Source organism: Streptomyces sp. NPDC048484 (assembly GCF_040651415.1).
Classification (GTDB): domain Bacteria; phylum Actinomycetota; class Actinomycetes; order Streptomycetales; family Streptomycetaceae; genus Streptomyces.
In genome coordinates this window covers 1-55,207 of the sequence record NZ_JBEZJY010000028.1, presented here as the reverse complement: position 1 = coordinate 55,207, position 55,207 = coordinate 1, and the positions used below count along the sequence as shown (strand labels likewise).

Annotated in this window: 49 protein-coding genes, 1 other RNA gene, 6 pseudogenes and 1 riboswitch (1 of these 57 cut by a window edge); of the genes and pseudogenes, 24 read left to right on the top strand and 32 right to left on the bottom strand. The window is 70.1% G+C overall.

The features are described from left to right. A protein-coding gene (locus AB0D14_RS27030) for a prenyltransferase/squalene oxidase repeat-containing protein (protein WP_362783801.1) crosses the window boundary here: on the bottom strand, nt 1-435 show its beginning. Its footprint begins 843 nt before the window's first position; only the first 435 of its 1,278 coding nucleotides appear in the window; its start codon is at nt 433-435; its stop codon lies off the left edge, out of view. A 188-nt stretch (nt 436-623) separates the two neighbouring features. After that, nucleotides 624-702: riboswitch (cobalamin riboswitch) on the bottom strand. An 88-nt stretch (nt 703-790) separates the two neighbouring features. Here AB0D14_RS27030 and AB0D14_RS27025 point away from each other — a divergent pair. Continuing rightward, on the top strand, nt 791-979 hold the full coding sequence (locus AB0D14_RS27025) for a hypothetical protein (RefSeq protein ID WP_362783800.1): 189 nt from the start codon (nt 791-793) through the stop codon (nt 977-979). Nucleotides 980-1,133: 154 nt separating this feature from the next. Here AB0D14_RS27025 and AB0D14_RS27020 read toward each other — a convergent pair whose 3' ends face one another. Next, nucleotides 1,134-2,165, bottom strand: coding sequence for an MBL fold metallo-hydrolase (locus tag AB0D14_RS27020; protein ID WP_362783798.1), 1,032 nt, complete (start codon nt 2,163-2,165; stop codon nt 1,134-1,136). Nucleotides 2,166-2,340: 175 nt separating this feature from the next. Here AB0D14_RS27020 and AB0D14_RS27015 point away from each other — a divergent pair, with 175 nt between their 5' ends. Both AB0D14_RS27015 and AB0D14_RS27010 read left to right on the top strand, forming a co-directional pair. Continuing rightward, complete coding sequence (locus AB0D14_RS27015; protein ID WP_362783796.1) at nt 2,341-3,798, top strand: aldehyde dehydrogenase; 1,458 nt, start codon at nt 2,341-2,343, stop codon at nt 3,796-3,798. A gap of 3 nt (nt 3,799-3,801) precedes the next feature. Beyond that, the gene (locus AB0D14_RS27010; RefSeq protein ID WP_362783794.1) at nt 3,802-4,035 is read left to right on the top strand and encodes a ferredoxin; all 234 of its coding nucleotides are present in this window, start codon (nt 3,802-3,804) and stop codon (nt 4,033-4,035) included. Between the two features lie 177 nt (nt 4,036-4,212). Here the strand turns inward: AB0D14_RS27010 and AB0D14_RS27005 are convergent, their stop codons facing one another. Beyond that, nucleotides 4,213-4,860, bottom strand: coding sequence for a TetR family transcriptional regulator (locus AB0D14_RS27005; protein WP_362783792.1), 648 nt, complete (start codon nt 4,858-4,860; stop codon nt 4,213-4,215). 274 nt (nt 4,861-5,134) lie between these two features. Here AB0D14_RS27005 and AB0D14_RS27000 point away from each other — a divergent pair, with 274 nt between their 5' ends. Genes AB0D14_RS27000 through AB0D14_RS26990 form a run of 3 tightly spaced genes read left to right on the top strand, consistent with a single transcriptional unit; the run spans nt 5,135 to nt 8,498 of the window. Then, on the top strand, nt 5,135-6,652 hold the full coding sequence (locus AB0D14_RS27000; protein ID WP_362783958.1) for a glycosyltransferase family 4 protein: 1,518 nt from the start codon (nt 5,135-5,137) through the stop codon (nt 6,650-6,652). After that, on the top strand, nt 6,646-7,431 hold the full coding sequence (locus AB0D14_RS26995) for a methyltransferase domain-containing protein (RefSeq protein ID WP_362783789.1): 786 nt from the start codon (nt 6,646-6,648) through the stop codon (nt 7,429-7,431). The genes AB0D14_RS27000 and AB0D14_RS26995 overlap by 7 nt, the downstream gene beginning before the upstream one ends. Beyond that, nucleotides 7,428-8,498, top strand: a complete 1,071-nt coding sequence (locus AB0D14_RS26990) for a prenyltransferase (RefSeq protein ID WP_362783786.1) — start codon at nt 7,428-7,430, stop codon at nt 8,496-8,498. The genes AB0D14_RS26995 and AB0D14_RS26990 overlap by 4 nt, the downstream gene beginning before the upstream one ends. A 40-nt stretch (nt 8,499-8,538) precedes the next feature. On the opposite strand, the gene AB0D14_RS26985 is transcribed toward AB0D14_RS26990, so the two are convergent. The 6 genes from AB0D14_RS26985 to AB0D14_RS26960 form a co-directional block, all read right to left on the bottom strand. After that, complete coding sequence (locus tag AB0D14_RS26985) at nt 8,539-8,832, bottom strand: hypothetical protein (protein WP_362783783.1); 294 nt, start codon at nt 8,830-8,832, stop codon at nt 8,539-8,541. 159 nt (nt 8,833-8,991) lie between these two features. Beyond that, nucleotides 8,992-9,999, bottom strand: a complete 1,008-nt coding sequence (locus AB0D14_RS26980) for an LLM class F420-dependent oxidoreductase (RefSeq protein ID WP_362783780.1) — start codon at nt 9,997-9,999, stop codon at nt 8,992-8,994. 126 nt (nt 10,000-10,125) lie between these two features. After that, nucleotides 10,126-10,986: a hypothetical protein gene (locus AB0D14_RS26975; protein ID WP_362783777.1), complete on the bottom strand. Its 861-nt coding sequence runs from the start codon at nt 10,984-10,986 to the stop codon at nt 10,126-10,128. Between the two features lie 178 nt (nt 10,987-11,164). Then, nucleotides 11,165-12,148, bottom strand: a complete 984-nt coding sequence (locus AB0D14_RS26970) for an N-acetylmuramoyl-L-alanine amidase (protein WP_362783774.1) — start codon at nt 12,146-12,148, stop codon at nt 11,165-11,167. Nucleotides 12,149-12,268: 120 nt separating this feature from the next. Continuing rightward, nucleotides 12,269-12,919: a class I SAM-dependent methyltransferase gene (locus tag AB0D14_RS26965; RefSeq protein WP_362783772.1), complete on the bottom strand. Its 651-nt coding sequence runs from the start codon at nt 12,917-12,919 to the stop codon at nt 12,269-12,271. A gap of 325 nt (nt 12,920-13,244) precedes the next feature. Next, on the bottom strand, nt 13,245-15,032 hold the full coding sequence (locus tag AB0D14_RS26960; RefSeq protein ID WP_362783770.1) for an MFS transporter: 1,788 nt from the start codon (nt 15,030-15,032) through the stop codon (nt 13,245-13,247). 230 nt (nt 15,033-15,262) lie between these two features. On the opposite strand from AB0D14_RS26960, the gene AB0D14_RS26955 reads away from it, so the two are divergent. Both AB0D14_RS26955 and AB0D14_RS26950 read left to right on the top strand, forming a co-directional pair. Continuing rightward, the gene (locus AB0D14_RS26955) at nt 15,263-16,453 is read left to right on the top strand and encodes a lipid-transfer protein (protein ID WP_362783955.1); all 1,191 of its coding nucleotides are present in this window, start codon (nt 15,263-15,265) and stop codon (nt 16,451-16,453) included. Between the two features lie 183 nt (nt 16,454-16,636). Beyond that, entirely contained in the window at nt 16,637-18,064 is a 1,428-nt protein-coding gene (locus AB0D14_RS26950; RefSeq protein WP_362783768.1) for an MFS transporter, read from the top strand. A gap of 94 nt (nt 18,065-18,158) precedes the next feature. Here AB0D14_RS26950 and AB0D14_RS26945 read toward each other — a convergent pair whose 3' ends face one another. From AB0D14_RS26945 to AB0D14_RS26930, 4 genes are all read right to left on the bottom strand, one after another. Beyond that, the gene (locus AB0D14_RS26945) at nt 18,159-18,791 is read right to left on the bottom strand and encodes a response regulator transcription factor (protein WP_362783954.1); all 633 of its coding nucleotides are present in this window, start codon (nt 18,789-18,791) and stop codon (nt 18,159-18,161) included. 132 nt (nt 18,792-18,923) lie between these two features. After that, nucleotides 18,924-20,216, bottom strand: a complete 1,293-nt coding sequence (locus AB0D14_RS26940; RefSeq protein WP_362783765.1) for a sensor histidine kinase — start codon at nt 20,214-20,216, stop codon at nt 18,924-18,926. Between the two features lie 15 nt (nt 20,217-20,231). Then, nucleotides 20,232-20,948, bottom strand: coding sequence for an ABC transporter permease (locus AB0D14_RS26935; protein ID WP_362783762.1), 717 nt, complete (start codon nt 20,946-20,948; stop codon nt 20,232-20,234). Beyond that, complete coding sequence (locus AB0D14_RS26930) at nt 20,948-21,928, bottom strand: ABC transporter ATP-binding protein (RefSeq protein WP_362783951.1); 981 nt, start codon at nt 21,926-21,928, stop codon at nt 20,948-20,950. Before AB0D14_RS26930 ends, AB0D14_RS26935 begins: the two co-directional genes overlap by 1 nt. A 481-nt stretch (nt 21,929-22,409) precedes the next feature. Here AB0D14_RS26930 and AB0D14_RS26925 point away from each other — a divergent pair, with 481 nt between their 5' ends. The 3 genes from AB0D14_RS26925 to AB0D14_RS26915 all read left to right on the top strand — a co-directional run bounded on the left by AB0D14_RS26925 (nt 22,410) and on the right by AB0D14_RS26915 (nt 25,524). Then, a complete protein-coding gene (locus AB0D14_RS26925) occupies nt 22,410-23,267 on the top strand; it encodes a MaoC/PaaZ C-terminal domain-containing protein (protein WP_362783759.1) in 858 nt (285 codons plus the stop codon). A 56-nt stretch (nt 23,268-23,323) separates the two neighbouring features. After that, complete coding sequence (locus tag AB0D14_RS26920; protein ID WP_362783756.1) at nt 23,324-24,415, top strand: Zn-dependent alcohol dehydrogenase; 1,092 nt, start codon at nt 23,324-23,326, stop codon at nt 24,413-24,415. An 83-nt stretch (nt 24,416-24,498) separates the two neighbouring features. Beyond that, nucleotides 24,499-25,524: a 3-oxoacyl-ACP reductase gene (locus tag AB0D14_RS26915; RefSeq protein ID WP_362783755.1), complete on the top strand. Its 1,026-nt coding sequence runs from the start codon at nt 24,499-24,501 to the stop codon at nt 25,522-25,524. 92 nt (nt 25,525-25,616) lie between these two features. Here the strand turns inward: AB0D14_RS26915 and AB0D14_RS26910 are convergent, their stop codons facing one another. Further along, nucleotides 25,617-25,793, bottom strand: a complete 177-nt coding sequence (locus AB0D14_RS26910; protein ID WP_362783753.1) for a hypothetical protein — start codon at nt 25,791-25,793, stop codon at nt 25,617-25,619. A gap of 450 nt (nt 25,794-26,243) precedes the next feature. Continuing rightward, nucleotides 26,244-27,467 (bottom strand): annotated as a pseudogene (locus tag AB0D14_RS26905) (hypothetical protein); the annotation flags it as partial. Between the two features lie 264 nt (nt 27,468-27,731). Between AB0D14_RS26905 and AB0D14_RS26900 the strand changes: the two are divergent. Genes AB0D14_RS26900 through AB0D14_RS26890 form a run of 3 tightly spaced genes read left to right on the top strand, consistent with a single transcriptional unit; the run spans nt 27,732 to nt 30,310 of the window. Then, nucleotides 27,732-28,580: a Nif3-like dinuclear metal center hexameric protein gene (locus AB0D14_RS26900; RefSeq protein WP_362783751.1), complete on the top strand. Its 849-nt coding sequence runs from the start codon at nt 27,732-27,734 to the stop codon at nt 28,578-28,580. Continuing rightward, on the top strand, nt 28,577-29,320 hold the full coding sequence (locus AB0D14_RS26895) for a C4-type zinc ribbon domain-containing protein (protein ID WP_362783949.1): 744 nt from the start codon (nt 28,577-28,579) through the stop codon (nt 29,318-29,320). Before AB0D14_RS26900 ends, AB0D14_RS26895 begins: the two co-directional genes overlap by 4 nt. A gap of 12 nt (nt 29,321-29,332) precedes the next feature. Next, nucleotides 29,333-30,310, top strand: coding sequence for a histidine phosphatase family protein (locus AB0D14_RS26890; RefSeq protein WP_362783748.1), 978 nt, complete (start codon nt 29,333-29,335; stop codon nt 30,308-30,310). A gap of 42 nt (nt 30,311-30,352) precedes the next feature. Here the strand turns inward: AB0D14_RS26890 and eda are convergent, their stop codons facing one another. The 4 genes from eda to AB0D14_RS26870 form a co-directional block, all read right to left on the bottom strand. Beyond that, a complete protein-coding gene (gene eda / locus AB0D14_RS26885) occupies nt 30,353-31,000 on the bottom strand; it encodes a bifunctional 4-hydroxy-2-oxoglutarate aldolase/2-dehydro-3-deoxy-phosphogluconate aldolase (protein ID WP_362783746.1) in 648 nt (215 codons plus the stop codon). Nucleotides 31,001-31,120: 120 nt separating this feature from the next. Next, the gene (gene yaaA, locus AB0D14_RS26880; protein ID WP_362783744.1) at nt 31,121-31,903 is read right to left on the bottom strand and encodes a peroxide stress protein YaaA; all 783 of its coding nucleotides are present in this window, start codon (nt 31,901-31,903) and stop codon (nt 31,121-31,123) included. A 47-nt stretch (nt 31,904-31,950) separates the two neighbouring features. Beyond that, the gene (locus AB0D14_RS26875; protein WP_362783742.1) at nt 31,951-32,568 is read right to left on the bottom strand and encodes a hypothetical protein; all 618 of its coding nucleotides are present in this window, start codon (nt 32,566-32,568) and stop codon (nt 31,951-31,953) included. Beyond that, nucleotides 32,565-33,389, bottom strand: coding sequence for a MerR family transcriptional regulator (locus tag AB0D14_RS26870; RefSeq protein ID WP_362783740.1), 825 nt, complete (start codon nt 33,387-33,389; stop codon nt 32,565-32,567). The genes AB0D14_RS26875 and AB0D14_RS26870 overlap by 4 nt, the downstream gene beginning before the upstream one ends. 243 nt (nt 33,390-33,632) lie before the next feature. On the opposite strand from AB0D14_RS26870, the pseudogene AB0D14_RS26865 reads away from it, so the two are divergent. Both AB0D14_RS26865 and rnpB read left to right on the top strand, forming a co-directional pair. Then, nucleotides 33,633-34,004, top strand: a pseudogene (locus tag AB0D14_RS26865) (DMT family transporter); the annotation flags it as partial. 67 nt (nt 34,005-34,071) lie between these two features. Further along, nucleotides 34,072-34,478, top strand: an RNA gene (gene rnpB / locus AB0D14_RS26860) — RNase P RNA component class A. Nucleotides 34,479-34,672: 194 nt separating this feature from the next. On the opposite strand, the pseudogene AB0D14_RS26855 reads toward rnpB, so the two are convergent. The 8 genes and pseudogenes from AB0D14_RS26855 to AB0D14_RS26820 form a co-directional block, all read right to left on the bottom strand. Then, nucleotides 34,673-35,026, bottom strand: a pseudogene (locus AB0D14_RS26855) (Fic family protein); the annotation flags it as partial. 15 nt (nt 35,027-35,041) lie between these two features. After that, the gene (locus AB0D14_RS26850) at nt 35,042-35,242 is read right to left on the bottom strand and encodes a hypothetical protein (RefSeq protein ID WP_362783737.1); all 201 of its coding nucleotides are present in this window, start codon (nt 35,240-35,242) and stop codon (nt 35,042-35,044) included. Continuing rightward, complete coding sequence (locus AB0D14_RS26845; protein WP_362783734.1) at nt 35,239-35,589, bottom strand: type II toxin-antitoxin system Phd/YefM family antitoxin; 351 nt, start codon at nt 35,587-35,589, stop codon at nt 35,239-35,241. The genes AB0D14_RS26850 and AB0D14_RS26845 overlap by 4 nt, the downstream gene beginning before the upstream one ends. Before the next feature lie 170 nt (nt 35,590-35,759). Continuing rightward, a pseudogene (locus tag AB0D14_RS26840) lies at nt 35,760-35,874 on the bottom strand (ATP-grasp ribosomal peptide maturase); the annotation flags it as partial. A gap of 76 nt (nt 35,875-35,950) precedes the next feature. Further along, nucleotides 35,951-37,018, bottom strand: a pseudogene (locus AB0D14_RS26835) (DUF6079 family protein); the annotation flags it as partial. Between the two features lie 92 nt (nt 37,019-37,110). Then, entirely contained in the window at nt 37,111-39,051 is a 1,941-nt protein-coding gene (locus tag AB0D14_RS26830) for a DUF2075 domain-containing protein (protein ID WP_362783731.1), read from the bottom strand. A 142-nt stretch (nt 39,052-39,193) separates the two neighbouring features. Continuing rightward, a complete protein-coding gene (locus AB0D14_RS26825; protein WP_362783975.1) occupies nt 39,194-39,424 on the bottom strand; it encodes a hypothetical protein in 231 nt (76 codons plus the stop codon). Next, nucleotides 39,421-39,663 carry a hypothetical protein gene (locus AB0D14_RS26820; protein ID WP_362783729.1) on the bottom strand — a complete coding sequence of 81 codons (243 nt, stop codon included), beginning with the start codon at nt 39,661-39,663 and terminating at the stop codon, nt 39,421-39,423. Before AB0D14_RS26820 ends, AB0D14_RS26825 begins: the two co-directional genes overlap by 4 nt. A gap of 222 nt (nt 39,664-39,885) precedes the next feature. Between AB0D14_RS26820 and AB0D14_RS26815 the strand changes: the two genes are divergently transcribed. From AB0D14_RS26815 to AB0D14_RS26805, 3 genes are all read left to right on the top strand, one after another. Then, on the top strand, nt 39,886-40,728 hold the full coding sequence (locus AB0D14_RS26815) for a helix-turn-helix transcriptional regulator (RefSeq protein WP_362783726.1): 843 nt from the start codon (nt 39,886-39,888) through the stop codon (nt 40,726-40,728). Further along, on the top strand, nt 40,710-40,919 hold the full coding sequence (locus AB0D14_RS26810) for a DUF397 domain-containing protein (RefSeq protein WP_362783723.1): 210 nt from the start codon (nt 40,710-40,712) through the stop codon (nt 40,917-40,919). Before AB0D14_RS26815 ends, AB0D14_RS26810 begins: the two co-directional genes overlap by 19 nt. 238 nt (nt 40,920-41,157) lie before the next feature. Continuing rightward, a complete protein-coding gene (locus AB0D14_RS26805; RefSeq protein ID WP_362783973.1) occupies nt 41,158-42,228 on the top strand; it encodes a hypothetical protein in 1,071 nt (356 codons plus the stop codon). A gap of 34 nt (nt 42,229-42,262) precedes the next feature. On the opposite strand, the pseudogene AB0D14_RS26800 reads toward AB0D14_RS26805, so the two are convergent. Next, a pseudogene (locus AB0D14_RS26800) lies at nt 42,263-44,474 on the bottom strand (NERD domain-containing protein); the annotation flags it as partial. 275 nt (nt 44,475-44,749) lie between these two features. Between AB0D14_RS26800 and AB0D14_RS26795 the strand changes: the two are divergent. The 4 genes from AB0D14_RS26795 to AB0D14_RS26780 all read left to right on the top strand — a co-directional run bounded on the left by AB0D14_RS26795 (nt 44,750) and on the right by AB0D14_RS26780 (nt 49,809). Continuing rightward, the gene (locus tag AB0D14_RS26795; RefSeq protein ID WP_362783721.1) at nt 44,750-44,971 is read left to right on the top strand and encodes a hypothetical protein; all 222 of its coding nucleotides are present in this window, start codon (nt 44,750-44,752) and stop codon (nt 44,969-44,971) included. Next, nucleotides 44,971-45,657: a restriction endonuclease gene (locus AB0D14_RS26790; RefSeq protein ID WP_362783718.1), complete on the top strand. Its 687-nt coding sequence runs from the start codon at nt 44,971-44,973 to the stop codon at nt 45,655-45,657. The genes AB0D14_RS26795 and AB0D14_RS26790 overlap by 1 nt, the downstream gene beginning before the upstream one ends. A gap of 64 nt (nt 45,658-45,721) precedes the next feature. Continuing rightward, nucleotides 45,722-46,114, top strand: a complete 393-nt coding sequence (locus AB0D14_RS26785; RefSeq protein ID WP_362783715.1) for a hypothetical protein — start codon at nt 45,722-45,724, stop codon at nt 46,112-46,114. After that, entirely contained in the window at nt 46,111-49,809 is a 3,699-nt protein-coding gene (locus tag AB0D14_RS26780; RefSeq protein ID WP_362783712.1) for an AAA domain-containing protein, read from the top strand. Before AB0D14_RS26785 ends, AB0D14_RS26780 begins: the two co-directional genes overlap by 4 nt. Here AB0D14_RS26780 and AB0D14_RS26775 read toward each other — a convergent pair. The 4 genes from AB0D14_RS26775 to AB0D14_RS26760 form a co-directional block, all read right to left on the bottom strand. Then, the gene (locus AB0D14_RS26775) at nt 49,796-51,967 is read right to left on the bottom strand and encodes a hypothetical protein (RefSeq protein WP_362783709.1); all 2,172 of its coding nucleotides are present in this window, start codon (nt 51,965-51,967) and stop codon (nt 49,796-49,798) included. The two genes, AB0D14_RS26780 and AB0D14_RS26775, sit on opposite strands and share 14 nt — an antisense overlap. 3 nt (nt 51,968-51,970) lie before the next feature. Further along, the gene (locus tag AB0D14_RS26770) at nt 51,971-52,792 is read right to left on the bottom strand and encodes a hypothetical protein (protein ID WP_362783706.1); all 822 of its coding nucleotides are present in this window, start codon (nt 52,790-52,792) and stop codon (nt 51,971-51,973) included. Continuing rightward, nucleotides 52,789-53,553, bottom strand: coding sequence for a vWA domain-containing protein (locus AB0D14_RS26765; protein WP_362783703.1), 765 nt, complete (start codon nt 53,551-53,553; stop codon nt 52,789-52,791). Before AB0D14_RS26765 ends, AB0D14_RS26770 begins: the two co-directional genes overlap by 4 nt. A 324-nt stretch (nt 53,554-53,877) precedes the next feature. Continuing rightward, a complete protein-coding gene (locus AB0D14_RS26760; protein ID WP_362783700.1) occupies nt 53,878-54,078 on the bottom strand; it encodes a hypothetical protein in 201 nt (66 codons plus the stop codon). Nucleotides 54,079-54,179: 101 nt separating this feature from the next. On the opposite strand from AB0D14_RS26760, the gene AB0D14_RS26755 reads away from it, so the two are divergent. Then, the gene (locus tag AB0D14_RS26755) at nt 54,180-55,007 is read left to right on the top strand and encodes an SDR family oxidoreductase (RefSeq protein WP_362783697.1); all 828 of its coding nucleotides are present in this window, start codon (nt 54,180-54,182) and stop codon (nt 55,005-55,007) included. Nucleotides 55,008-55,207 lie beyond the last annotated feature (200 nt).

Below are 55,207 nucleotides of genomic sequence, written 5' to 3'. Positions count from 1 at the left end.
GCCCCAGCCGCCGTCCTCGTTCTGTACGGATTTCAGCCACTTCACGGCCGCGCCGGTCACGGCGTCGTCCGCGTCGAGCGCCTCCAGGGCCTGGAGGGCCGCGGCGGTGCTGTTCGTGTCGAGCTGAGTCTTGGCGTCGCACTTCGTGGTCGGGTCCGCGCGGTAGGCCGCGAAGGCCCCGTTCGCGCACTGTTGTCCGGTGAGCCAGTCGACGGCCTTCGCCGCGGGCTTCACGCCCACGGTGTGCTGGGCGAGCAGCGCGAGCGACTGCCGCCAGACGCCGTCGTACGTGGGGTCGGAGCTGCCGTACAGACCCGAGGGGGTCGTCGGGGCCGGGGACGCGGAGGGTGACTCGTCGGCGAGGGCGGCCGGCGCGAACGCCGTGCCGATCACGGCGGTGGCGGCCAGTACCGCGGCGCTGCGACGGACAAACATGATCGGCGGGTGCCTCTCTGTACTCATCGGTTCGCCAACGAGGTGCCACGGCCGGTTTCCGGCGCGCCCCTTCGGCTCTCCCTGCGGGAAGCCGGGCAGCCCGGAGCACCGGGCGGCTCGGCTCCGTATGCCTCGACGGTGCCGGTCACCGGCGGTCCCGGTGACGCGAGCCGGTCACGTTCCGCACGGGGTGTTCCGGCTCGCCGCCCGTCAGGACCGGGGCGGCACACGGCTGCGGGTCAGCGCCGGATTTGCACCGGCTTCCCCCCGTACGAGTGTGATGACGACCTGCTCACTGTACCGGCCCGTAGCAACACCTCTGGGGCCCGGTCGGGCGAGCCGGTAGCTTCGGCTCATGCGGAGTCACACACGGATCGGTGGCCTCGTCGGATCGGGTCGCAGGGCGGACGTCTGCGCACTCGAAGTCGAGGAGACGGGCGAGGGTGCGGCAGAGGAGACGGCCGGGGAGCCAGGAGGGGAGCACGGGGCGGAGGCCGGGGCGTGGGTACTGCGGCGCTATCGGAACGGCTGCGCCCACTCCTGAGGGTCCGAGGAGGGGTGTCCCGATGGCTCCCTGCCGTCGAGGGTCATCCGAATATGCCTCTCCGCGCCCGAACGGACGGGGAGTTGGCCGCATCTCGCAGCAATGTGCTCGGAAAGTGACGGCGTGAGTCCGGGTTCGTGTCCCCGACGCCTCGTCAGACCGCCACGTACGTCACCGGGGCGCTGCCTGTCATGGCCTCCGCGCTGCCCAGTTTCACCAGTCGGCGCAGATGGGCCTCCGCCTCCGAGACCGCGATGTTCCTGGATCCGTACGGGATGTCGGCCCAGGGGCGGTTCCACTGCATGCGCTCGGCGACCTGCCACACGGTGAGCGGGGTGGAGAGAAGGGAGAGGAGGCTGGTGAGCCGGTCCTCGTGATGGGCGAGCAACTCCCGTACGCGGGACGGCGCGTCGATGAAGGGGTGGAGGTGCGCGGGGAGCACCTCGGCCGGTTCGAGGCTCCCGATCCGCTCCAGGGAGTCGAGGTAGTCGCCGAGCGGGTCGGGGACGGTGTCATCGTCCGGGTCCTCGTACAGCCCGATGTGCGGGGTGATCCTCGGCAGGAGATGGTCGCCGGAGAACAGCCGCCCGTTGCCCGGGAGTTGGGCCGGGTGGGCCTCCTCCAGGTGGAGGCAGACATGGCCGGGTGTGTGGCCCGGGGTCCAGATCGCGCGCAGGCGCCGGCCGGCGAGGTCGAGGAGTTCGCCGGGGACGATCTCCCGGTCGGGGAGCGCGGGGGAGAAGCCGGGGAACCGGGAACGGGCGGAGGGGGCGGCGCGCAGCGGCGCCACATGCTCCTCTGGCGCGCCCGCGGCGGTCAGTTTGTCCGCCATGTACGCCAACCAGCGGCCGGGTTTGGTCTCACGTGTGCGCCGCACGATGGAGATGTCGGCCGCGTGCATGGCCACCCACGCGCCCGACGCCTCGCGCACCTTGGCCGACAGCCCGTGGTGGTCGGGGTGGTGGTGTGTGATCACCACGCCGTGGACCTCCGCGACGGCCGTTCCGCACGCCACCAGTCCGTCGGTGAGCGCGTCCCAGGACGCCGGATCGTCCCAGCCCGTGTCGATCAGCACCGGCCCGCGGTCGGTGTCCACGACGTACACGAGCGTGTTGCCGAGGGGGTTGTCCGGGATGGGGACCTCGACGGATCGTACGCCTCCGCCGTGGTCGGTCACCTGTGGCATGGGCTCCCCTGTCGCCGTCTTCCGGTCACTATAACTAGAACGAGTTCCATTGGGGGCGCAATGGCAGTGCTGCGCACTCCGTGGACTCCTCCAAGTGGAACTGGTATCAGTTTCAGTGTCTGAGTTTCTGATGCATCGTCAGGAACGGGAACAGTCCTCGGAGAGGCAGTCGGTCATGACCGAGCTCGTGGAACACGGACAGCTTTTCATCGGCGGGGAGTTGACCGCTCCCCTGGGCCGGGACGTCATCGAGGTGATCTCCCCGCACACCGAGGAGGTCATCGGCCGGGTGCCGCACGCCTCGCGGGAGGACGTCGACCGGGCCGTCGCGGTGGCGCGCACCGCCTTCGACGAGGGGCCCTGGCCGCGGATGTCCCTCGACGAGCGCATCGAGGTGGTCACCCGGATCAAGGACGCGATCGCGGTACGGCACGAGGAGATCGCCCGGGTCATCTCCTCCGAGAACGGCTCCCCGTACTCCTGGAGCGTCCTCGCGCAGGCGCTCGGCGCGATGATGGTGTGGGACGCGGCGATCACGGTCGCACGGGACTTCACGTACGAGGAGGCCCGTGACGGAGTGCTCGGGAAGATCCTCGTCAGGCGTGAACCGGTGGGGGTCGTGGCGGCCGTGGTCCCGTGGAACGTGCCGCAGTTCGTGGCGGCGGCCAAGCTCGCGCCCGCGCTGCTGACCGGCTGCACGGTCGTGCTCAAGCCGTCGCCCGAGTCGCCGCTGGACGCGTACATACTCGGCGAGATCGCGAAGGAGGCCGGGCTGCCGGAGGGGGTCCTGTCGATCCTGCCGGCGGACCGCGAGGTGAGCGAGTACCTCGTCGGGCATCCCGGCATCGACAAGGTCTCCTTCACGGGGTCGGTCGCGGCGGGCCGGCGCGTCATGGAGGTCGCCTCACGCAACCTCACCCGCGTGACACTGGAGCTGGGCGGGAAGTCGGCGGCCGTGGTCCTGCCGGACGCGGACCTCGGGACCTCCGTGCCGAACATCGTCTCGGCGGCCTGGATGAACAACGGCCAGGCGTGTGTCGCCCAGACCCGCATCCTGTTGCCGCGCTCGCGCTACGACGAGTTCGCGGAGGCGTTCGCCGCGGCGGCGAACGCGCTGGTGGTCGGCGACCCGCTGGACCCCGCCACCCAGGTCGGCCCGCTCGTCGCGCGGCGGCAGCAGCAGCGCAACCTCGACTACATCCGCATCGGCCAGGAGGAGGGCGCCAAGATCCTCGCCGGCGGCGGCCGCCCGGCCGGCCTGGACCGCGGCTGGTACGTCGAGCCGACGCTCTTCGGCGGCGTCGACAACTCCATGCGGATCGCGCGCGAGGAGATCTTCGGCCCGGTGATCTGCCTGCTCCCGTACGGCGACGAGGAGGAGGCGGTGAAGATCGCCAACGACTCGGAGTACGGACTGAGCGGCAGTGTCTGGACCGCCGACGTGGCCCGCGGTATCGACGTGGCCCGCCGGGTCCGCACCGGCACGTACTCCGTCAACACCTTCAGCCTCGACATGCTCGGCCCGTTCGGCGGCTACAAGAACTCCGGCCTCGGCCGCGAGTTCGGCCCCGAGGGCTATGGCGAGTACCTGGAGCACAAGATGATCCACCTGCCGGCCGGCTGGGAGGCCTGAGAGATGGGCGACCGCTGGCAGGTCGAGGTCGATCGCTCCCTCTGCATCGGCTCGGCCCAGTGCACCCACCTCGCGCCGACCGCCTTCAGCCTCGACTCCGCGATGCAGTCTCACCCCACGGACCCCGAGACGGACGCCAACGAGAAGATCCTGGAGGCGGCGGAGGGGTGCCCGGTGGAGGCGATCATGATCAACCTGCTGGGCAGCGGGGAGACAGTGTTTCCGCCCGAGGAGTGAGGGCGCGCCCGAGGAGTGAGGGTGCGCAGGAGCGGGCGCGTGTGTGGCTGCCGGCCGGTGGGGGCCGGGCGCGCAGTTCCCCGCGCCCTTTTCGGGGCGGAGGCCGGCGGGGCCCGGTGAGCGGTGGGTGCACCTGGTCCTGCCAGGGATGCCGCCGGATTGCCGGCGTGCCGCCGGTCAGTCGTCCGGCGACGTCAGGTCGATCAATCTGCACACCATCTCGATGTCGATCTTCACCTGGGCGATCGAGGCGCGGCCGGAGAGCCAGGTGATCAGGGCCGAGTGCCAGGTGTGCTCGATGACGCGGACGGCGGAGAGCTGGGCGGGGGTGGGATCGTCGAGGCCCATGGCGTCGAGGATGATCACCGTGGTCTGGCGGGAGACCTGGTCGACCTCCGGGCTGACGCTGCGGTCGGCGAACGTGAGGGCGCGGACCATCGCGTCCGCGAGGTGCGGCTCGCGCTGGAGCGCGCGGAAGGCCCGCATGAGGGTCTCCGCCACCCGCTGCGCCGCCGTGTCGCCCGTCGGCGGCTTCTTGCGGAGGGTCCCGTGCATATGGGCCAGCTGGTCCTGCATGGTCGCGACCAGCAGATGCACCTTGGACGGGAAGTAGCGGTAGAGGGTGCCGAGCGCGACCTGCGAGGACTCCGCCACCTCCCGCATCTGGACCGCGTCGAAGCCGCCCCGGCTCGCCAGCTGCGCGCTCGCGTGCAGGATGCGCCGCCGTCGCGCCTCCTGGCGCTCGGTGAGCGGGGGAGTGGCCGGCTGCGCGGCCCGTACGGGCGGCTGCGCGGCCTTCGCCGCAGTCTTGGATTCCGTAGGCATGGATCCCGTTCCGTGACGTTCGTACAGCAGAGGGCTGTGGGGGCTGTGGGGCGGGTGAGGGCGGATGGATGCGAGTCGGTGCAGGTGGGGTGAGAGCAGCGTAGAGCCCTGCCGTGGCGTGAATCACCCGAGCCACCGCTCACAGGAGGGCTACCTGCCGGTAGATTCAGTGCTCCCTGAACGATCAAGTCTGAAACTTGTTCTAGATTACCGTCCCGAAGTAATCTCGCGGGAACGTGCTGGAAGAAGGGGGCCGAGAGTGACCCATGAGGCCATGGAGGCAGGCCTCCACGCGGGCTCGGCCGCCGACGCCGACCGACCGCTGCGCATCGCGCTCCTCACCTATAAAGGGAACCCGTTCTGCGGCGGACAGGGTGTCTACGTACGGCACCTCTCGCGCGAGCTCGCCCGCCTGGGCCACCAGGTCGAGGTCATCGGCTCGCAGCCGTACCCGGTGCTCGACGAGGGCGAGGACCTCGACGGGCTCTCCCTCACCGAGCTGCCCAGTCTCGACCTGTACCGCCACCCGGATCCCTTCCGTACGCCGAAGCGCGACGAGTTCCGCGACTGGATCGACGCCGTCGAGGTCGGCACGATGTGGACCGGCGGCTTCCCCGAACCGCTGACGTTCTCCCTGCGTGCCCGACGCCATCTGCGCGCCAGGCAAGGCCACTTCGACATCGTGCACGACAACCAGACGCTGGGGTACGGGCTGCTGGGAGATGTGGGCGCGCCGCTGGTCACCACCATCCACCACCCCATCACCGTGGACCGGCAGTTGGAGCTGGACGCCGCCGGGAGCCGCCGCAAACGGGTGTCCGTCCGCCGCTGGTACGCCTTCACGCGTATGCAGAAGCGCGTCGCGCGCCGGCTGCCGTCCGTGCTCACCGTCTCCGGCACGTCCCGTCAGGAGATCGTCGACCATCTCGGTGTGCGGGACGAGCGGATCCACGTCGTGCACATCGGTGCCGACGCCGACCTCTTCTCGCCCGATCCTTCCGTGCCGAAGATCCCGGGCCGGATCGTCACGACGTCCAGCGCGGACGTTCCCCTCAAGGGCCTCGTCTTCCTCGTCGAGGCGCTCGCCAAGATCCGTACCGAGCACCCCACGGCCCACCTCGTCGTCGTCGGCAGGCGCGCCGAGGACGGGCCGGTCGCCCAGCTCATCGAGCGGTACGGGCTCGAGGACGCCGTCGAGTTCGTGAAGGGCATCACGGACGCGGAACTCGTCGACCTCGTCCGGTCCGCCGAAGTGGCCTGCGTGCCCTCCCTGTACGAGGGTTTCTCGCTGCCCGCCGCCGAGGCGATGGCGACCGGTACGCCCCTGGTGGCCACCACCGGCGGAGCCATCCCTGAGGTCGCGGGACCCGACGGCGAGACCTGCCTGGCCGTCCCGCCCGGCGACGCGGGAGCGCTGGCCGCCGGCCTGAGCAGGCTTCTGGGCGACCCCGGTCTCCGTGCGCGGCTCGGCTCGGCCGGGCGCTCGCGCGTGCTGGAGAAGTTCACCTGGGCCCGCGCCGCGGAGGGCACGGTGGCCCGCTACCGCGAGGCGATCGCGGAGGCGGCCCGCTCCGCGTCGGCACCAGGAAGCCGCTCCGCGTCGAAGACCCCCGGCCGTTCCGCGGCCGAACAGGAGGCGGACCAGGCCTCCGCCACCTCCGTCACCTCGGCCACTTCTGTGGCGCCCGCGGCGCCGGACAAGTCCGCGTTCGCGGGACAGGCGGCGCCGCCGGCCTCCGCGGCGCCCGCCCCCGTGGACACCCCTCACCGTGAAAGCAGGACCACGTGCTGACCGTCGACTTCTCCCGGTTTCCGCTTGCCCCGGGGGACCGAGTGCTGGATCTCGGATGCGGGGCGGGACGCCACGCCTTCGAGTGCTACCGGCGTGGCGCTCAAGTCGTCGCGCTGGACCAGAACGCCGAGGAGATCCGCGAGGTCGCCAAGTGGTTCGCCGCGATGAAGGAGGCGGGCGAGGCGCCCGAGGGCGCCACCGCCACCGCGATGGAGGGTGACGCGCTGCGGCTGCCCTTCCCCGACGAGTCGTTCGACGTCGTCATCATCTCCGAGGTGATGGAGCACATCCCGGACGACAAGGGTGTACTCGCCGAGATGGTCCGCGTGCTCAGGCCCGGCGGCCGGATAGCGATCACCGTTCCGCGCTACGGGCCCGAGAAGGTCTGCTGGACGCTGTCGGACGCGTACCACGAGGTCGAGGGCGGCCACATCCGCATCTACCGGGCGGACGAGCTGCTCGACAGGATCCGCGAGGCGGGCCTGCGGCCGTACGGCACACACCACGCCCACGCCCTGCACAGCCCCTACTGGTGGCTGAAGTGCGCGTTCGGCGTCGACAACGACAAGGTGCTGCCGGTGCGGGCGTACCACAAGCTCCTCGTCTGGGACATCATGAAGAAGCCCCTCGCGACCCGGGTCGCCGAGCAGGCGCTCAACCCGCTGATCGGCAAGAGCTTCGTGGCGTACGCGACCAAGCCGCACCTGCCCGCCGGCCTCGTCGACGCCGCACCGATGGACACGGCATCCGCGAACACGGCATCCGCGGACGCTTCGTGACGACTCCGCCCACCGAACACCTCGTCCTGACAGGGGTGCTCACCGCGGAAGAGGCCGCGCAGACCGTCCAGGGCATCCTGGCCGTACAGCGCGCGGACGGCGCCATCCCGTGGTTCCGCGGTCACCACCTCGACCCGTGGGACCACATAGAGGCGGCCATGGCCCTGGACGCGGCCGGTGAGCACGAGGCCGCCGGCCGGGCGTACGAGTGGCTGGCCCGGCACCAGAACCAGGACGGCTCCTGGTACGCGGCCTACGCCGACGGGGACGCGGCCGACGTCACCGACCGCGGGCGCGAGACCAACTTCTGCGCGTACATCGCCGTCGGTGTGTGGCACCACTACCTGGCGACCGGCGACGACACCTTCCTGGACCGGATGTGGCCGTCGGTGGTCGCGGCGGTGGAGTTCGTCCTGGAACTCCAGCGGCCGGGCGGGCAGATCGGCTGGAAGCGCGAGGACGACGGCACGGCCGTCGAGGACGCGCTGCTGACCGGCAGTTCGTCCGTCCACCACGCGCTGCGCTGCGCGCTCGCCATCGCCGACGAGCGCGAGGAGCCGCAGCCGGACTGGGAGTTGGCGGTGGGCGCGCTGCGCCACGCGATCCGCAGGCACCCCGAGCGGTTCCTCGACAAGGACCGCTACTCGATGGACTGGTACTACCCGGTGCTCGGCGGCGCGCTCACCGGCGCCGAGGCGAAGGAACGCGTCGAGCGGGACTGGGACCGTTTCGTGGTCCCGGGGCTCGGCGTGCGGTGCGTGGTGCCCAACCCGTGGGTGACGGGCGGCGAATCGGCCGAACTCGCCCTGGCCCTGTGGGCCGTGGGCGAGTCCGACCGTGCCCTGGAGATACTGCAGTCGATCCAGCACCTGCGGGACCCGTCGACGGGCCTGTACTGGACGGGCTATGTCTTCGACTCCAGGGCGATCTGGCCCGAGGAGCTCACCTCCTGGACAGCGGGCTCGCTCCTTCTCGCCGTCGCCGCACTCGGCGGTGACGAGGCGACCTGCGCGGTCTTCGGCGGCGACCGCCTGCCGTTGGGCCTGGACCCCGACTGCTGCCAGTAGAGGGGCTGCTGCCGGTAGGGGAACTGCTGCCGGTAGTGGCTCAGTGGCGGTGCGCTCGATTGGCGATCGCGTGTCCGATGAAGAGGTAGACCACGGCTGCGAGACCGTAGCCCGCGACGACCCGTGCCCACTGCTCGTCGAACGTGAACAGGTCGTGCGACCAGCCGGCGAGCCAGCGGGCCGCGTCATGGATGAACTGGACGAAGTCGTTGCCCTGGTTGGCGTCCAGTAGGTACATCAGGATCCAGAGGCCGAGAATGACGGCCATGATGTCGGCGACGATCGCGACGACCGTCCCGGCTTGATTGGAACCGTTGCGATATCGAGAGGACATGCCCTGCGTGTAGCCCTTGAATCCCGTATGAAACATCCCGCACGAAACCCTGCCTCTACGCGTGCTCTACGCGTGATGGTTCGTCAGCCACCGTGCTGACGCGCGGTGGTGGAGTGTGTGGGTGTCCGTGGATGACGGTGTGGCTCGGCACCGCCGCGTTCAGTTGAGCTCGGCCAGCGTCCGCAGGGTGTGCGGGTCGGGTGACAGGAGGAGCAGGTCGGTCACCGGCCCCTTGCGCCACAACTCCAGTCGTTCCGCGATCCGTTCACGCGGGCCGACCAGAGAGATCTCGTCGGCGAAGGCGTCGGGCACGGCGAGTACCGCCTCCTCGCGGCGGCCCGCCAGGAACAGTTCCTGGATACGGCGGGCCTCCTCCTCGAAGCCCATCCGCGCCATCAGGTCGGCGTGGAAGTTGCGCGCCGCGTGTCCCATGCCCCCGATGTAGAAGCCGAGCATCGCCTTCACGGGAAGCAGCCCTTCGGAGACGTCGTCGCAGACCTTCGCCCGGGCCATGGGCGCGACGAGGAAGCCCTCGGGAGCGGCGGCGAGGGAGGCCTCGTACACGGCCGTCCTCATCGGCGACCAGTACAGCGGCAGCCAGCCGTCGGCGATCCGGGTCGTCTGTGCGATGTTCTTCGGGCCCTCGGCCCCAAGGAGGACGGGCAGTTCGGCTCGCAGTGGATGCGTGATGGGCTTGAGGGCCTTGCCGAGTCCGGTGCCGTCCGCCCCCCGGTACGGGTGCGAGTGGAAGCGTCCGTCCAGCTCGACCGGGCCCTCGCGCCTCAGGACCTGGCGTACGACGTCGACGTACTCACGGGTCGCGGTGAGCGGTGACTTGGGGAACGGGCGCCCGTACCAGCCCTCGACGACCTGCGGGCCCGAGAGCCCGAGGCCGAGCATCACACGTCCGCCCGAGAGGTGGTCGAGGGTGAGCGCGTGCATCGCGGTCGTGGTGGGGGAGCGGGCCGCCATCTGGGCAATCGCCGTGCCCAGCTTGATCCTTGACGTCTGGGCGGCGATCCAGGTCAGTGGGGTGAAGGCGTCGGAGCCCCATGACTCGGCGGTCCACACCGAGTCGTAGCCGAGCCGCTCCGCCTCCCGTGCGAGCGACACATGGTCCGCCGAGGGGCCGCGGCCCCAGTACCCGAGGGCGAGTCCGAGCCGCATACACCACTCCTGACGGTGTGTCAGATACCTGGTCGCCGGGCCGACTGTACGGGAACGGCCCCCCGCCCGGAAGAGCCGCGAAGAGCTCTTGGGGTGGAGGGCCGTGACGGGACCGGCGGCGGAGTGTCAGCCCCGCTGGATCCCGGACGTGTCCTGAAGCACACCGCGGCGGCCGTCCTGCGTCTGGGCCACCAGGCTCGGGCCGCGCTGCTCGACGGCCAGGTACCAGGTGCCCGGCGCCAGCTCGGCGATCGGCGTCGGCGAACCGTCCTCCGCGAACAGCGGACGCGCCACCGGCACCGCGAACCAGAACGGGGAGAAGTCGCCCGCGGGCTGCTGTGCCTGCGGGGCCTGCGGCTGCGGAGCCTGCGCCTGCTGCGGCTGACCGGGCTGCGGCTGGCCGGGCTGGGCGCCGAACGACTGGCCTTGCTGCGGCTGACCACCGAAGGGCTGACCCGGCTGCTGGGCACCCGGGTAGCCGTAACCGGCCTGCGGCTGACCGCCGTAGGGCTGCGGGGCGGCCGGCTTGGGGGCGGGGAGGAGCGCGCCCTTGAGGGCCGGGACGAGGGGCGCGGCGACCGCGGCACCCGCGAGGACCAGGGTCGCGACGAGGCTGAGGATCAGGCCGGTGCCGGCGCCGATGGCGTCGGTCCCGCCGTTGTTGTCGAAGCCGCCGGCCGGGTCGAGGATGTTCCCGATCGCGCTCCAGGCGGCGAACACCGTGAAGGCGATGCCGAACGGGCCGAGGTCGAGGCCGGCTACCTTCGCCGCCTGCGGCAGACCGTGGGCGACGATGATCAGCGCGGCGCCGATGATGCCGGCCAGGGTGACGCTCAGGAGGACCGGGCCACTGCCCCAGGCGTTCGGGATGTCGGCGCTGTCGGGGGCCCCGTCGATCGTGTAGATGTCGAGGAACGACGCGATCAACAGCAGAACCGCTGCTCCGATCACCACGCCGTCGCCTCGAGTGAGGGAGCGGATATTCACTTCAGGTCCTTCGTCAGTCGTCTCGTCAGCGGTAGAGGCGTCGCTGTCACCCTGTCGCCGTCAGGTCGTGATGTCGCCGTTCGGCTCGTGGTGCGTAGCGCAGGGGCGGCCCCATATCGTAGAGACGACACTATCGTCCGCCCCACAGGGGTGTCCGCCCGGATGAACCCGCTGAGCACTACCCGCGCAGGAAACTCACGATTCCCTCAGACATTCCTTGCGCCGCCTTCTGCCGCCAGGTGTCACTGGTCAGCCGCCCGGAGTCCTCACTGTCGCGCATGTTGCCGCACTCGATGAACACCTTCGGAACCGTTGACAGATTGAGACCGCCGAGGTCTTTGCGCACATCGAGACCGGTGCCGTCGCCGACGTAGTTGGAGGGCGGACTGCCGGTGGTGCGCCGGAAGGCGTCCGCGATGCGCTCGCCCAGGTCACGGGACGGGGCCACGATGGGACGGGTGTCGGCGGCGCCGGAGTGCACCGAGCCCGGCAGGATCACATGGAAGCCGCGGTTGCCGGGAGCCGAACCGTCCGCGTGGACCGACACGACGGCGTCCGCCGCGGCCTTGTTGCCGATCTGGGCCCGCCCGTCCACGCACGGACCCCAGGCGCGGTCGCTGTCATGGGTGAACTTCACCGTGGCACCCTCCTTCTCAAGGATGGTGCGCAGACGACGCGAGACGTCGAGGGTGAACTTGGCCTCGGTGTAACCGTCGTTCGTCGAGGTGCCGGTGGTGTCGCACTCCTTCCAGTTCGTCCCGATGTTCACCTTGCGGTTGATCTCGGACGGGTGCCGGAAGTTGCCGGGGTTGTGACCGGGGTCGACGACGACGACCTTGCCCTTGAGGGGGCCGGAGGCGGCGGGGGCCGAGGCCGTGGCTGACGGTGACGCGCCGGTCTCCCCGCCGCCCCCGGACTGGCCGGTGCCGCCCTCCGGCCGCTCCTTGCCGTCGGCAGAGGTGTTCGCCGACGAGGAACGGCTCTCCGAGGCCGAAGCCTGCGCGGCGGCCGAGTCGTTCCCGTCGGAGTCGCCCACCGCCTGCCACACGAGCCAGCCGGCCAGTGCGCCCGGCACGAGCGCGGCGACGGCGACGGTCAGGGGGCGGCGCAGGGGATGGCGCGAGGGGCGTGGGGGTTCGAAGTCCGGGCCTACGTATGACACGGCAGCCACCTTACGGGTCGGCCAAGCCGTCTGCCCGGAAGGAGCGCCCCTGGCCCCCCGAGTCGCTGCGAACCTCCGCCCCGGCTCCCCCGACTGGAGCCCGCAGCCCCCGGCTCTCCCTCAGATCCCCGTGCCCGTACGCCGCAGCACCCGCAGGGAGTCCGTCACCGAGACCTCCGTGAACGCGCCGGACTCCAGCGCCCGCAGATACACGCGGTACGGCGCCTGCCCGGTGAACTCGTCCACCGGGTCGGGGAACACGTCGTGGATCAGCAGCAGCCCACCCTCGGCGACATGGGGCGCCCAGCCCTCGTAGTCGCCGGTCGCGTGCTCGTCGGTGTGGCCGCCGTCGATGAAGACGAGACCGAGGGGGGAGTTCCAGAAGCCCGCGATCTGCGGCGAGCGGCCGACGACCGCGACCACGTGGTCCTCCAGGCCGGCCTTGTGGAGCGTGCGGCGGAAGGCCGGCAGCGTGTCCATGCGGCCGACTTCCGGGTCGAGCGTCGACGGGTCGTGGTACTCCCAGCCGGGCTGCTGCTCCTCGCTCCCGCGATGATGATCGACGGTGACCGCCGTGACTCCGGCTTCGCGAGCCGCGCCGGCGAGCAGAATCGTCGACCGCCCGCAGTACGTCCCGACCTCCAGCAGAGGCAGGCCCAACCGCCCCGCCTCAACAGCGGCCTCGTACAACGCGAGCCCTTCCCCCACGGGCATGAACCCCTTGGCCCCCTCGAACGCAGCAAGAATCTCGGGCGCGGGTGCCGCGGGCATGGAGTTCCTCCAGGTCGTACGTACACGTCTGTGACTGCCATCGTGCCGCATGCCACACCGACGACGCCCCGTCAGGGGCGCGGGGAACTGCGCGCTCAACCACGACGGACCGGCAGCTTGGTTCCGGCGGCGCGCCCGTCAGGGGCGCGAGGAACTGCGCGCCCGGCCACGACGGACCGGCGGCTCGGATCCGGCGGTGGACCCGTCAGGGGCGCGAGGAACTGCGCGCCCGGCCACGACGGGCCCGCGGCTCGGATCCGGCCGGCACCTCGGCGCCGGCCGGGCCCGCGGGACGCTTCAGCGGAGCGAGCGCCCCGCGGACGCGCTACGCCAGCACCGCGGCGCCCGGCAGCGCGAGATCCACCTCAACCGCGCGCACCCCACCGGGGTGACTCGCCCCGGAGGCCAGCGGCCCATGCCCACCGGCCGTGACGGCCAGCACGTACGCCCCCTCGGCAGGCACGGTGAGCGCGTAACCACCGTCGTCGCAGGACAGCGTCGCCCCCGCCTGCCGCCCCCGCCGGTCGATCAGCGTGACCTTGGCCCGCGCGACCGGAACACCGTCGGCGGTGAGGACACGGCCACGGAACCCGGCCCGGTCCGCGGCGACGTAGGTGAGGTCAGTGACGTCGGTGTGGCCGGCGAGCCGGTCCGTCCCGGGCGCGTCCTCACTGGACGCGACCAGATGCGGCTTCGCCGCGTTGGCCACCGCCCGCCGTCCCGGCAGGAACGCCGCGAACACCAGGCCGAGCAGAACCGCACCCGTGGCGATCATGAAGGACACGCGGAAGCCGTGCATCGTGGGAACCGCGACGCCGCCCACCTGGTCCGCCGTGTTCGCCAGGACCATGCCGATCACGGCGCTGGACACGGACGTACCGATCGAGCGCATCAGCGTGTTGAGGCCGTTGGCCGCACCGGTCTCCGACGCGGGCACGGCGCCGATGATCAGCGCGGGCAGCGAGGAGTACGCGAGACCGATGCCCGCGCCCAGGACCACCGCGATGATGATGGTCTGCCAGGCGGCGCTCATCAGGCCGAGCCCGGCGCCGTACCCGATCGCGATGATCAGCATGCCGATCATCAGCGTGACCTTGGGGCCGTACTTGGCGGAGAGGCGGGAGTACACCGGCGCCGTGAGCATCATCGTCAGCCCGAGCGGTGCCACGCACAGACCCGCCACGACCATGGACTGGCCGAGGCCGTAACCGGTCGACGTGGGCAGCTGGAGCAGCTGGGGCAGGACGAGGGAGACGGCGTAGAAGGCGACGCCGACCATGATCGAGGCGAGGTTGGTGAAGAGCACCGCGGGCCGGGCCGTGGTGCGCAGGTCGACCAGCGGAGCCTTGATCCGCAGCTCCATCACGCCCCACAGGAGGAGGACGGCCGCCGCGGCGCCGAACAGGCCGAGGGTCGTGCCGGACGTCCAGCCCCAGTCGCTGCCCTTGGTGATCGGCAGGAGGAAGAGGACGAGACCGGCGGCCAGACCGAACGCGCCCAGGATGTCGAAGGTGCCGACGGCCCGCAGGGGGGACTCGGGCACGAAGGTCAAAGTGAGCAGGATCGCGACGACGCCGAGGCCGGCGGAGGCGAAGAAGAGGGCGTGCCAGTCGGCGTGCTGCGCCACCAGGGCCGCGAGCGGCAGCGCGAGTCCGCCGCCGACGCCGACCGAGGAACTCATCAGGGCCATCGCCGAGCCGAGCTTCTCCCGCGGCAGCCCGTCGCGCATCAGCCCGATGCCGAGCGGAATGGCGCCCATCGCGAAGCCCTGCAGGGCGCGGCCGACGATCATCACGAGCAGTTCGCTGGTGAACCCGGCGATGAGCGAGCCCACGACCATCACGGCGAGGCTGCCTATCAGCATGCGCCGCTTGCCGTAGAGGTCACCGAGGCGGCCCATGATCGGAGTGGACACCGCACCCGCGAGCAGGGTCGAGGTCATCACCCAGGTGGCGTTTCCGGGGGAGGTGCCCAGCAGCTCCGGCAGGTCCTTGATGACCGGCACGAGCAGGGTCTGCATCACCGCGACAACGATGCCCGCGAAGGCCAGTACCGGGACGATTCCGCTGCCGCTGGGCCTTCGCGTGCGCGGGTCCGTCGTTGTCCGGGTCATTACGTGCTGCCTCCAGAGGCGTGAGAAGAGTAGGTAGGTGCATGGTGAACCCCGTGCGCCCAGGCAACTATTCCGATACTTCGAGCCGCTAACGAATTCTTGACCTTCTCATTACTTCTGGCACTCGACTTCCACCGGAATGGAACGTGTTCTAGTCTTCCGCCGCACCAGGACCAGGACCAGGACCAGGACCGGACCGAAGTCGGACCGTGGGGAGAGTGGGGAAAGTCATGAAGGCGTACGTCGTCGGTGTGGGGATGACCAGGTTCGAGAAGCCGGAGACCCGGGACTGGCAGTACTGGGACATGGTGCGGGAGGCGGGCACCCACGCCCTCACCGACGCCGGGATCACGTACGACGCCGTCGAGCAGGTCCCCGTCGGATACTGCTTCCAGGCCTCCACGGCCGGCCAGCGGGCCGCGTACGAACTCGGGCTGAGTGGTGTGCCCGTCTACAACGTGAACAACAACTGCGCGACCGGCGCGACCGCGCTGATGCTGGCGCGGCAGTTCGTCGAGGGCGGTGCGAGTGACTGCGTACTGGCTCTGGGCTTCGAGAAGATGGCACGCGGCGCGCTGGGCGGCGGGGCCGACGGCGGCGACTTCGCGACCTCTCCGGTCGCCCGGCACTACGGCGTCATGGCGGCCCGGCACGGCTTCGAGATGACGCCGCCCACCGCCCAGATCTTCGGCAACGCGGCGCGCGAGCACATGGAGAGGTACGGCACGACGGAGGCGCAGCTCGCGGCCGTGGGAGCCAAGAACCACCGGCACTCGGCGAACAATCCCTACGCGCAGTTCCAGGACGTCTACACGGTCGACGAGGTCCTCGCCGCGCGTGCCGTCCACGCCCCGCTGACCAAGCTCCAGTGCTCGCCGACCTCGGACGGGGCGGCCGCCGCCGTCGTCGTGTCGGAGCGGTTCGTCGAGCGGCACGGGCTGGGGGAGCGGGCTGTGGAGATCGTCGCGCAGGCGATGACCACGGACACGGAGGAGTCGTTCGCCTCCGGGTCCTGTATCGACGTCGTCGGACAGCCGATGTCACGGGCCGCCGCCCGGCAGGTGTACGAGATCGCCGGGATCGGCATCGAGGACGTCGACGTCGTGGAACTGCACGACTGCTTCTCCATCAACGAACTGCTGACCTACGAGGCGCTCGGCATGTGCGAGGCAGGGGAGTCCGGCAAGCTCGTGGAGTCGGGCGCCACGACGTACGGCGGGCGGTGGGTGGTGAACCCCTCGGGAGGGCTCATCTCGAAGGGGCATCCGCTGGGAGCCACCGGCATCGCGCAGGTGGCCGAGTTGACGTGGCAGTTGCGGGGCGAGGCGCGGGCACGACAGGTGACACACGCGCGCGTGGGGCTCGCGCACAACATCGGGCTCGGGGGCGCGGCGGTGGTGACTCTGCTCAGGCGCGCCTGAGTCGCGCGGACCGGGTGCGGCTGGGATCCGGCCGATGTCCGGTCCGACCCAGGCCCGGTCCGGCCGAGATCCGGTCCGGTCTCCGCTCGGTCCGGCCCACGTCCGGCCTAGGCCCTGCGGCGGACGGATCGTGCGGCGAAAAGAGGATGTACGGAGCAGGGGACCACTGCGAGCATGACATTCGTGCCCACGCCCAGAGCCACCGCAGAGATATCCGTGTCCCGCCGTCCCGCGCCACCGACCTGGGTGGTGGTCGCGCTGGCCTGCGCGGGCCAGTTCCTCGTCGTCCTCGACGTGTCCGTCGTCAACGTGGCGTTGCCGTCGATGCGGGCCGACCTCGGGCTGAGCGCGCCGGCCCTGCAGTGGGTCGTCAACGCGTACACGATCGCCTTCGCCGGCTTCATGCTGCTCGGCGGCCGGGCGGGCGACCTGTACGGACGCAAGCGGATGTTCCTGGTCGGGCTGGCGCTCTTCACACTGGCCTCGCTGGCGGGCGGGCTCGCGCAGGCGGACTGGCAGCTGCTGGCCGCACGGGCCGTGCAGGGTCTGGGCGCGGCGGTGCTCGCTCCCTCGACGCTGACGATCCTCACCTCGGCCGTACCCGAGGGGGCCGCCCGCGCGCGTGCCATCGCGACCTGGACCGCGGTCGGCGGGGGCGGTGGCGCGGCGGGCGGGCTCGTCGGCGGTCTCCTCGTCGACGGGCTGAACTGGCGATGGGTCCTGTTGATCAACGTGCCGATCGGCGCCGTGGTGCTGGTCGGCGGCCTGCTCTGGCTCGTCGAGAGCAGGGTCGGCGGCGGACGGCGGCTCGACCTGCCGGGTGCCGTACTGGTGACATCGGGCCTCGCGACCCTCGCGTACGGGATCGTGCAGACCGAGTCCGAGGGATGGGCATCGACCGGGACACTGGTGCCGCTGTCCGGCGGGGTCGCCCTGATCGGGCTCTTCCTGCTGGTCGAGGCGCGGACGAAGGCGCCGCTGATGCCGCTGAAGCTGTTCCGGCTGAGATCCGTGTCCTCGGCGAACGTGGCGATGTTCCTGTGCGGCTCGGCGATGTTCTGCATGTGGTTCTTCATGACGCTGTACGCGCAGAACGTGCTCGGCTACACGCCCCTGGAGGCCGGACTCGCGCTCGTGCCCAGTTCGCTGGCGGTGATTCTGGGTTCGAAGGCCGCGCCGAGGCTGATGCCGACCGTGGGGGCACGCAACGTCGCGGTGATGGGGACGCTGGTGGCGGCGGCCGGGTTCGGCTGGCAGTCCACGATGAGCGCCGACGGGCCGTATCTCACCACGATCATGTTCCCCGGCGTCCTCATGATGGTCGGCGCGGGGCTCTCCGCGACGCCGCTCGCCGCGCTGGCCACGTCGGGGGCGGAGCCCGGGGACGCCGGGCTGGTGTCGGGGCTGGTCAATACCTCCCGCACGATGGGTGGTTCGCTCGGCCTGTCGGTGATGGCGACGATCGCGGCGGCGCGGACCGGGGGCGAGGCGTCGCCGGAGGCACTGACGGAGGGGTACGCGCTGGTGTTCCGGACGGGCGGTGTCGTGCTGCTCGCCGGTGCGGTGCTGATGCTGGTGTGGCTGCCGCGGAAGGTGGGCGGGCGGGGCTGAACGTGGCGTTCACGCCGCTCGTACGGCTCCGCCGGAGGGTTCTCTGTCAGGGCGCGGCCCTGCCCGCCACCAGCTCTGCCCGCCACCAGCTCTGCTACAGCCAGCCCTGGTGGCGGGCCTCCCTCATTGCTTCCATGCGGTTGCGGGTGGCCGTCTTGCCGATCGCGGAGGAGAGGTAGTTGCGGACGGTCGACTCGGACAGGTGCAGCTTGGACGCGATGTCGGCGACGGTCGCGCCGTCCGCGGAGGCCTTCAACACATCGCACTCACGGGTGGTGAGCGGACTGGGCCCGGCGCTCAGCGCGGCCGCGGCAAGCGCCGGATCGACGACGGTCTCCCCGGTCAGCACCTGGCGGATCGACCGGGCCAGTTCCTCCACGGGCCCGTCCTTGACCAGGAACCCCGCGGCGCCCGCCTCCATGGCCCGCCGCAGATATCCGGGCCGGCCGAAGGTGGTGAGGATCAGCACCCGGCAGTCGGGCGCCTCCTCCCGCAACAGTGCGGCGGCGTCCAGTCCGCTGATACCGGGCAGTTCGATGTCCAGCAGCGCGACATCGGGCCGCGACTCCAGCGCCGCCCCCACGATCGCGTCCCCCGTCCCGACCTGCGCGACCACCTCGATGTCCGCCTCCAGTCCGAGCAGAAGGGCGAGCGCGCCCCGCATCATCCCCTGGTCCTCGGCGAGGAGAACCCTGATGGACTTGGCAGGCCGATGATCTCGCGGCATCTCGTTCACGGCCCAAGGGTAGGGCGAACCCCGCATTTCAGGGGCGTAGGGACTGCGCGCGCCAAGCCACAACGAACCCGCACCCGCACCGGCCCTCGCACCCGCACACCACCCCGGCCGGACGGCTGACGCTCAGGCGACAGCCGTCTCCGCCGTCTCTGCCGCCTCCGTGGCCTCAACGGGAAGCTCCGCCGTCACCACGAACCCACCCCGCACCCCCGGCCCCGCCTCCAACAGGCCCCCCGCCGCCGCGAGCCGTTCCGTCAGCCCCTTCAAGCCGGTGCCGCCGACACTCATACCGCCGAGGCCCGGGAGGACGGGGAGCGGGACGGACGGGGCGCCGGTGCCGTTGTCGGTGATGCGGGCGCGGACGTGTTCCGAGGAGCCGTCCAGCGCGATCTCGCAGCGGGTCGCGCCACTGTGGCGTACGGCGTTGGTGACGGCTTCGCGCACGACCCAGCCGAGCAGCACCTCGGTCCGAGCGGACAGGGGCGGCCCCGACTGCTTGACGACGGGTTCGATGCCCGCCGCCAGCAGCGCCGACCGCGCACGGTCGAGATCCGTGGCCAGACTGCCCTCGCGGTAGCCGGTGACCGCCTCGCGGATCTCCGTCAGGGCCTGCCGGCCGACCGACTCGATGTCGGAGACCTGGACGAGCGCCGCGTCCAGGTCCCGGTGGGCGATCCGCCGGGCCGCTTCCGACTTCACGACGATGACGGAGAGCGTGTGGCCGAGCAGGTCGTGCAGGTCGCGGGAGAAGCGCAGGCGTTCCTTCTCGACAGCCCGGCGGGCCAACTCCTCGCGGGCCTCGCGCAGTTCACGTACGGCTTCCGACAGGGACAGGATCGCCGCGGTCACCATGGTGGACAGGAACGTGCCGTACGCGACGTTCACCGCGCCCCAGCCGTCCCGCAGCCCCGCCACGACGCCCGCGAGCGCGCTCAGCGCGAAACCGGTCCTGCCGAGCCACCGCCCCCGGACGATCGCACCCACGGCCAGGCCGAGCAGCGGGAAGAAGAGGAGCCAGCTGCCGCCGTACAGGCCCCCGAGGAGACAGGTCACCACGCCCAGCGCGACCAGCGCGACCCGGGTGGAGCGGGCCTCGCGGGCCCCCTTCGTGAAGGCGCGGAACACCACGTGGATATAGAGGGAGTTGAAGACGAGGAGGCCGATGCCGCCGATCCACGGGTTCGGGGTCTTGCCCTGGAAGAGGTTGGAGAAGGCGCCCATCCCCATCAGGAGCCAGGGCAGGAGCGCGAAGCCGCTCGGCGGCGGGCCCAACTGCTCGGGGAGCTTCCCGGTCCCGCGCCCGTCCCGCCGGCCGGCGCCGGACGCGTCCCGCGCGGGCTCCTCCTGGTTCCAGTTCTCCTGACGCTTCTCCTGCCACTCCGACATCCGACAGCTGACCCCTCGCAACCAGGACATGTTCCCCACCCCCGTTCAGACGGTCCGCGCGGCCCTGCGGTACGAGACCACAGCGTACGAGCCGAAGGCCAGCAGCCAGCCGGTCAGCACCAGCACCGTTCCGAGAGCGGGCGCCCGCCCGTCGGCGACGGCCGTACCGAACTGCGCGGAGCGGTTCGTGGGCGTGTAGGCGGACACGGACCGCAGCCAGCCGGGGAAGAGGACCAGCGGGAACCACAGCCCGCCGACCACCGCGAGCGTCAGGTTGCAGACCATGTTCACCACGCCGGTGGCCTGCGCGGTCAGCCGGTAGCCGTTGCCGAGACCGAGCAGCGTGAAGGGGATCGAGCCGAGCCACAGCGACAGCGCGATCACCGCCCACTTCCAGGCGTCGAGGCGTACGCCGTTGAGCAGGCCGCCCGCCGCGAGGACCGCCACGATCGCGGGCAGAACCGTCACCGCGCCCGTCAGAGCGCGTCCGGCCACCACCTGGCGCGGGCTCATCGGAGTGATCCGTAGCTGTCGCAACCAGCCGATGGTCCGGTCCTCGGCTACCCCGCCGCCGGTGTTCAGGGCCGAGCCCGTCGCCCCGTACGCGGCCATGCCGATCATGGAAGCGGTCTTCCAGCCACTGTCGACACCGCCGAGGTTCGTGAACAGCAGATACATCACCACCGGCATCACGACACCGCCGATCATGAAACCGACGTCGCGCAGCGTCCGGCGCACTTCGAGCCGCAGATAGTCGAGCATCACACCGTCTCCAGGGAAGCGGGCCGGGCGGCAGGGGCGGCGGTCGCGGAGCTCGCGGAACTCGCGGAACTGGTGGAACTGGTGGAGGTCAGGGCCAGGAACGCGTCGTCCAGGGAGGCCGGAGCGACCTCCAGGCCCCGTATCGCGCCGCGCTCGGCGAGCGCGATCACCGTCGCGTCCGGGGCGTCGGTCCGCAGCCGGGCCCGGTCCCCGCGAACCTCCAGGGAGACCACTCCGGGCAGCAGGGACAGCCCGTCCGTACCGGCGCCCGCGAGGTCGAAGGCGACGAGGCTGCCGCCGGCGGCCCGCCGGAGCTGCTCGCCGGTGCCGTCGGCGACGATCCGCCCGTGGTCGACGATCACGATCCGGTCGGCGTTGGCGTCCGCCTCCTCCAGGTAGTGCGTGGAGAAGAGGACCGTGTGGCCGTGGCGCGCGTAGGCCCGCATGGAGTCCCAGAAGGCGTACCGCGCCTCCACGTCCAGCGCGGCGGTCGGCTCGTCGAGCACGATCAGCGAGGGGTTTCCGACCAGCGCGACCGCGAACCGCACCCTCCCCCACTCTCGGCTTCGCTCGAGCGGGGGGACCCCCACCGTCTGGCCCCCGGAGAGCCGGTCGACGCGCCGCCCGGCCAACTCGGAGATGCCCGCCGGCTCCAGCGCCTCCCCGACGGGCATCGGTGCGGGATAGGTGCCGGCCACGAACCCGATCAGCTCGCCCACCGTCACGCGCGGCACCGGTCGGCCGTCCTGCAGCATGGCACCCACCCGGCCGGCCCGTACGGCCTGCTCCGGGGCGGCGCCGAAGAGGCGTACGACACCCTCGTCAGGCTCGTCCAGGCCCAGCAGGAGCGAGATCGCGGTGGACTTGCCGGCGCCGTTGCGGCCGAGCAGCGCGACCGTCTCGCCGCGTGCGATCTCCAGGTCGACCCCGTCCACGGCCCGTACCGCGCCGAAGGTCTTGACCACCCCGGTGAAGGACATGGCCGGCTGCGCACCGGGCGCCTCCGCCCCAGCCCCGGTCCCCGCCCCGGCCCCGGTCCCCGACCACGCCCTCGCTGTCTTCGTCCCCGTCTTCGTCATGGGTACGACGCTACGGAGCGATGGGTGGGGCGCGGCAGATGCGCATGTACGGACTCGGGCAGGACAAATGTCACGGCCGGGTATCCGGGCAGGGTCCGGAACAGGGTCCGGAGCCGGAGCCGGAGCCGGAGCCGGAGCCGGAGTCGAGGCCGGGGCCGGGGCCGGGGCCGGACCCGGGCGCGTGCACGCGTGAGGACCGCCGAGACCATCTGACATGGCGTCAGGAGTCTTCACATGTGCCCGGAGCTCGGCTATACAGGGGGTCGCCGGCACTGGAACGCGTTCTAGAACGGGCGGGTTCGCCGGCGCAGAGTCGACCTCGGTGCGGCCGACGGTGCGGACGGCCGCACCGAGGTCTTCCCACCCGGCAGTCAGGAGTTCCATGCCCATCGACGTTGCCCGGGCCCTCGCGGCGGAGCCCCGTTCCGCCGGGATCACCTGGGGTCACAAGGACGTCCAGCTCTACCACCTCGGCCTCGGTGCCGGCGTTCCCGCGACCGATCCCGACGAACTGCGCTACACGCTGGAGTCCCGGCTGCACGTCCTGCCGAGCTTCGCGACCGTCGCAGGCGCGGGCTCCCCGGGCGTGATCAGCGGCCTCTCCATGCCCGGCGTCGACGTCGACCTCGCCCATGTCCTGCACGGCGGTCAGACCGTCACACTGCACCGGCCGATCCCGGTCGCGGGCGAGGCGGTCGCCACCGGCCGGATCGCGGCCGTGTACGACAAGGGCAAGGCCGCCATCCTCGTCCTGCGCACCGATGTCGCCGACGCCCAGGGGCCGCTCTGGACCAACGACGCCCAGATCTTCGTACGCGGCGAGGGCGGTTTCGGCGGCGACCGCGGCCCCTCCACCCGCCCCGAACCACCGGCAGGCGCACCGGACAGGACGGTCGAGCGCGCGATCCGCGCGGACCAGGCACTCCTGTACCGGCTCTCCGGCGACTGGAACCCGCTGCACGCCGACCCGGAGTTCGCCAAGCTCGCCGGCTTCGACCGCCCGATCCTGCACGGGCTGTGCACGTACGGGATGACGCTGAAGGCGGTCGTGGACACCGTGCTCGGCGGCGACGTCGGCCGGGTCCGCTCCTACGCCACGCGCTTCGCCGGGGTGGTGTACCCGGGCGAGACCCTGCGCATCCGCATGTGGCAGGAGGACGGCCGGGTCCGGATGACGGTGGGCGCGGCCGGCCGGGACGACGCGCCGGTCCTCACCGACACGGTCGTGGAGCACACCTGAGCGTCGTAAGGACGAGGAACGAGTGTCGTACGTACGTTTCCGAGGGGAGCCGCACCATGCGCGCAGCCGTACTGCAGGAGATCGGCCAGGACAAGCTGGAGATATTCGACGACATCGAGACGACGGGCTTCGGGCCCGGCCGGGTGCGGATCCGGGTGCGGGCCACCGGCCTGTGCCACTCGGACCTCTCGGCGATGGCCGGGGTCCTGCCGCAGCCCGCGCCGTTCATCCCCGGACACGAAGGCGCCGGCGAGATCCTGGAGGTCGGCGAGGGCGTCACGAGCGTCAAGCCCGGTGACCGGGTCGTCGTCTGCTGGCTGCCCGCGTGCGGCGTCTGTCCCGCCTGCAAGCGCGGCCAGACCGAGCTGTGTCTCGCCGGCTTCATGAACGCGGGCACGCCCAACTTCAAGCGCACCGGCGGTGGTTCGTCCGGCGCGGACGTGTTCGGCTTCGCGGGCACCGGAACCTTCGCCGAGGAGGTCGTCGTCGACGCTGGCTGCGCCGTGCCGATCCCGGACGACGTGCCCTTCGACATCGCCGCGCTCATCGGCTGCGGAGTCACCACGGGACTTGGCGCCGCCCTCAACACCGCCGACGTGGAAGCCGGTTCGTCGGTCGCCGTCATCGGCTGCGGAGGCGTCGGCATCTCCGCGATCCAGGGCGCCCGGCTCAGGGGCGCCGCGGAGATCGTCGCCGTCGACCCCGTGCTCTCGCGTCGCGAGGCCGCGCTGAAGTTCGGCGCCACCCGGGCCATAGCGCCGGACGAACTCCCCGACACCAAGCAGTCGGTGACCGCGGGGGAGGGCTTCGACTACGTCTTCGAGGTCGTCGGCCGCTCCGCCACCGCCCGCACGGCGTACGACAACACCCGCCGCGGCGGCACGCTGGTCGTCGTCGGCGCGGGCGCCATGGACGACTTCCTCCAGCTCAACATGTTCGAGCTGTTCTTCGACGAGAAGCGGATCCTGCCGTCCATGTACGGCGGAGGGGACGTCCTGCGGTCCTACGAGCGGACCATCGCGCTGTGGCGCGCCGGGCGCATCGACCTGGAGGGCCTGATCACGCACCGGGTACCGCTGGCCGACATCAACGAGGCGCTCGATCAGATGCGTACGGGTGTTGCGCTGCGTACGTGCATCGAGATCTGACGTTCCGAATACCTGGCCACGTACCTGTGCCGCGTACCTGGTCATTACCTGGTCACGCCCCCTAGTCGATGGGAAGGACCCTGATGTCACTGCCGCTTGAGGGACGGTCCGCGGTCGTCACGGGCGCGGGCCGCGGCCTCGGCCGGGCGGAGGCGCTGGAACTCGCCCGGCTCGGTGCCGCCGTGGTCGTCAACGACTTCGGGCAGCCCGGCCGTGACGGCTCCGGCGACGCGTCGGCCGCGCCCGCCGAGGAGGTCGCCGCCGAGATCCGGGCGGCGGGCGGTCGCGCGGTCGCGCACACCGGCGACGTCGCCGACCATCAACAGGCCCGGGACCTGGTCGAGTTGGCGATCGCGGAGTTCGGGCAGCTGGACGTCCTCGTCAACAACGCGGGCATCCTGCGCGACCGGATGGTCTTCTCGATGTCCGAGGACGAGTGGGACTCCGTGATCAGAGTCCATCTGAAGGGCCACTTCAACACCACCCACTTCGCCTCCGCGCACTGGCGGTCGCGGTCCAAGGCGGCAAACGCGCCGGTGTACGGCCGGATCGTGAACACCTCCTCGGAGGCGTTCCTCGCGGGCTCCGCGGGACAGCCCAACTACGCCGCCGCCAAAGGCGGAATCGTCGGGCTGACGACCTCGACGGCGCTGGCGCTCGCGAAGTACGGCGTCACGGCGAACGTGATCTGCCCACGCGCCCGGACCCGTATGACGGCGGACGTCTTCGCGGGCTTCCACGGGCCGCAGGGGCAGGAGGCGGGACAGGACGCGGGGCAGGGTGCGGGCCAGGGCGCGGGCCAGAGGACGGGACAGGACGCGGGCCAAGGGGCGGAGGGGCGGCTCGATCCACTCGCCCCCGAGCATGTCGCGCCGCTCGTCGGCTACTTGGCCTCTCCGGCGGCAGCGCGCGTCAACGGCCAGCTCCTCGTCGTGCACGGCGGGATGGTCGCGGTCGTGGAACGGCCGCGGGTGGCTGCGAAGTTCGACACCAAGCAGAACGCCTTCACCTACGACGAACTGGACGCGCTGCTCACGCCCCACTACGAGGGCCGGCCGGCGGGGGAGACGTTCGCGGCGGCGGAGGTACTGGGCCTCAAGCACGAGTGATCACGAGTGATGAGGGGCGTGCCCTCACGAGGAACGGCCCCGCCCGACGAGTGTCGGGCGGGGCCGTTTCGTGGTGCCGGCCCGCGTTGTGGTCAGGCCTGTGTGTCGCTCTGCTCGGCCGGCCTGCGGTGCCGTCCGCGGGGGGTCGCCCCGTCCTCCTGGGCGGAGACGGGCCCCCGGTGCCGACCCTGGCCACCGTCGTCGCCGGCCTGCGCCGGCGCCCCCCGCAGGTCGGTGCCCGTTATCTCCATGGTGCTTGTGTCGCTCATGTGCAATTCACCCCGTCAACAAGATCCTTCGGTACAGCGCCGGAGATTCTAACGGTCGGTTGTGACCGCCTTGAGGGGTGGTTGGGGCTACTCGGTGGTCACCTGGCGGGGGGTGAGAGACGGGGTGGCGCCGACGGCGGTCATCCGCAGCGTGTGGAAGTCCTGCGGCGCCTCGGTGCTGACCTGCTCGACACGCAGCGACTTCACCGGCTCGGAGGCCGCGGGACGACGGATCTCTGGTGCTGTCGGGCGAACGTCCTCGGACGCCGGAGGAATGCTGTCGTGGGCTGTCGTGGGGCGGGCTGTTGTGGGGCGGGCTGTTGCGGGGCGCGCTGCCGCAGGGCGTGCTGCCACGGGATCGGCTGCCGCTCGCTCCCCGGTTCCCTCCCCGGGTGCCCGGCCCCTCCCCGTCGCTGCCTGGGCCAACCGGCGCCCCGCGAAGGCGTTCGCGACCACCCGCCCCGTCAGCGGCGCCTGCTGAAGCGGCACCGGACGGGCCACCGCAGGGTCCGGGGGACCCGTGACCGTCGGCCCTCGCGGCGCTGCCCCCGACGCCTCGGCCGTACGGTCCGGATCCCCCGGACCCGTGCCCCCCGCCCCCATGGGTGCCTCAACCCGTGACACGCCGCACGGCACCGCCCCCGTCGCGTACGGCAGTTGAAGCACCCCGTCCTTGGTCCACCGGCCGGCTCCTGCCAGCCATCCGTCCGGAGCGCACAGTTGATGGAGGTGACGCTCCGCCGGCCGCCACACGCCGAGCCAGCTGCCCGAGGCGTCGTCGATCCGTAGCGCGACCGCGCAGCTCTCCGGCGTCAGCATCAGGCCCGGCTGGATCGCGAACGGCGTGACCGTGCAGCCGGCCGCCTGGAGGCACTCGGGGAACCGGACCGGGAGTGTGCTCCCCAGTACGCCCCAGCCGAGCCGCTCCTGTCCGGGAGAGGGCGCGTCCGAGCGGATCAGGAGCAGCCCGCTGTCGGCGTCCGCGAGCAGCAGCCGGTCGTTGCTCTCCTCGGCGATCTGCAGCAGTGGCGACATCTCGCCCCCGCGCTCCAGGTCGACCACCACCGTCTTGGTCCTGCCCTGCGACTCCCGGTCCAGCGCGAGCAGCCGGTCCCCGCCGCCCAGCCACACCCCACCAGAGCAGTGGCCCGGCACCTCAGCGAGATGCTCGGGCCCGAAGGCGCCGCCCGCCACCAGCCACACGCCGGTCGAACTCCGCCCCGTCGAACTCCGGCCCACGGCGAGGGCGTACGCGCGAGTGCCGCCCGGAGCGGGTGGCAGCAGCCGCAACTCCGTCCCCGGTACGGGGCACTCCACCGCGCCGAGCGGTACCTCGCCCGTCCCCGGGCCCGTCGGGTACAGGAGGGAGAACGCGTGCCGCCCGTCGGTGAGCCGGTGGATGAGCACCCGCCCGTCCGTTATCGGCAGCACTTCCGTGCCGGGCTCCTCCGGCTGGTTGCCCGGCAGGGGCACGGCATACGGTTCGGGGCCGTCCAGTGTCCAGCGCTCCGGGAACCAGGACTCGCCGCTGCGGGCCAGCCGGGCCGCGTAGGACCCGTCGACGGTGATCACGCACCCTGCCCGCGCGGCCCACTCGCTCCCGTTCCTGCTCCTGTTTTCGTTCCCGTTCTCGTTCCCGGACGCCGCCGCGGACTCGATCGCACAGGCCGCCATCGTTCGGTCACCTCCGGCGACGAAACTAGTTTTCGCACGCACAGGCGTGGGACCTGCAGGCGGCCCCTTCACACATAAGAGTGGCCAACTTGCGATTCGCCTGAGGGAACGGGGGCGGGTGTGCTGAGCGGGATGAAGGGTGCTCACGGTCAGGCTCATGGATCGTGCTGCCCGTGGCTGCGCGCGGCAGCCCGTGCCGCTTCGGCCAGGTGATCACTGGAGCGGCCGGTCGGGCACGGACACAAGGCAGGTAGCCTTTTGGTCGTGCCCCGTCTGTCTGAAGCAATCGCCGCGCTCGACGCCCTCTGGCCCCCCGGGAGCGCGGAGGCATGGGACGCGGTCGGGACGGTCTGCGGAGACCCCGACCAGGAGGTCTCCCGTGTCCTGTTCGCCGTCGACCCGGTCCAGGAGATCGTGGACGAGGCGGTGAAGCTGGGCGCGGACCTGCTGGTCACCCACCACCCGCTCTATCTGCGCGGTACGACGACGGTGGCGGCCTCGACCTTCAAGGGCCGTGTCGTGCACACCCTCATCAAGAACGACATCGCGCTGCACGTGGCCCACACGAACGCGGACCGTGCCGACCCGGGGGTGAGCGACGCCCTCGCGGGCGCGCTCGACCTGCGGGTCGTACGCCCGCTGGTGCCGGACCCCGCCGATCCGGAGGGCCGCCGAGGCCTCGGCCGCGTCTGCGAGCTTGATCACCCGATGACCGTCCGCGATTTCGCCGCCCGTGCGGCGGAGCGGCTGCCTGCCACCGCGCAGGGCATCCGCATGGCCGGAGACCCCGAGGCACTCGTGCGGACCGTCGCGGTCAGCGGCGGCTCCGGCGACAGCCTGTTCGCCGACGTGCGCGCCGCGGGCGTGGACGCCTTCCTCACCGCGGACCTGCGCCACCACCCGGCGTCGGAGTTCATGGCGGACGGCGCGCATACTCCTCTGGCGCTGCTCGACGCGGCGCACTGGGCCACCGAGTGGCCCTGGTGCGAGCTGGCCGCAGCCCAGCTCGACACAATCTCCGACCGTCACGGCTGGGACCTGCGGGTCCATGTCTCGAAGACGGTCACCGACCCGTGGAACTCCCACTCCCCTTCACCTGGAGCCCCCAACTGAACGCCGCGCCCGCCGACCAGATCCGACTTCTCGACGTCCAGTCCCTGGACGCCCGCTTGCAGCAGCTCGCACACAAGCAGCGGTCGCTGCCGGAGCACGACGAGATCGAGTCGCTGACCAAGGACCTCACGCAGCTGCGCGACCTGCTCGTCGCCGGGCAGACCGAGGAGAACGACTGCTCCCGCGAGCAGACCAAGGCGGAGCAGGACGTCGACCAGGTGCGCCAGCGCGCCTCCCGCGACCAGCAGCGCCTCGACTCGGGCGCTGTCACGTCCCCCAAGGACCTGGAGAACCTCCAGCGGGAGATCGTCTCGCTGGCCAAGCGGCAGGGTGACCTCGAGGACGTCGTCCTGGAGATCATGGAGCGCCGCGAGTCCGCGCAGGAGCGGGTCGCCGAGCTGACCGGCCGGGTCTCCTCCGTCCAGTCGAAGATCGACGACGCGACGGCCCGCCGGGACGCGGCCGTCGAGTCCTTCGACCGTGAGAGCGCGACGCTGACCAAGGAGCGTGAGGTCGTCGCGGGCTCCGTGCCCGCCGATCTCCTGAAGCTCTACGAGAAGCTCCGCGAGCAGCAGGGCGGCGTCGGTGCGGCCCGCCTCTACCAGCGCCGCTGCGAGGGCTGCCGCCTGGAGCTGAACATCACCGAGGTGAACGAGGTGAAGGCGGCCGCTCCGGACGCGGTGCTGCGCTGCGAGAACTGCCGCCGGATCCTGATCCGTACCTCCGAGTCAGGTCTGTAAGGGGCCCGTCGCTTGCGAGAGCTGATCGTCGACCCCGGCGGGGGCTCCCGGGGCAACCCGGGGCCCGCGGGCTACGGCGCCGTCGTCACCGACGCGGCGCCAGGAGAACCGGGGGAGACACCGGCTGAGCGGGCCGAGTCGGCTGAACCGACCGAGCGGGCCGAGCCGGGTGAGCGGGCCGGCCGCCCGGACCCGTCCAGGAGCGAGGCGCCGCACAAGGGGCGCGGGGAACTGCGCGCCCAGCCAGAACCGGCCGGCAGCCCGCCGACTACCAGCAGCCCGCCGACTACCGGCAGCGGGCCGACTACCGAAAGCCCGCCGACTACCGACAGCCCCCGCAACGTGGCCCAGCCACCCCCCGACCTGAGCACCCCCACCACCTTCGTACTCCTGCGTCACGGTGAAACCCCCCTGACCTCCCAGAAGCGGTTCTCCGGAAGCGGCGGCAGCGACCCGGTCCTGTCGGACGCGGGCCGGCACCAGGCAGAGCGCGTCGCGAGCGAACTGGCCGCGCGCGGGACCGTACAGGCCATCGCGTCCTCCCCCCTGACCCGCTGCCGCGAAACCGCGGAGATCGTGGCCGCGGCACTGGGACTCGGTGTACGGATCGAGGACGGACTGCGCGAGACGGACTTCGGGGCGTGGGAGGGCCTGACCTTCGCCGAGGTACGGGAGCGCCACCCGGACGACATGAACGCCTGGCTGGGTTCGGCCGACGCCGCTCCGACCGGCGGCGGCGAGAGTTTCGAAACGGTGGCCCGGCGCGTGACCAGGGCCCGCGACGACCTGCTCGCGGCCTACGCGAGCCGCACCGTGCTCCTCGTCTCGCACGTCACACCGATCAAGACCCTCGTACGGCTGGCCCTGGGCGCCCCGCCGGAGTCCCTGTACCGCATGGAGGTGTCGGCGGCCTCGCTCTCGGCGGTGGCGTACTACGCCGACGGCAACGCGAGCGTACGGCTCCTCAACGACACGTCTGCACTGTCCTGAGCCGTACTGTCCTGAGCTGCACGGTCCTGAGCTGCATTGCACCTACGGGGTCAGGCCTGCGGCCTCCCGCGCCAGCTTCTCCACCCGCGCCCAGTCCCCGGCCGCGATCGCGTCCGGCGGGAGCATCCAACTCCCGCCCACGCAATGGACGTTGGGCAGAGCGAGATACTCCGGTGCGACAGCGGGACCGACGCCACCCGTCGGACAGAAACGGGCCTGCGGAAGCGGTCCGGCCAGTGCCTTGAGATACGCCGTGCCGCCGGCCGCCTGAGCCGGGAAGAACTTCATCTCGTGCACTCCGCGCTCCAGCAGTGCCACGACCTCCGAGGTCGTCGAGACCCCGGGCAGGAACGGCACCCCGGACGCCTTCATCGCGTCGAGCAGTGTGTCCGTCCAACCGGGGCTGACGAGGAAGCGCGCCCCGGCGTCCACCGAGTCCGCCACGTCGGCGGGCGAGATGACCGTGCCCGCCCCGACCACCGCGCCCGGCACCTCGTCCGCGATCGCCCTGATGGCGTCGAGCGCCACGGGCGTCCGCAGCGTCACCTCGATCGCCGGCAGGCCGCCCGCGACGAGTGCCCGCGCCAGCGGAACGGCGTCCGAGACGTTCTCGACGACGACCACGGGCAGGACGGGCGCGAGTTCGAGCACGGACGAACGCGGCGATGACGGCGGCAGGGGTGAGGTCATGACCACATCCTGCCCGCGAGTATCAGCATGCGCAAAGGGCGTTGCGCACACTGCAACGACCCGCGGTTCCGGCAGTCCCGCAGTTCTACAGTCGGTCCCGCTGTCTCACAATCCCGCAGGTCAGTGGACCTCGTCCACGAGCACGTCCAGCATCCACGCCTTGCCCGCACCGGTCGGAGGCGCCGCCTCCACCACGTACCCCAGATCCCGCAACGCCTCCACCAGCTCCGCGGGCCCCGAAGGCACGGCCCCGGACTCCATGAGGCTGCGCACGATGCGTCCCTTGGTCGCCTTGTTGAAGTGGCTGACCACCTTCCGGGTCGGCGCATGCAGTACCCGTACGCTCGCCGTGCGCCCCGCGAGCTCGCCCTTCGGCCGCCACGCGGCCGCGTACGCCGAGGACCGCAGGTCCAGCACGAGGCCACGCCCGGCGGCCTCGGGCAGCACGGCGGCCATCGGGGCCCGCCAGTGCGAGCCCAGTGCCCCGAGCCCCGGCAGCTTCACGCCCATCGAGCAGCGGTACGAGGGGATCCGGTCCGTCACCCGGACCGCACCCCAGAGCCCCGAGAAGACGAGCAGCGACCGCGCCGCCCGCCGCTTCCCCGCGGTGTCGAGCGAGGCCAGGTCCAGGGAGTCGTAGAGAACACCGGTGTAGATCTCCCCGGCGGGCCGGGCACCCGCGGTCCGCAGTTCCGTGTTCTTGGCGATCTCGCCGCGCAGGCCCTCGCTCAGTCCGAGCACCTCGCGCGCCTTCTCCTCGTCACCCACGCACAGCTCCACCAGCTCGTCGAGGACCGCCTGCCGCGCCTCGGCGAGCCCCGGCAACGACAGCGACTCCGGCTTCAACGGCGCGCCCCGCCCAGAGGGAGCCTTTCCTTCGGACGGCGGCAACAGCACGAGCACGGTGGTTCTCCCTGGGACTTTCGGTACGTACGAGAAGCCACGCCAGCCTACGGGGTGCCGCTCACCCCACCTCGTCCTACGCCCGCCCCGCCCCGCCGCGTGAGGTCGCGTACGGCGCCCGCCAGCGCGTCGGGTTCATCGGCGTGGAAGCGGATCAGCTGTACGTCCCTGGGGCGCCCAAGGGCGGTGAAGTGCCGTACCGGGGCGGACAGTTCGAGCGTGATCGTGGTCTGCGCGGCCATGGCGAGGTCGAGCCGGCCCTCGCTCCGCTCGTGCGTGGTGACCAGCTCGCGCCGTACGGAGGTGATCGAGGCGAGCGGGACACGCAGGTCGACGTGGGCGGACCGGCGGATGCGCAGAACCGTGTCGTCGAGGACGTGCGGACGGGTCACGGACGCCGCGTGCATGCCGACGACGAGCAGCAGCGTGTAGACGTCGAGGGTGAACACGATCCGGTGCATGGCGGGATGGTTCCGCAGCAGCACCGCCATGCAGGCGCTCTCCAGGACACACACGAACCCGAACGCGAACATCATCGCGCCCTGTCCTCGGGCGTATCCGAAGGCCCGCCCCCGGCCGACGCCGTGCGGGCGCCGGGCCACCCACCGGGCGATGCTCGCCAGCAGCCGCCCCTCGTTGGCGGCGAGCCGCCGCACGGCCCTCATCGTCCACGCCCCTCGCGCGCACGCCCCACACGCGCCTGCTCCTCGCGCGCACGTTCCACGAGGAGCTGGATCGTCCGGAGGACCGCCGCGGACTGTGCGGGCGGGAAGTCGTCGAGGAAGGTGCTCAGGAAGCCGCCGCTGCTGTTCGCCTCGGTCCCGTCCAGGTCGAGTCCCGCGAGGTCCAGGTCGGCCAGGGCCTCGTCCGGAAGGCATGCGCCGAGGGCGTGGGCGGCCTCTTCGACGCGCGGGTCGGCCGGGTCGGCGTCCGCGAGCGAGTCCAGCAGCGCGTATGCCGAGTGCGTCCGCTCCAGAGCGCCGGGTACGTCGGCGGTGGCACGCAGCGCCGACAGCAGGCGGTCCCGGTCCTCCGGGGCCGCGACCGTCTCAAGGAGAGCCATCATCTCGCGGTCCTTCGCGGCGATCGCCGGTTCCGGGTTCCGGGTCAACTCGCTGAAAATGGAGGCAAGTTCGGGAGACACGGGCCCCTCGGCGGGCATGCTCTCCCCGTCGAGCAGGGCGCGCAGCCGCAGCCTCCTGGCCCGGATCGCCGCCTCCTGGCGTGCCAGGTCGTCGTCGAGTTCCGCGAGCACCTCGGCGAGGTCGCGGCCGGCGTCGTCCGCGAGGACGTCCCGGACCTCGGCGAGGCCGAGCCCCAGCTCGGTCAGCCGCCTGATCCGGGCGAGTGCGACGGCGTGCCGCAGCCCGTAGTCGCGGTAGCCGTTGGGGCGCCGCTCGGGTTCGGGCAACAGCCCGAGGTGGTGGTAGTGCCGCACGGTCCGCGTCGTGACGCCGACGGCGGTGGCGAGCTCTCCGATCTGCATGCCCTCAGTAGAAACGTTGACGTTGCGGCAGGGTCAAGCGAGAACGCGCCACGGCGCGGCCCCGGGCACACCGCCACGCGGCTCACGCGGCTCACGCGGTCCGGGCCGACCGGGCATCCGGGCCGACCGGGCATCCCGGGCCGACCGGGCATCCTGACGGCAGGCCTGGGGCTCGGCCTGGCCGGCGTGGCGGTCCTCACGATCCCGCACCTGACCGGCGGCAACACCCGTTCCCTCACGGAGATGCTGGTGACGGTGGTGGGCTACGCGACGGCCCCGCTCATCATGGCCCGCTACCTGAGGCACGTCCCGACCCTGCAGCTGCTGGCCCCCTGCCTGCTCCTGTCAGCGCTGGTGTACGCCCCCGCCGCGGCCCTGCAGTGGCCGTCGCAGGTTCCCGCCCCCTCGGTCCTGGCCTCCCTCGCGGGCCTGGGCGTGATCTGCACGGCACTGGCCTTCGTGGCCTTCCTGGAACTGATCCGGGAGGTGGGACCGACCCGGGCCGTGGTCTTCACCTACGTCAACCCGGCCGTGGCGGTGACGGCGGGCATGCTCTTCCTGGACGAGGAGCTGACCGCGGGCGTGGTGGCGGCCTTCGCCCTGATCCTGCTGGGCTCCCTCCTGGCCACGGCCTCGGGACGGCGGCGGGGCGAACGCCCGGTAGCATGGTCGACACGACAGACGAGTCGGGCGGACGGCCGCGTGGAGTCCCCTTCGGGGGTGCTTCCCGAGGAACGTCCGGGCTCCACAGGGCAGGGTGGTGGCTAACGGCCACCCGGGGTGACCCGCGGGACAGTGCCACAGAAAACAGACCGCCCGGGACCTCGGTCCCGGGTAAGGGTGAAACGGTGGTGTAAGAGACCACCAGCGCCTGAGGTGACTCAGGCGGCTAGGTAAACCCCACCCGGAGCAAGGTCAAAAGGAGCGCCGTAAAACGCGCTCTGCGCGGACGTTCGAGGGCTGCCCGCCCGAGTCCGCGGGTAGACCGCACGAGGCCGGCGGCAACGCCGGCCCTAGATGGATGGCCGTCTCCCCGGCCGCCGCGAGGCAGCCGGGCGACAGAACCCGGCGTACAGCCCGACTCGTCTGCCGCCAAGGGCCTTTGACCAGGGAAAATACTGATCAGAGGCCCTTTCTCGTAGATCCGGGGGTTTGGTCAGACCCCGCTCCATACCGTTTCAAACCGGACTGCGCGGCTACGTACGTGTGCTTCGTCGACGGCGGGCTGTTCCCAAGGGGTGGCGCCCTGTTCCGAGGATCCTCGCTAGCCGGAGTGACGGGCGTCAGCTCGTGGTGACCAGCTCGTCGAGCAGCAGCTCCACCAGACTGTTGTCACCGAGGAAGCTCTTCACCGAGGCGTCCTCGTTGCGTTGAGGGTCCATGCCCGACCAGTTCAGCGCGTATCCCGCGTCGGCGCTGAGTTGGGCAAGGAACGCCCGCTGGGCACGGCCGTTGCCCTCGCGGAACGGGTGGAGGACGTTCAGGTCGCCGTACAACGTGGCCAGTTGGATGACGAATTCCTGCCGGGGGAGATTCTGAAGCTGACCGGAGGAGGCGAGACGGCCGAAGACCTCTCCGGCGTAGAGCACCAGGTTTCTCGCCGGGCAGAACGGTGTGCGCTTGGCGATGTTCACGGTGCGTAACTCGCCTGCTCACGGATAGATGTCACCGAATACCGCGGCATGGAACGCTTGAAGATGGCCGAGTTCGTACGCGCCGGGTAGGGGGCGTTCGGCGAGCATGACGAGGCGCGCCCGGGTGATGTCCGCCTCCGCTGCAGCGAGCAGCTGATGGTCGGTTATACCGAGCTTGTTGCGCAGCACGCCGTTGGGCATGGCGTACGGATCGTTCATCCTGCCCGCCGCTCCGACGTCTGTCGGTGGCGGGCGATCGCGCGGGCGACAAGGGTGTCCGCGTCAAGGTCGCCCTTCACGTACGCCTCGGTGTCGCGGTCGGATGCCTCGGAGGCGTGGAGCCCCTCCGCCTCGATGGAGCCGGTGGCCGAGGCGACGGCCGTACGCCGTGCGGCTCGGCCGCTCAGCGCCTCGAAGGCATCCACGGACAGGAGGACGCCCTGGGGCTTGCGGTGGGCGCCGATCAGGATCGGGTCGGCATCCGCGCCGGACTCCGACAGGTCGGTCAGGATCCGCGACAGTCTCGCGCGCGCGTCGCTGACGGTCACGACCTCAGGGATCTCCATGCTGTCACCGTACCCATATAGAGGCTTGATTCTGTACAGATTCTAGTACGGATTCCTGCGAGTGTCCCGCCCCGGGCGCGGCCCTGGAGGTATCCCCACCCCGTCCCGGAGGCTGTCACGCCGCCACAGCTGAGCGAGGCCCAGTTCGCCGTGCTGGAAGCGGAGCTGGCCAAGGGGTCAGGCCAGGTGCCGAACCGAGCCGAGACCGCGAGGTCCTCGCCGATGTCGGCGGCGTTGAACCGGACTACCGGCACATCGCGCCGGTTGGAGTTCGGTGATCACCATGTCGGCGATGTCGTCCGCCTCGGTGGCCACCAGAACCGGCTCCGAGAACCGATGTCGGCCGCTGACCCCGTCGACCGGACTCGGCCGCCCCCGACACCTCCTCGCCGACCAGCTCACGCAGGTCGCGCTGACGGGCGATGAACGAGACCACCGGGACGGCACGGCGGGCGTCGCCGCCCTCCACGAAGTTGGTGACCTTGCTGGCTTCCTTGGCCACGAACTTCTGGTCGTGGATGAGGGCCGCGAGCCACAGGATCAGCTCGTCCATGAAGAGGATCAGCCCGTCGTAACCGAGCGCCTTGGCGTGCTCGGCGAGCACGGACAGGCCGGCGTCGAGTGAGACGAACCCGTGCGCGTCCTCGGCGGCGTTCTTCGCGAAGCCCGGCAGCAGGTGCGTGCTCGCGTCCTGGACCAGCCGAGCCCGCAGCTCGGGGGGCGTCGACGGGCTGACCAGGTTGAGCGCCTGGCCGCCCTCGTGGACCTCCTCGGCGGCGAGGGCGGTGTCGAGCAGCTGAGGTGTCCAGCCGAACGCCTCGCCCCACTTGTCCTCCTCGTCCGCCGTGCCGTCGCCGCCGCCGTCCGCCGAGGTGAGGCCGCCGATCACCGCCTGGTCGCCCAGGCGGGACCGCATCGCCCGGATGTCCTCGAACAGGGCGTCCGTCCGGTACACCTGAGGCGTCGGCGCCTCGGGGTGCAGCTTCTTGACGTGGCTGACGTATCCGCCGAGGATCCGCTGCTCAAGAGCTTTCGCCCCGAGCATGTGGTACGGCACGAGCAGGAACCGTTTCCCCTCGGTGCCGAGTCACTCGTGCTTGGTGAGCACCGGGTCCAGGTCCGTCCGCGCGCGGGCCGCCGGGGCCCCGCTGAGCAGGGCGTGCAGCACCGCCATGAAGTGCGACTTACCGGAACCGAACGACCCGTGCAGATAGGCCGCCTTCGACGTGTGCCCGTCGAGCGCGGCCCGGATCAGCCCGAGCGCCTCGTCGAAGTTCTCCAGCAGCCGTTCCGTGACCACGTAGTCCCGCAGCGCCCGCTCGGCACCCTCCGGGGACGTTGTCTCCGAGAGCTGGAGGACGAAGTCCGACGTGGATATGGACTCCTTGATGTCGATGACATCGCGGAGCAGGGGCGGCTGATGTGCCATGAACTACCACTCTCCTACGGGCAGTTGAGCGGGTTCGTCCGATCGTATGACCTACCAGTGACGACAGACGACCACTTTTCGCACATGCCTGACTACAGCAGAGTGAGAGCCTTCACTTCTGACTCCGGATGCACGAGCGAGCGCAGCTTGTCGCGCGTCTCCTGGTCCGTCGAGTAGATGACCGTGCCGACCATGCCCCGTGTCAGCAGCACCTTGTAGGTGTTGCGGATCAGCCGGTCGATCTCGCTGTCTGGGGTCGCTTTCGTGAAGATCGGGTCTTTCGACGCGGACCGGTCCACGACCCAGTGGTCCGTACGCCACACCAGGTCGGGCCCGATGATCACGCCCGACCAGTCGTATTCGAAGCCCTGCGCGGTGTAGACGCAGCCGACCTGCCCGAAACCGTCCGGGTCGGTGGCCCACAGGGGCGCGGGCGGCGCACCGAGGACGGACCGGTCGCCGTACACGTTCCAGGGCCGCGCCCACTGTCCGATGACGACGTCGGTGGGCAGCTCGGTCATGTCCGGGGTGACCTTGGTGGTCCACTTCCAGCAGTAGCCGGCCGACATCCGCGCGCCGTAGCCGTCCGCCCGGCGGGCGACGAGGAAGTCCTCCAGTTCCTGCGGGCTCTCGGCGGTCCGCAGCTCCAGCTTGCCGTCCGGCTCCCACGAGTTGGGCGTGCCGCCCTCCAGCCCGAGCAGGTCGACGACCCACTTCTCGTACGCGTCACTGCCGCCGCACCGGAACTGGCCGTCCAGCTCCACCAGCGTGACCTCGAGTCCCTGAGCACGGGCGACCCGCCGGATCTCCTCTGTCGTTCCCATCTCGCCCGGCCGCACCACCTGATGCTGGTCGAGCAGGAACACCGGTACCCGGGCCGCGTCGATCAACTCCGCCACCTGCGGGCGGCCGGTGCGCAGTTCGGCTTTGGTGTAGCGGTTGGCGGAGGTCTTGCGCAGCCGGTGGGCCTCGTCGCAGATCAGTACGTCGAGGTCGTTGGGCTCGGCGTCCATGAAGCTGTTGAAGTACTTGAACAGGTCCCGCACGGCGGGTTTGCGCGCCCCGGCGATCTTGCGCATGGTCTTGGTGAACGACGCGGACCCGGTGGCGTGGAACGCGGTCATCCCGCGCCGGTACAGCTCCCCCAGGAGCGACAGCGCGACGACACTCTTGCCGGAGCCGGGACCGCCGGTCACCACGATGACCTGCTTGTGGCTGGACCGCTTCGCCTCGCGCACGGCGGACATCACCTGCTCGTAGGCGACCCGCTGCTCGGCGATGAGCACGAACTGTTCCCGGTCGCGGATCTCCGCCGCCGCGACGGCCATCAGCTGCTTGGATGGCCGGATCTTGCCGCCGAGCAGCACGTCCGCCGCCTCCGCGCCGGGCTTCGCGGCGAGCCGCGAGCGCAGAAAGTCCAGGAAGGCGCCGCGCTGTTCAGCGGTGTACAGGCGGCCGTGCTGGTCCTCCGTGACAGTCCGCAGACCCGCGATGCGGGACTCGGTGGCGTTGTGCAGAAACGCCACCCCGGCCAGCGACCTCGGCATCCGCTCCAGCGCGCCGTTGAACGACAGCAGGTACTCGCAGTAGCCCCGGACCTGCTTGATCGGGTTGAGCACGGCGTCCGGATACGCGTCGATCCGGCACAGCAGCGGCTCGTCCTGCTCCAGGTAGGCCGCGCTCCACTGCTTGAGTTCGACGACGACGTACGACGGTTCACCGGTGGTCGGGTGGACGCCCGCGAGCACGGCGTCCGCGCGCTTGCTGGTGAGGGGCAGGCTGTACTCGATGAGCACCTCGATGTCGCCGAGCCCGGCGTCCATGAGGGCGTTGACGAGAGCCGGGAGACTGCGTTCCCAGGACCTGACCTCCGACTGCCCGGCGCTCCGGCCGTGCAGATGACGGAAGTTCTCGGTCAGATGCAGCGCCAGCGATCCTTCGAGGATACGGGTGGCCACGGACGCCGCGGACTCACGGAACAGCAAGGGAATGCCCCCAGGCAGCACGAAGAAGACTCGTGCGGGTGGGGGCATGTCCTTCGACGTCCGCCGCGCGCTCTCGCGCAGCGGGTCAGGAAGCCCGTCGGGCCGCTGAGATTGGTTCTCGCCATCCTAGGTGAGGGTGTTGATCACGGCGAGGGGATTGGTACGGAGTCGGCCATGACGTGGCGGTGTGTCACCTGTGCTGTCTGCTGCGGACGTTTGCCTCGGTGACGAGTGCGCTGAGCAACTCGGTCGGGGTGAGGAGGCGGAGACGGTCGGGATCGGCGTCCCATTCGCGGCCACCTGCGAGCGGGCGGAGTTGGACGTACGGGCCCTCGTGGCCCATGACGCGTCCGACGAGATCGCGGGCGCTGTCGTGGACGGCCTTGCCGACAGCGGGGATCTTGTCGGCGTCGCCGGTCACCCGCTGATCCCCTTCATGATCACGCCCGCGAGCAGGAGGGCGACAGGGGGAGCGCACACGCCGAGGTGGACGAGGGCGTACTGGGCTTCGTCCTTGCGGTCGTCCGCCCACGGGGTGCGGATGTCCATCGCGGGGAGCTGGATGCCGGCCCGGGAAAGGGCGGAGGCGAGGGCGTCACGGGCTTCGAGGGCTTCTTCGATCTTGGGGGTGTGAGGAACGGCCTGCGGTGTGGGGGGCATGGAGGGCCTCGTCTGTGTGGTCTCGGCGGTGCGGTGGTCGGTGTGGTTTCGCTGATCCCATGACCCGGCTGCGCTGGGTGAATTACGCTGCGTAGTCCGGGCGTTACGAGAATGCGCCCGGAGGCGGGCGGCCGGGTTGTGGACGGGGCGGTGCTTCCCCGTCGCGCGGAGGCGGTTCCACACGTTCCACATCGCTCACGCGAACGTCCCGGAGGGAGCGGCATGCCGCAGCGACGCGTCATCACCGGTCGCAGTCAGGAACCCCGTCAGCGGTTCGCCGAGGAGTTGCGGACGTTACGGGCGTCGAGCGGGACGAGCCTGCGGGCGCTCGGCGAACGGCTGGGCTGGGACTACTCGTTGTTCGGCAAGATGGAAAAGGGCGAGACGCTGGGCAGCCCGGAGGTCGTCCAGGCGCTGGACACGCACTACGGGACGCCGGGGCTGTTGCTGGCGCTGTGGGAGCTGGCCGCCGGGGACCATACGCAGTTCCGCGAGCGGTACCGGCGGTACATGGCGCTGGAGGCGGAGGCGGTGAGTTTGTGGCACTTCGCGGTGAGTGTGCTGCCGGGGTTGTTGCAGACGCCGGGGTATGCGCGGGAGGTGCTGGCGGCGGGTGGGCTCAAGGGTAAGGAGCTGGAGCAGCAGGTCGAGGCTCGGATGGGGCGGCGGGAGCTGTTGGAGGGGGAGGGCGCGCCCCGCTTCCGGACCATTCTTTCCGAGGCGGTCTTGCGGACGGCGTTGCTGAACGCTCAGGAGTGGCGCGGGCAGTTGGAGCACCTCATTGCGGTGACAAAGCGCCGGAACGTCGCCGTCCAGGTGTTGCCGTTCAGCGCTGGCCCTTACGGGCTCGATAGCACCGACGTGTGGTTCCTGCGGCTGCCGGGCGGACGTACGGTGGCGTACACGGAGAACGCGCACCGTGGCGACCTGATTGAGGACAGCGCGGCGGTTGAAAAGCTGCAAGATGCTTACGATGCGGTACGTGACCTGGCTCTGTCCCTGGTCGAGTCAAGGAAGTTGCTCCTGCGCATGTTGGAGGAAGTACCGTGCGATCCATCGACCTGAGCGTCGTGACGTGGCGCAAAAGCTCGTACAGCAACTCGGATGGTGGCGCCTGCGTCGAAATCTCTGACGACGTTGCCGCTGCCGTCCCAGTACGGGACAGCAAGGTTTCGCAGGGCCCGGCTCTCGTGTTTCCGGCTACCAGCTGGGTCTTCTTCGTCTCGGCGCTCAGGGACGGGGAGTTGAGCACCTGACCAGGCAGGACAACGGCCCTGCAGTTTGTTCGGATCGCGGGGCCGTTGTTGTAGCCGGTGGGTTGCTTCTGGCGGTACTGCGCCCGTCCTCTGGCCGAGGTGGTCGGACGTCAGCGTAGGGCTCGTGCCGCCCGACGCCGAGGTGCCACGGAGGGAACTCCAGCGCCGTCGGCCGATCGTCTTCTCTCGCTGCGTCGGTGCAGCCTTCAAGTGGTTCGGGGCTGGCTACGATCACCGCATGGGTATATCTGATCTTGCTCAGAACGCGGCGGAGTCCATATCGAACGCCGAGCAGGAAGCGCGCGTGCTCATATGCCCGGCGTACGGGAGCAAGGAATCGCGCAAGCACTGGAACGACACCCTCGAACGAGAAGTGCCCTTCCTCCAAGGAGAGCTGGCGCGGCATCTGACGCGCCAACAAATCGAGCGACTCACCCACCTTCATCCTGCGGGCGCGGCCCGTTTCTGGGGTGCCAAGCCGAGCCACGACAAGGCGATGGCCAAGGTCCGCACGGGCGACGTGGCGCTGTTCACCGGGATGAAGAAGGTGCTGGCTGTCGGCGAGGTCGGCGCGATATTCGCCAACGGGGAGTTCGCCGACGAGCTGTGGCCTCCCCATCCGGGAGGCGAGAGCTGGCGAACGGTTTACAGCCTGCGTGACTTCGTGCCGGCCGACATTCCGTACGAGGTGCTGGCCAGGCTGATCAAGTATGCCGACAACTATGGATTTCCCGGTCAGCTGGTGCTGGAGGGCGACAAAGCACGCTCTGCCATAGAAGGTCTGCGTATAACCACCAGGACAGTTCTGGAGCAGCTTGGTATTGACGAGCCGCCCGCCCCCGGCCCAGTTTTGACCCGGCGAGCCGAACTGGAGCGGCAACATACCCCGACCGTCAGCTTCGATCGTGCGGCGGTGACGACCCTCTACCGGCGTGAGGAGCAGCCGCTGGTCACGGAGTTCTGTGGCACACTCGCCACCGCTGCCGGGCGCTTCCGCTCTCCTGCGGGTCTTTGTGACATCTACTTGGAAGGGCCCGACGGTGTCGAGGTGATCGAGGCGAAAAGCCGCACCGGGCACGCGTACGTGCGGGATGCCCTTTCCCAACTGCTGGACTACGCCCCGCACAGTCCACTTCCCGCAGACCGGCTTGCCGTGCTGGTCCCCGGCCCGCTCGACGAGCGGGAGCTGTCGCTTCTCCACCGATACGGTGTCGACTGCATTCACCGGATCTCCCCAGGCGTCTTCCAGCGGGTTCCGGCACCAGATCATAAACGACGCACGATGAAAGAGCTGTGGACGGCGAGCTGAGGCGCCGGCGGCAAGGTGGCCACCACTGGGTGGCGGCGATCGCGTACCGCTCGGCGTGCGAGTCGTACGCGGTGCGGGTCAGGGAGCCGATGAACGGGTCGAGGTAGCCGTCGGTGCCCGCCTCGTAGTCCTTGGCCGGATAGCCCGCCAGGGAGAAGTCGATGAGGACCAGCTCGCGGGTGCGGTTGGGGCGGATGCGGATGGCGATGTTGTCCGGCTTGATGTCGCGATGCCAGACGCCCTCGCCCTCCAGGAAGTCCACGGCGCCGAACAGGTAGTCGCCGTACGCCTCCAACTGGTCCATCTTCAGGCGCCCGTGTTCGCGCAACTGGCGTGCGACCGTCTCCTCGCGGCGGCGGGTGCGTGTGCCGGTTGCGGAGTCGGGGGTCTCGGCGTCCGGGTCGGTGGCCTCGCGCTCGTCGCCCACGTACTCCAGGGCGAGGACCGTACGTGGCTCGATGCGCAGGGGTTCCGGCTCGACGAGCCGGATCACCCGGGAGTCGGGGCGCAGCCGGTTCATCACCTCGGCCTCCTGGACCAGGACCTGGCCCCTGCCGTCCGAGAGACCCACCTTGAGGACGGCCAGCGGCCGGGACTTGCGCGCTTCGGCCTGGAGATCGCGGACCAGGAAGGCCCGGCTGGTGGACCCGGTACCGAGGCGGCGCCGGACCTCCCAGCGTCCGCCGAGGACGTCGCCGGCCACCGCTTCGAGCGGGTCCTTCTCGCGGGCCTCGGCCGGTTCGGGGTCGGGCGGCGCAGAGGTCGGCGCGGTCAGTCCGTCCTCGACGATCTCCAGCATCTCCAGGAACTCGTCCACCGAGGACAGGCGCTGTCCGGGCCGGTAGGCGGTCGCCGCCTGCACGAGGAAGTCGATGTCCTCGGAGAGATCGTCGACCAGCGAACTGGGGCGCAGGCCCTCGCCCGCCTCCAGCCGGGCCAGCAGCTCGGCCTGGCTCGCGGCAGGGGCCTGGCCCGTGACGAGGAGATAGGTGAGGACGCCGAGGCCGTACACATCGAGGTAGACGGGGTCGGCCTTGAGGGCGGTCAGCTCCGGGGCGAAGTACGGGTCGGAGCCCTCCGCCAGGTGCATCGCCGAGAGGGCGGTCGGTGCGAAGCGGGTCACGCCCTGCCCGCTGTCGCCGTCCGTGCCGGAGGCGCGCTGGGTGGCGATCTGCCAGTCGGAGATCTCCAGACGGGGGGGTAAGCCAGGCGGCGTCCTCGCCGACCGTCTGTCCGCGCCGGCCCCGGTCACGGGGGATGAGGTGAACGGCACGGGCGGCCAGCGCCCGGTGGTGGATGCGGGCGGAGTGCGCGGAACGCATCGTCTCCGCGAGCTGACGGACCAGTGCCATCCGGCCGAGGATGTCGAGGCCCTTGCCGTGCTGGAGCAGGTACTCGTCCAGGCGCAGCGTGCGCGGATCGTAGTCGAAGATCAGGGCGGGGCCCGCGGAATGCCCGGACGGGTAGTACTGCTTGAGCTGGACGACGCCGGGATGCTTGAACCGCTGCAGCACCGCCGCCTCACGACGGGCCGCGCTCTCCACCGACCGCCGGATCGACGCCTCCGACCCGCGCTCGCTCAGGTAGACACGGACACGCGGCACCTCGGGCAGTTCGCTGTAGTCGGCCCAGGTCGGACCGGAGTCGAAGGACTTACGGTCCAACTCGTACGGGCCGACCTTGTACTCGGCGTCACTGCGCCGGATGCCGATCCGGTCGAGCGCGGTCTTGATCTCACGGGAGTCGATGGCCGTGATGCGGCGTCGCTCGTCGCGCGGCGGCTGCTTCAGCGTCGCGACCAGCTCGTCGACGGTGTGGACGCCGTTCTGGTCGTGGGCCGGCAGCCGGACGCGCAGGCCGCCGTCGGTGAAGCAGACGGCCTCGCCGACCCACACCCGCCTGCCGTTCTGGCCGAGCAGCCCGGCCAGTTCCTTCGCCTTCTTGTTGACGAGATGGAGCGGGTTGCCGTGCGGGCGTCGATGGCCCCCGGGGGTGGTCTGCACCCAGGTGCCGTTCTCGCTGGTCACCGAGCCGTGCCAGTCCTTGAGCTCGATCATGTAGACGCCGCCGGGGGCGACGACGAGCAGGTCGACCTCGCGGACGTGACCGGTGTGGGCGGTGAACGTGAAGTTCGACCACGCCCGCCAGGGATCAGCGTCCGGCAGCTTCTCCCGGATGGCTTCCAGGCCACGGTGTTCATGGTCGAACTCGGACTCGGTGACCGTGGTCCACCGGCCTTGCCGCATGCGCTGTCCCCGGCCACGCTCCGTTCCTGGCCTTACATGCCGTTTCCGCCACGTCACGGACCCGGTGAATCCTAGCCGTGGCCGACGACAGCGGGTAAGCCGTGCGTCAAGCCGCAACCGTCGGCCTGAGGTGCGCGCGGGGGACACGCGAGCAAAGAGCGTTGGCAGCGCTCCAACGCGCCACCATTTCCGCTGGTTCGGCTGAAGAAGCACTGGCCGGGACGGAGACTTTCCCGCTACTGATGGAGGCTTGGGTCGGGGAACGGGGGGATCCGATGCTGCTCGTCGTGGGGTTGCTGGTGCTCGGCGGCACCGCGCTGGTGTCGCGTTGCGGGGGACCCACAGCCTTCCACCGGCCCTGTCGCCGCAGACGCAGGGGGCTGTTCGCGCGTTGCCGGGACCATACCTTCACCTTGATCACGATCACCGACCTGGCGGGCCTCGGGCTGTTCGGTCTGGCCTTCGGTATGTGGGCGCTCTTCGGCCTGGTCGCCTGATGCGCCGCAGGCGGAGCCAAGGAGGGTGGGCCGCCATTCCCTGGTGGGTGTGGGGCACGGGCGCCCTGGCCGTGGTCAGCGGTCTGTGGCAGGCGGCCGAGCAGTGGCCGGCGCGGACGGGCATCGCACTGACCGCCGTGGCGGTGGGGGTGGGCCTGAAGCCTGGGCGGCTGGCGGTACAGAGATGGGCTGGGCGCTCGGCGCTTCCCGCGGGGCCCGTGCGCTATTCGCTGGCACATCTCGATGCCTTGGACCCCCGGGCGTTCGAGCTGGCGATCTGTTCCCTGCTGCGCCGGGACGGGCTGACCGCGGAGCATGTGGGCAGAGCGGGGGACAAGGGCGCCGACGTCCTCGTCGTCGATCGTTCGCAACGACGAGTCGTCGTGCAGTGCAAGCGGCTGCGTCCGGACCGAAGGGTCGGGGACCAGGATGTGCAGCGGGTCAACGGCACGTATCGCCACGACCACGGTGCCCAATTCGCGGTGATCGTCACGACCGGAGGCTTTACGGCAGCCGCGAGGGCCAGCGGCCCACGCTATGGGATTCGCCTGGTGGACCGGGGCGCCCTGGAGAGGTGGGCGGATCTGGGTGAGCCGCTGTACCGGATTCTGCGGATCCGGGACGAGGGTGAACGACGCAGGCGCTGGGCGCCAGGGGCATGGCGGCGGGGAAACTCACTAGGGTGACGGAAAATCAGCATCACTCGTAATTCCCTTTCAGGGCAGGCGAGTTGGCAGTACTAGGGGGAACATGTCCGACGAGATCGAGTCCGCGCGAATCCAGGTGTTCGGCGCCGACCCGCGGCATGCGGAGCTCGAAGCGCGAGAGCTGCGTGAGGTTCTGAGGGGGCTGGACGGTGCCCAGGTGCGCTTTGCTCCGCCCGAAGCGCCGCAAGCCACTGAGGGCGCGAAAGGGACAGAACTGCTGACCCCGGAAGTCGTCCTCATCCTCACCACGGGCACTCTCGCGCTGGCGAGGACGGCCATCAAGGCGTGGGTCGAGGTGCGGAAGAGCCGCAAGGTGCGTGTTGTGCATGCCGACGGAACGGTCACGGAGTTTCAGGGCGGAGTATCCGGGCGTGAGGTGAAGTCCCTGCAGGGTGGTCAGGGTAACCAGGGCGACGGCCCGGCGGACGAGCGATGAGCCGCAAGCATGCCTTACTCGTGGGCACCGCCGTCTATGAGGACGTCAACTTCCCCGCCCTGTCTGCTGTGCGCGCAGACCTCCACTACCTGAGCCAGGTTCTGGAGATGCCGGCGGTCGGCAGGTACGAGAAGTGTGTACGGGTCGAGGACTCGTCGAAGGCCGCGATCAAGCAGGCCGTCGAACAGTTCCTCAGGGACCGTGAGCCGGACGAACTGGTGGTGCTCTATCTCAGCGGCCACGGGGCGTACGACCGTGAAGACGGTCAGCTCTACTACGTGACCACGGACACCGAGGCGGACCGGCTCCAGCAGACCGCGCTCGAAGCCTCCTACGTGACCGACCAGTTGGAGAAATGCCCCGCTCGGCGCAAAGTCCTGCTGCTCGACTGCTGTTTCAGCGGCAGCGCGGTGCAGGGCTTTCGCAGCAAGGGAGCATCACACTCGGCCACCTCACCTGTGGTCGAGGCCAGCGGTGTGCACGTCATCACCGCGTCGCAGCACTGGGAGCAGGCGTTCACCACCGATGCGGACCAGCCCTCGCAGTTCACCAGAGCGATGGTCGAAGGCCTGCACTCGGGACAGGCGGACCTGGACGGTGATGGGCAGGTCTCGGCGAACGACCTGTTCCGGTACATCAGCCGTGACTTGCGGAAAGCCCCTGACGGACGCCGGCAGACACCGACCCAGTCCAGTCTTCAGGTGACCGGGGACATCTATCTCGCCGATGCCTCCACCGGCCGTCAGATCCCTGCCCTCAAGCCGCTGCCCGCCGGGCTCACAGCGGTCACCGACGGTGCGGGAGGGGTGACGCCGGCACCGGTCAAGTCCACTGAGGCAATACACGACGACTCCGCCTTCACCGACACCGACTGGGCCGGACTGCTGACGTACTACCAGCACTGTCTGGAAGCGGAGAACTCCACCGACCAACTGCTCCCACTGGTGGGCAGTGATCCCCCACGCGCGGTCTGGCCGGCAGGGGAGGAAGTCCTGCTCTCCGGCATGGAAGCCACGGTGCAAGCGCCGGAACGCGTCGTGGATCTCGCCGAGCATGCCCACAAGGACGGTGCCGACCTCTGGTACGGATACCCCGTCGCCGTCCTCTACGACGGCAAGCGGCAGGTGTGCGCGCCGCTCGCCATGCGTCAGATCGAGGTCGAACGCGATCCGCAGGGACGCAGTGTGGTGACGCCCACCGGGCCGATCGTCCTGCATCCCAAACTTGTCCTCGACCGGCTGGGCAAGGACGAGGGCAAGGAACTGCTCGCCGCCTACCAGCCCAACTGGCGGCCGGGCTTCCGGGAGGACATGGTCCGTGACCTGCGCAGCCTGTTGCAGGAGCTGGGGCTGCCCGACACGGAGCACCTCGACCCCGGATCGCTCGGCGACGGCAGCTCGTTGTACGCCGCGCACGAGGGTGCCCGCAATGTGGCGGTCGTCTTCGCCGCACGGTCGGACTCGGCGGCCACCGCACAGCTGATGAAGGACTACAGAACGCTGCAGAGGAGCGTCGGACAGTTCGCCGACACCGCGCTCGGGGCGTTATCCGGGCGCGCGGAGCCAGGAGCGGACGGGAGCGCCGAGCAGGACGTGCAGGTGGTAGCTCCACTGGAACTGAACGAAGGACAGGAAGCGGTCATCCGGGCCGCCATGGTCCGCAGGCTCACCGTCGCCACCGGGCCGCCCGGCACCGGGAAGAGCCAGCTCATCGTCAACGCGGTCGCCACGGCCAGAGCGGCCGGCCAGACCGTGCTCGTCGCGTCGACCAACAACAAGGCGGTGGACGAGGTCTGGGAGCGCTGCGAAGCCCTGGCGCCGGGCCTGCTCGTACGTACCGGCAATCAGGCCGCTGTCGAGGAAGAGTTGCGGACGCTGGAGCAGTTGACCCGCAGCGTCCGGCCCCACCAGTCTTCCCAGATACACAGGGGAGAATTACGGAACCAGCTTCGGGAGCAGGAGGCGCTCCGTCGTCAACTCGCGGAGGTCGCCTGTCGGGAACGGGAGTTGGCCGATCTCGGCCAACTTCGCTTCTCGTACGCCGAACAACACCATGGCGACCCTCAGACGCTGGTTACGGCCCTGGGCGACGATGTATCCCTCGGCCGGTGGTTGCGCCGGGCCCGGACAGCGGTCCGCCTCGGGATCTTCGGCGGGTGGCTGCGAAGCCGATGCCTGCGCGGTCTCGCCCCGCTGTCAGTACAGGTTGCAGGGCGCCAGGATTTCGCCGACCTACTGTCTTTCGCGGAAGCCGAGGCAGCTTGGCGGCAGAAAAGCACCGAAGCCGACGCGGTAGCGGACGACGCCCAGCTCCTGACGATGCTCCGGGAGACCGATCGGCGGGTTCGGGAGACGGCGGCGGCATTGCTGCAGGCGTCGGTGGCGGAGCAGGCGACGACCGCGCGTGCTGCCATCCACGATCGCATCGAAGCCGTGAAGTCACGATCACCGCGGCAGTGGTCGGCCTTGGAGCGGATCATGCCGCAGGTGTCGGGCTGGGCCGTCACCGCAAGGTCCCCCCGGCGCTTCCGGGACCGGGCCGCCCTCTTCGACCTGGTCATCGTCGACGAGGCGAGCCAGTGCTCCACGCCGGATGTGCTGCCCCTGCTCTTTCGCGCGCGGCGGGCTCTGGTGATCGGTGACCCCATGCAGTTGCAGCACATCACCACACTTCAGCCCCGGCAGGAGGCCGAGGCACACCGTGGGGCGGGGCTGCGCGCGAGCTGGCTGGACGAGCACCGGCTTGAGCACCGCCGTTACTCCTCGTTCCATGCGGCTGCCCATGCGGCCGGGAAAACTCTGCTGCTGGAGGAGCACTTCCGTTGTCACCCGGACATCATCGGCATCTCCAACCGCCATTGTTACGGCGGTCGGCTGACCGTCCTCACCGAACCCCGGTCGTTGCGACGCCTCGACGGAGTCGACGCGGTTCAGTGGCTCGATGTGGTGGGAACAGCACGCAGAGGCGGCAACGGGTCGTGGGCGAATCAGGAGGAGGCGGAGCGCGTCCACCTTTCGGTGGAGCGACTGCTGCAGCGGCTGCCTGAAGGCTCGACGGTAGGGGTCGTCACCCCTTTCCGCGCCCAGAAAGACCTGATCGCCGAACGCTGGAAGCACGAGTCGCGGGTACGGGTCGGTACGGTGCACACGTTCCAGGGAGGACAGCAGGACGTGATCCTGTTGTCACTCGTCGCGGGCGCGAGAATGCGCCCCAGCGCGGTCAACTGGCTCTGCCGCGAGATCAACCTCTGGAACGTGGCCATCACCCGCGCCCGTTCGCACCTCATCGTGGCCGGCGACCGTGACTTCTGGTCGGCCCGTGCGGGAATGCCACATGCGCTGCTGGACGCGGCTGAGGACAAAGCCGCGCTGCTTCCGTTCGGGGCGGAATCCGGACAGCAGCACGAGCTTGTCGGTGACCGCCTTCAACTCCTGCTGACGGACGAGATCTCCGGAGTCCTGCTCGACCGGAACATCACGACCGACGGCTATCCCTGTGACTTCGACGTCCGCCGGGGTACGGGCGCGGCCCAGGTCCAGCTGGACCATGGGGCGTCGGCCGGAGTGGAGGTCGCTCGCCACCTGAGGCTCGCCCTCAGCCATGCGGCCCTGCTGCCGAACGGGGTGCGGCTGCCTGCCTGGCATGTGTGGGCCGGCCGAGCGGAGCGTGTGACGGGGCGGCTCAGCGGCCGATGAGGGCGAAGCGCAGATACCGGAGCGAGGACAGCGCCCGTGCCGACCGCCTGGCCGCCGCGATCTCGGCCTCGACCGCGGCCAACCGGCCGTGTGGATCACCGAGTTGTCTGACTCGCTGGGCGAACTGCTGACGTTGCTGAGAGGCGTGCCTGGCGGCGAGCTGGTCTTCACCGGTGAGCCGGGCAAGTCCCGAGCTCAGCTTCCTTCCCGCGTCCTCGCGCGCTGTGCGGGCTGTCGTCTCCGTCGCCCGACGCCGACGGGACAGGTCTGCCTCACGTTGTACGAAGTCGGCTTCGATGGACTGGCGCCTCGCCGCGGGCAGGCTTGACGGTGCGCGAGAGGAGACACGGGCGTACTGCCGTATCCGCCACGACTCCAAGGTTCTGGCGCGGTTCTCACCGATGCCCTTGATGTCGAGTCTGCGTCCGTCGGCCGCATTGATCAGTCCCGTTACGCTGTTGTACCGACCACCGGCACTGACCAGAGTGATGCCGGTGAAGTCAGCCGCCGTTCGGACTCCTTGCGTGGCCAGGGCCTGGACCAGTGACCGTCCGATGCCGGTCAACTCCTTCTCGTGCAGGCGGACCCTACGCAGTTCGGCGTCGATGAACTCCTTGCGGTAGCTCGCCAAAGCTTGGTCCAGAGTCGTCCGGCGCTGCCCTGCGAGGGAGGCGATGCCCCTGTCGATGGCTTGCTGGTCCTGGACCTTCTTCTTCTCCGCCGTCTTGACGGCCTTCTCATGGGAGCGCTCCAGCTTTGTCTGAGCGGCCGTGAGCTGACTCCTTCGGGCGATCTCCGAAGCGTCGAACTCCTGCCGCTTCCGCTGGAGCTGATCAGCCTCCCTGACGGGGCCGAGCGTGGCACGCCGCTTCTCCCGGAGTTGGCTCAGGTGGGCGCGCAGGATCTTGGTTTCCGGACGTGTGTAACGGGTCGCGCGGGTGGTGAACGCTGTGACACCCAGAGTTCCGCCGTAGGAGAGTGCTGTGACGAGCGGAGACACCAGCTCGGCCAGAGCGGGGGCACTCGGTGTCAGCACAGCCAGCGGCAGCAGGAGTCCGAGCAGCACGTCCGCGGCACGGCGCTGCGTGTACTTGCCCGGAAGTGAGCCAGCCGGCGGCGCGGATACGCCAGTACTGGACGCGGTGGTGGTCGCGGTGACATGACTGTTGAGCCAGTCCGGTCGACGTCCCGTACCCGCCCGGGGGCCGGGGGTGTGAGCCCCGGGCGGGGGAGCGACCGCCACCGAGAGACGTGGGACGAGTGACAACGGCTGCCAGGCCAGTGCCTTGATCTGCTCTGCCAGGCCACGCACAGTGCTATTGGTGTGGCTGAGCAGAGTGGGGAGACGAACGGACCCGGCAGGGTTCTTGAAGTCGTCCTCCGTCAGCAGGAGGTACTCACCGTCCGGTTCGTGGAGGCGTGTCCACAAGGACGGATCAGCGGCGACGGCGTGCAGGGCGAGATAGATGACCCAGTTCGAGAAGTGGTCGAGGGTACCGTCGAAGTCGTCGTCTCCCCGGGCCGGAGACTGGTAGTTGCGGTGTCCGCGTTCCGTGCTGTGGCGTCCGTTCAGCGCCGGTACGAACATGCCGTCGTAGTCGACCAGCCGGAAAGTGCTGTCCTGTGCCACCAGCAGATTTCCGTGCTGCAGGTCGCCGTGCGCGATGTCGTGCGCGGCAAGATCCGTGGTGAGCTGGGCGAACCGCTCGGCGAGTGCCAGCACCGCCGCGCTGTCCGTGTAGTGATGATCGAGCCAGTTGGAGAGGGTCACGGCCTCCACCCAGTCCATCTTCAGGACGGGAAAGCGCGACCCATTGACAAGAATGCCCTCCGGTACGTAGTCGAAGCCGATCCGCCATGGTTGTGAGAGCGAACCCGGAGCGATACCGGAAAGTTTGCTGCTGATCGCCTCGTAACGGTCCTGCTGGTCGCGCACGTGAGAGGTGAAACACTTCAGGGCATACCGTCGGCCGACGGTGGACGTCAGGGAGAAGACGCTCGCGAACTGTCCGGAGATGGGGCGGGGGAGACCGAGCTTGTTGACCTGTGGCCGGGCTCCGCGCAGGTCGAGATCCTGAAAGCACACTGCGGTGTTCTGGAGAGCCTCCTGGTACTCCCGGCCAGAAGGAAAGGCCAGCGGCCCCTGCACAGTGCTCACGCCTCACTGCCCTTCGACATCTATGCGTACGACGGCCACGTCGTCGTTGTGGAGTGCGCCTTCCGAGCGAAGTCTCTGAAGCCAGTCCGAGAAACGAGGTCCGTCATGAGGGCCGGAGAAATCCGAAAGCTCACCCAGAACGGACGCGTGATCGGCGGCGGAAAGGAACCAGTGGGCGAGCGCGTCGGTCATGAGGAGCAGGCGGTCACCGGCTTCGCAGCTGCCCTCAGCGAACAGGGTGCGGGCAGAGAGCAGCGCGCTGTCGTGATTGAGGCTGTTGAAAAGTCTCGGAGTGACGCCGAACTCGTCTGCATCTTCCACAGGAAAGGACCTGAGTATCTTTCCGTCCCGAACGTGAAAGAGACAGCTGTCACCCAACGCGGCGCAACGCCAGCGCCAGCCGCCTTCTGGTACCGGATCCATGCGCAGCATCAGCAAGGTGGCGGACGCTCCGCTGGCGAGTTTCGCCTGCTCATACCACTTCAAGGGATTCCCCTCCGCGGCGCGTCCCTCAATGTACTTTTCGAGCCACGGTTTCCAGAGGGAAACGGTGTTTCGAGCGAACGACTCAAAGGAAGGCCCACTACGGAAGACGTGCTCGTCCTCCCCGGCGTGTTGAGCGGCGGACTGGGCCAACAGGTGTGCCCAGTCCTTGGCCAGGACGCTTTCCGTCGCTCCGTCGGACATGCCCACGGCCAGTGGGGCATCGACCAGTTCGTCGAACCGCGGAGCTGGGACGACGTGGGCGGCATCCTCGCACTCGGCTTCTGTGCTGCCGTTCTTGGGCGCGAGGAGCTGAGTGACATAAAGGCCGCTCGAAGTCACCGGAGTTCGGTGGCGCGGGTGCCGATGTCGAGGAACTGGACCACGGACGTGACGTCGGCGTTGTAGACGAAACCGCGGGTGCTCTCGCTTACGCGCTGCCCCTGGGAGGCGGCATAAGAGCGCATGTGCGTGGGCAAGGGGCTCGACATGGCGAACAGTGCGCGAGCGTAGTCGTCCGGCAGGTCGGCGTCCGAGTCAGGGAACGCGCTGGGAGCACCGCCGGCCGCGGAGACGTGCAGGTTGAACAGGAGCACGGAGCCGTCAGCCGTCGCATGCGCTGTGATCGCGGCCGCCGACGCGGCGGGATCACCATCGGTCGACTCTCCGTCGGTCAGATTGAGAACGATGGGCGGAAAGCTGCCGGGATAGCGCTCGGTCCAGCCCGCCACCAGGGTTTCGGCGTACTTGAGCGCACGATTCATCGGAGTACCGCCCTGTGCGACAGGATCCATCCAGAGCGGGAATTGCACCGTGGTTTCGACCAGGCCTCCGGCACCGTCCGATACCTTCTTCGCCCGGCTTTCGATTCTCGCGGGTGCGTCGGCGACCTCGCTCAGAGGCACCAGGTCGCGTCCGGTGAGTTCTCCTTGGAAAGCGGAGCCCACAGCACTTCCGTAACCGATCACCGCGATATGAAAATAGTCGCGTACGCCTTCCTCTTTGGCGCACTTGACTGACAGTTCGGTCAGTAGCCGATTGATGGCATCGGCCACCACATCGGATTTCCTGGTGGGGTCGTCACCGCCGATCGGATCGGACATGGAGGTTGACTGGTCGACCAGAAAAATGAAGCAAGTCGGACTGGTGCGGCTGATTTCGGCTGTTTAGGGCATGCCGGTGTGGCCCCTTCCCCCATTGTTGTGAAGGGCTTCGCCGGGGGTTGGTGAGCAACTCTCCGGGCCCGCCCTTCCTGACCAGCAGTCAGACTATCGGTCCCGGCGTAGGCATCGCAGGGGCTAGAGGCGACGATCCGGTCAGTCGACGGCTACTTCTGTGCTTTTGCCGACGACTTCCGGCTGGCGACTGCTGCGGCTTCGCGTCGGGCGGCAGACGGGTATGAGGCAGCAGGACTATGACGCCTCACCTCAGCATTTCTGCTCGCCGAGCGCCGCGCGCAGCCAGTCCAGCGACCCCGTGTCCAGCACCGCCTCGGCCGGTCGCAGATCGGCTCGTTGCTGCTGGTCCGTCGCTCCGTCGACGGTGAACGAGTCGTAGGTCAGGGTCAGCTCGCCGACCTGGTGGTGGTGGAAGGACTTGGCCTCATGGGCCTCGCTGCCGCTGTCCATGCCACAACGATAGGCGCGCACGCGATCGGTGACCTGGGTGTGGCGCACCCCGGATAAGACCGCCCTGGTTGGCCTCCGGCTCACCGAACATGCTCGGACTCATGACGAACAACGCTTCAGACAGCTTGTCCCTGCCCGTTGCCGGTGTGCTTGCGGGTACGGGTGCGGGTCCGGGTCCGCTTGCCGGGCGGGTCGCGGTGATCACCGGAGCCAGCGCCGGGATCGGCGCCGCGACCGCACACCGTTTTGCCGCTGCCGGAGCGGCGGTCGCCCTGCTCGGCCGGCGATCCGGGCGGCTGGACGACCTCGCCGCGACCCTGCGGAAGGAATACTCCGCCGAAGCCCTGCCGCTCGCGGTCGATGTCACCGACTCCGTCGCACTGACCAACGCCGCGTCGACGATCCGCGCCGCCCTGGGCCGGCCCGACCTGGTCGTCGCCAACGCGGGGGTGATGCTCGGGGCGCCGTTCGACGAAGCGGACACGGCCGAGTGGGACCAGATGATCGACGTGAACCTGCGGGGTCTGCTGGCGACCGGCCGGGCCTTCGTCGCGGACCTGCTCGACGCGGCCGAAGCCGGACGGCCTGCGGACCTGGTGAACCTCAGCTCGATCGCGGCGGAAGTGATCTTCGTCGACTACCCGGTCTACGGCGCGACCAAGGCGGCGGTCAGCCAGCTGACCCGCAACCTGCGTGTCTCTCTGGGGCCTCGCGGTGTACGGGTGCGGTCCGTCGACCCGGCCTTCGCCGTCACCGAGCTCGGTGACGACATGGCACACGAGGCCACTCGGGCCGGACTGGCCGACATGCGCACGGCCATCACGACCATCACCGCGGAAGACGTGGCCGACGCCATCACGTACTCGGTGGCGGTGCCGGCCCGGGTCAACATCGCAGAGCTGACGGTCGTGCCCACCGAGCTCGGCTGAGAAGGGCGTGCGGGCGTCCACCGCGGCAGCGGGTGGGCGCCTTGTCGCGTGCTACGCCCAGCCGCCGTTGTGGGACCTGTCGGTCACGGTGGTCGGTGAGGCCGGCACGGCGTCGATCTCCTTGATGATGCGGAGCTGGAGCGCGGCCGGGATGACGGCCGAGCTGCTGCGCGACCGGCTGCCGTACCGCATCACCGGCA

What these genes read in the sequence shown, in the direction of transcription:
- AB0D14_RS27025 (WP_362783800.1), top strand. Translation starts at nt 791, where the DNA reads ATGCGGAGTCACACACGGATCGGTGGCCTCGTCGGATCGGGTCGCAGG.
- AB0D14_RS27020 (WP_362783798.1), bottom strand. Translation starts at nt 2,165, where the DNA reads ATGCCACAGGTGACCGACCACGGCGGAGGCGTACGATCCGTCGAGGTC.
- AB0D14_RS27015 (WP_362783796.1), top strand. Translation starts at nt 2,341, where the DNA reads ATGACCGAGCTCGTGGAACACGGACAGCTTTTCATCGGCGGGGAGTTG.
- AB0D14_RS27010 (WP_362783794.1), top strand. Translation starts at nt 3,802, where the DNA reads ATGGGCGACCGCTGGCAGGTCGAGGTCGATCGCTCCCTCTGCATCGGC.
- AB0D14_RS27005 (WP_362783792.1), bottom strand. Translation starts at nt 4,860, where the DNA reads ATGCCTACGGAATCCAAGACTGCGGCGAAGGCCGCGCAGCCGCCCGTA.
- AB0D14_RS27000 (WP_362783958.1), top strand. Translation starts at nt 5,135, where the DNA reads ATGGAGGCAGGCCTCCACGCGGGCTCGGCCGCCGACGCCGACCGACCG.
- AB0D14_RS26985 (WP_362783783.1), bottom strand. Translation starts at nt 8,832, where the DNA reads ATGTCCTCTCGATATCGCAACGGTTCCAATCAAGCCGGGACGGTCGTC.
- AB0D14_RS26980 (WP_362783780.1), bottom strand. Translation starts at nt 9,999, where the DNA reads ATGCGGCTCGGACTCGCCCTCGGGTACTGGGGCCGCGGCCCCTCGGCG.
- AB0D14_RS26965 (WP_362783772.1), bottom strand. Translation starts at nt 12,919, where the DNA reads ATGCCCGCGGCACCCGCGCCCGAGATTCTTGCTGCGTTCGAGGGGGCC.
- AB0D14_RS26960 (WP_362783770.1), bottom strand. Translation starts at nt 15,032, where the DNA reads ATGACCCGGACAACGACGGACCCGCGCACGCGAAGGCCCAGCGGCAGC.
- AB0D14_RS26955 (WP_362783955.1), top strand. Translation starts at nt 15,263, where the DNA reads ATGAAGGCGTACGTCGTCGGTGTGGGGATGACCAGGTTCGAGAAGCCG.
- AB0D14_RS26945 (WP_362783954.1), bottom strand. Translation starts at nt 18,791, where the DNA reads ATGCCGCGAGATCATCGGCCTGCCAAGTCCATCAGGGTTCTCCTCGCC.
- AB0D14_RS26940 (WP_362783765.1), bottom strand. Translation starts at nt 20,216, where the DNA reads ATGTCCTGGTTGCGAGGGGTCAGCTGTCGGATGTCGGAGTGGCAGGAG.
- AB0D14_RS26935 (WP_362783762.1), bottom strand. Translation starts at nt 20,948, where the DNA reads ATGCTCGACTATCTGCGGCTCGAAGTGCGCCGGACGCTGCGCGACGTC.
- AB0D14_RS26930 (WP_362783951.1), bottom strand. Translation starts at nt 21,928, where the DNA reads ATGTCCTTCACCGGGGTGGTCAAGACCTTCGGCGCGGTACGGGCCGTG.
- AB0D14_RS26925 (WP_362783759.1), top strand. Translation starts at nt 22,410, where the DNA reads ATGCCCATCGACGTTGCCCGGGCCCTCGCGGCGGAGCCCCGTTCCGCC.
- AB0D14_RS26920 (WP_362783756.1), top strand. Translation starts at nt 23,324, where the DNA reads ATGCGCGCAGCCGTACTGCAGGAGATCGGCCAGGACAAGCTGGAGATA.
- AB0D14_RS26915 (WP_362783755.1), top strand. Translation starts at nt 24,499, where the DNA reads ATGTCACTGCCGCTTGAGGGACGGTCCGCGGTCGTCACGGGCGCGGGC.
- AB0D14_RS26910 (WP_362783753.1), bottom strand. Translation starts at nt 25,793, where the DNA reads ATGAGCGACACAAGCACCATGGAGATAACGGGCACCGACCTGCGGGGG.
- eda (WP_362783746.1), bottom strand. Translation starts at nt 31,000, where the DNA reads ATGACCTCACCCCTGCCGCCGTCATCGCCGCGTTCGTCCGTGCTCGAA.
- AB0D14_RS26875 (WP_362783742.1), bottom strand. Translation starts at nt 32,568, where the DNA reads ATGAGGGCCGTGCGGCGGCTCGCCGCCAACGAGGGGCGGCTGCTGGCG.
- AB0D14_RS26870 (WP_362783740.1), bottom strand. Translation starts at nt 33,389, where the DNA reads ATGCAGATCGGAGAGCTCGCCACCGCCGTCGGCGTCACGACGCGGACC.
- AB0D14_RS26850 (WP_362783737.1), bottom strand. Translation starts at nt 35,242, where the DNA reads ATGAACGATCCGTACGCCATGCCCAACGGCGTGCTGCGCAACAAGCTC.
- AB0D14_RS26845 (WP_362783734.1), bottom strand. Translation starts at nt 35,589, where the DNA reads ATGGAGATCCCTGAGGTCGTGACCGTCAGCGACGCGCGCGCGAGACTG.
- AB0D14_RS26830 (WP_362783731.1), bottom strand. Translation starts at nt 39,051, where the DNA reads ATGCCCCCACCCGCACGAGTCTTCTTCGTGCTGCCTGGGGGCATTCCC.
- AB0D14_RS26820 (WP_362783729.1), bottom strand. Translation starts at nt 39,663, where the DNA reads ATGCCCCCCACACCGCAGGCCGTTCCTCACACCCCCAAGATCGAAGAA.
- AB0D14_RS26815 (WP_362783726.1), top strand. Translation starts at nt 39,886, where the DNA reads ATGCCGCAGCGACGCGTCATCACCGGTCGCAGTCAGGAACCCCGTCAG.
- AB0D14_RS26805 (WP_362783973.1), top strand. Translation starts at nt 41,158, where the DNA reads ATGGGTATATCTGATCTTGCTCAGAACGCGGCGGAGTCCATATCGAAC.
- AB0D14_RS26795 (WP_362783721.1), top strand. Translation starts at nt 44,750, where the DNA reads ATGCTGCTCGTCGTGGGGTTGCTGGTGCTCGGCGGCACCGCGCTGGTG.
- AB0D14_RS26790 (WP_362783718.1), top strand. Translation starts at nt 44,971, where the DNA reads ATGCGCCGCAGGCGGAGCCAAGGAGGGTGGGCCGCCATTCCCTGGTGG.
- AB0D14_RS26785 (WP_362783715.1), top strand. Translation starts at nt 45,722, where the DNA reads ATGTCCGACGAGATCGAGTCCGCGCGAATCCAGGTGTTCGGCGCCGAC.
- AB0D14_RS26780 (WP_362783712.1), top strand. Translation starts at nt 46,111, where the DNA reads ATGAGCCGCAAGCATGCCTTACTCGTGGGCACCGCCGTCTATGAGGAC.
- AB0D14_RS26765 (WP_362783703.1), bottom strand. Translation starts at nt 53,553, where the DNA reads ATGTCCGATCCGATCGGCGGTGACGACCCCACCAGGAAATCCGATGTG.
- AB0D14_RS26760 (WP_362783700.1), bottom strand. Translation starts at nt 54,078, where the DNA reads ATGGACAGCGGCAGCGAGGCCCATGAGGCCAAGTCCTTCCACCACCAC.
- AB0D14_RS26755 (WP_362783697.1), top strand. Translation starts at nt 54,180, where the DNA reads ATGACGAACAACGCTTCAGACAGCTTGTCCCTGCCCGTTGCCGGTGTG.